Here is a 54,507-nt window from a genome sequence, read left to right as displayed (position 1 = left end):
CTGGGCCGCCTGGCCTGTCCGCTATTCCGGTTCGTCGCGCTTCGGCGGTTTCTGGCCGTGGAGCGCGGAGGCCAGGCCGATCACAAGGTCCAGCTTGTGGTCGACGAAACCCTCGGAGCCAGGCCGCCCATTGGCTTCGGAGGTCGGCGGTCGGCGGTTGAACGGGAAGTCGGAAACCGTGCTCTCCGAAGAAGAGCTGAATGCCTCCGTCGGAAGTCTGAGAAGGCGAATCAGGGCGAGCCCGACGGCTATGACTACGCCTGCCGTTACGAACATGCTGCCCATGAGCCACAGGCTTCCCAGATATCCGTCGGAATGTCGGTACCGCTCCTGCGTGAGGATGTCCGGTGCGGTCATGACGACCTGCCGATAAAGCCAGACGGACACAATGATCGTTGCGAGCGCGGCCAGACCGGTGAGCATCACGCCCACGGCTGCTCGCATCATCCACGCTGGGCGCTTGCCGATCATGGCTTTGAACGTATCGGCGTTCCTTGATCTGTCCAGTCAGATGCGACCAAATCTGACGCATCGGCCTGCTAGTCTGCTGTCGGGTTGTTCCTCGCCAACCGGACTCTCCGGACGGGTTTTGCTGCGTCCGGACAGTCCGCCGTCCGGGGTGGGACAGGCGGTGTTTTGCGCCGGTCTCCCGCGTCCCGACCATCTGTCAGGGACCGGATTCGCGCGACAGGCGCATCCGGCCCATCATCCCGCATTCCACCCGCCTTGATTCGGGCCGAGACGCATGACGACGACCACCGCCCGCCGCTCCATTGATCCGCTGCTGATCGTCATGGCGCTCGGCTTTGTCGTGGCCGTGGGGGCCATGGCCTATCCGGCCTTCCGCGCCGATCCGATGAGCACGCCGGGCCTGATCCTGATCTTCACTGTCGGCGCCGTGTCCCTGATCGGCCTGTTCACCTTCGCCCGCAGCGAGAAGCGCCCGCCCACCGGCGACGCCGATGTCGACCTGCTGGACGCCATGGTCGAGCCCGCCGCCCTCGTCTGGTCCACCGGTCAGGTGCTGGCCTACAACGCGGCCTGGGCCGACGCCGGGGGAGCCACGGTCGCCCTGCCGCCCTCGCGCTCGGGCGGCAAGTCGGCCTCGGCCCTCTACATGGCCTTCGCCCAGGCGCGCGCCGGCGAGCATGGCCGCGCCATCGTCACCGTCGGCGAGCGTGAGCTGGAGGTGCTGATCGGCCGGGCCGGGGAGGGACGTTTCCTGCTGCGCGCCGCGCCCGAGGCTGTCCTGCCCGTCGCCGCCCCCGCCGCGGACCGGCCCGTCGCCGCCCAGAACGGCCCGAGCGGTCGCGCCATGGCCGCCGGCGCCCCCTTCGGCTCGGCCTTGATCCAGGCCGACGACCTGTTCGCCGGCAAGGTGGAAGAAGCCAACGCCGCCCTTGCCCTGCTGACCGGTCCCGCCGCCGCCCGCGACGCCGCCTTCGGCCATCTGTTCGAACCGTCCGGCGTGATCGAGGCCAAGGCCAAGCTGTCGGGCGGTTCCTCCGGCCCGATCGAGCTGGTCGCCCGCGCCCATCCCGACCGCATGCTCCACCTCTATGTCGCGCCCGAGAACGGCAAATGCCGCGTCTGGCTGTTTGACGTCTCGTCGCAGAAGTCGATGGAGCTGCAGCTCTCTCAGGCCCAGAAGATGCAGGCCGTGGGCCAGCTGGCCGGCGGCGTGGCGCACGACTTCAACAACCTGCTGACCGCCATCCAGCTGCAGCTCTCGGGCCTGCTGGAGCGTCACCCGGTCGGCGATCCCTCCTATGAGGGGCTGAACGAGATCCGCCAGACCGCCATCCGCGCCGCCGATCTGGTGCGCAAGCTGCTGGCCTTCTCGCGCAAGTCCACCGTCCGTCGCGAGCGGCTCGACCTCGGCGAACTGGTCGGCGAGTTCGCCGTCCTGCTGCGCCGCCTGCTGCGTGAGGATGTGCGGCTGGAAACCGACTACGGCCGCGACCTGCCGGTGGTCCTCGCCGACAAGAGCCAGCTTGAGACGGCGGTCATGAACCTGGCCGTCAACGCCCGCGACGCCATGCGCGGCGTGGTCGAGGCGGGCGACGCCGTCGTCACCATCAAGACCCGCCGTCTGTCGCAGGACGAGGCCCGTCAGATGGGCTGGGCCGCCGCCCCGACCGAGGCCGTCGCCCTGATCGAGGTGTCCGACACCGGCACGGGCGTGCCCCCTGAACTGCTGGACAAGATCTTCGAGCCCTTCTTCACCACCAAGGCGGTGAACGAGGGCACGGGCATGGGCCTGGCCACCGTCTATGGCATTGTCGAACAGGCGGGCGGCCATATCAACGTGACCAATCTGGAAGGGGCCGGCGCCGCCTTCCGCATCTTCCTGCCCGAGGCGGCCGAGGCCGAGCTGGCCGAGACCCCGGTGGTCGAGAAGGTGGTCAAGGCGCCGCGCGACCTGTCGGGCGCCGGCCGCATCCTGTTCGTGGAAGACGAGGCCGCCGTGCGCGGCATCGCCGCCCGCCTGCTGCGCCAGCGCGGCTATGAGGTGATCGAGGCCGAGGACGGCGAACAGGCGCTGGAGCTGGCCGAGGAGCACGCGGGCCAGATCGACATGATGATCTCGGACGTCATCATGCCGGGCCTCGACGGCCCCAGCCTGCTGAAGAAGGCCCGCAAATACCTCGGCGACGCCCCGGTCATGTTCATCTCCGGCTATGCCGAGAGCGACTTCTCCGACCTGCTGCAGGACGAGATCGGCGTCTCCTTCCTGCCCAAGCCGCTGGACATCAAGACGCTGGCGGAGCGGGTGAAGCAGGAACTCCACGCGGGCTGACCAATCGTTCACTTGTCACGGGCGGTCCCCCGCGCCACGGTCCGCGCCGCGCTCCGGAGGGTTCCCGCATGAAGTTCGTCGCCATCAGTCTGGCCGCCCTGTCGCTCGGCCTCGCGACCCCCGCTCTGGCCCAGACGGCGCCGCCCGTCCGCTACGACCTCAGCTTCGACAACGCCGCCCACCACGAGGCCCGGATCACCGTCACCTATCGCGACGTGGGCGAGGCCCCCGTGCGGTTCGAGATGTCCCGCTCCTCGCCGGGCCGCTATGCGATCCATGAGTTCGCCAAGAACGTCTATTCGCTCACTGCCGTCGACGGCGCGGGCCGTCCGCTGGAGGTCGAGCGCACCGATCCCTACGGCTGGACGGTCCCGGGACACGACGGAACCGTCAGCGTCACCTACACCCTGTTCGGAGACCGCGCCGACGGCACATACGCCCAGATCGACGCCACCCACGCCCACCTCAACATGCCCGCCAGCCTGTTGTGGGCGCGCGGCTTCGATGATCGGCCGGTGGAGCTGAACTTCCGCTCGCCCGACCCGTCCTGGCGTATCGCCACCCAGCTGGCCCCGACCGCCGATCCGGCCGTCTTCACCGCGCCGAACCTCCAGTACCTGATGGACAGCCCGACCGAGCTCAGCGACCACAAGGTTCGCGAATGGACGGTCGATGACAACGGCGTCCCGCGCACCATCCGCATCGCCCTGCATGACCCGGGCACGGACGAGCACGCCGACATCTTCGCCGAGCGCGGCCGCAAGGTGGTCGATCAGCTGATCGCTGTCTTCGGCGACGTGCCCGACTTCGACTTCGGAACCTACACCTTCATCGCCGACTACCTGCCCCACGTCAGCGGCGACGGCATGGAGCATCGCAACTCCACCATTCTCAGCGGCTCGCGCTCGCTGGCCGAGGCCAACTACAGCCAGATCGGCACCTTCAGCCACGAGTTCTTCCACGCGTGGAACGTCGAGCGCATCCGCCCGGCCGAGCTGGAGCCCTTCGACTACACCCGCGCCAATCCGACCCCGTCCCTGTGGTTCGCCGAGGGCTTCACCAACTACTACGGCCCGCTGGCCATCCGCCGTGCGGGCGTGTCGAACGTCGACGCCTTCCTCGCCAACGTCGGCGGTCAGTTCAACGCCGTGCTGAACAGCCCGGCCCGCGCTTACGGCTCGCCGCAGGAAATGAGCCTGCGCGCGCCCTTCGTCGACGCCGCGACCTCCATCGACCCGAACAACCCCAACATCTTCGTCAGCTACTACACCTGGGGTGCGGCCTTGGCCCTGTCGCTGGACCTGACCCTGCGCGACCGGTTCCAGAACGTGACGCTGGACGACTACATGCGCTGGATGTGGCGTCACCATGGGGTGAACGAGGTTCCCTACACCCCGGACGACCTGCGCAAGGGGCTGGCCGCCGTGACCGGCGATCAGGCCTTCGCCGACACCTTCTTCACCCTCGCCATCCAGGGCAGCGAGCTGCCGGAGATCCAGCCCATGCTGGCGCAGGCGGGCATCCTGATGCGCCCCCGCAACCCGACCGCCGCATGGCCGGGGCCCGCCCGGCTTCAGGTGACGGGCGATGTCGTCCGCCTCGCGTCCGCCACCGTCCCCGGCACGCCCCTCTACGCCGCCGGTCTGGAAGGCGGGGACGAGATCGTCGCCCTCGGCGAGACGGCCATCGACAGTCAGGCGAACTGGGACGACGCGCTAAAGGCGCTGAGCCCCGGCGACACCGTCGCGGTCCGCTTCATCCAGCGGGGGATCGAACGCACCGGCCAGCTGACCCTCGGCAATGACCCGAACGTGGAGCTGGTCCGCATCGAGACCGCCGGCGGAACCCTGACGCCCGCCCAACTGGCCTTCCGCACGGCCTGGCTGGGCGCCGAAAGCGAGCAGCCCTGACCTCTGTCCGGCGCGGACTTGTCAGCGGGGGAAAGGCAGCGTTCAGTGGCGTGGGGTTTCGCCAGTCCATGACCATGGGAGTTCGTCATGCTTGATCGTCGCCGTTTCCTTCTGACCACCGCCGCCGGCGCCGGTCTGGCCGCTACGGGCGGCGCCGCCTTCGCCCGCGCCGCCAGCGACGCCGACACCCAGCTGACGGGCGTGATGGACACCATCACCCAGGATCTTCTGCTCAGCTCCCCCGAGCTGCTGACCATGCTCGGCATGGACAAGGGGCCGGGCGCTCCGATGAAGGCGCGGCTGGATGACCGGTCGATGGCCAAGCAGGAGGCCGACAAGGCCAAGGTTCTGGCCTCGATGACGGCGCTGAACGCGGTCGACCGCGAGGCCCTTTCGCCGCGCTTCAAGGTCTATCACGACACGGTCAAATTCTTCGGCGACACGGCGGTCGAGGGCTACGGCTTCCCCTATGGCGGCGGCATGTTCCCGTCGCCCTACACCGTCAGCCAGCTGGGCGGCGCCTATCAGAGCACGCCCGACTTCCTCGATAGCCAGCACTCCATCGACACCGCCCAGGACGCCGAGGACTACCTGTCCCGCCTGTCCGCGCTGGCCACCGTCTTCGATCAGGAGACGGAGCGGGTGCGGATGGACTTCGCCGCCGGCGCCATTCCGCCCGACTTCGTGATCCAGCGCGCCACGGGCCAGATGGGCACGATCCTCAACGCCGATCCGGCGAGCCTGACGCTGGTCACCTCCGTGGCCCGTCGCGCGGCCGAGAAGGGGCTGCAGGGCGACTGGGCCGCGCGCGCCCTCGCCATCGTCAACGGCGAGGTCCTGCCGGCGCTTGCCCGCCAGCGCGACACCCTCGCCTCTGGCCTGCCCAATGCGACGCACGACGCCGGCTGCTGGCGCCTGCCGTACGGCGAGGCCTATTACGACTACGGCCTGAAATTCTACACCACCTCCACCCTGAACGGGCAGGAGATCCACGACATGGGTCTGGAGCAGGTGGCCGAGCTGAGCGCCCGCGCCGACGAACTGCTCAAGGCGCAGGGCCTGACCCAGGGCACGGTCGGCGAACGCATCGCCTCGGTCGCCTCTCATGTGCCGGGGCAGGTTTATCCCAACACCGACGCGGCCAAGGAACAGCTGCTGGCCGACCTGAACGCCCAGATGTCCACGGTCATGGCGCGGATGCCCGAGTATTTCGGCCGCCTGCCCACCTCGGCCTGCGACATCCGCCGCGTACCCAAGGAGATCGAGGCCGGCGCGCCGGGCGGCTACTACCAGCCGCCGTCGCTGGATGGTTCGCGTCCGGGCGCCTACTACATCAACCTGCGCGACACGGCGGAGTGGCCCAAGTTCACCCTGCCGACCCTGACCTATCACGAGGCAGTGCCGGGCCATCACTTCCAGATCGCCCTGCAGCAGGAGAAGACCGACACGCCCCTGCTGCTCAAGGTGCTGGGCTTCTCCGCCTACACCGAGGGCTGGGGTCTCTACGCCGAGCAACTGGCCGACGAGATCGGCATGTACGAGAACGACCCGTGGGGCCGGATCGGCTGCATCCAGTCGCTGATGTTCCGCGCCGCCCGGCTCGTGGTCGACTCGGGCCTGCACTACAAGCGCTGGAGCCGCGAGCAGGGCATCCGCTACATGGTCGAGACCCTGGGCGACCAGGAGACCTCCATCGCTACCGAGGTCGAGCGCTACGCCGTCTGGCCGGGCCAGGCTTCCAGCTACAAGGTCGGCCACACCACCTGGGTCCGCCTGCGCGAGGAGGCCAAGACCACGCTCGGCGACCGCTTCGACATCAAGGGCTTCCATGACGCCGGTCTGGACGCCGGCGGCGTGCCGCTGACGGTGCTCGAACGGGTCATCGGCGACTGGGTCGCCAGCCGTCGCGGCTGAGGGGAGCCGGTGGGATGATCGACCGTCGCAGTCTGCTGGTCTCGGGCGTGGCCGCGGGGGCGCTGGCCGCCGCCCCCGCCCTCGCGGTCCCGCGCAACCCTGACGCCGAACTCGACGCCCTGCTGCAGGGCTGGTTCGACCGCGACGTCGAGCAGTCGCCGGAAACCGCCACCAACCTCGGTCTCGACCGGGGCGAGCGGGCGGGGCTGTCCGGCAAGCTGACCGACTACAGCCAGTCGGCCTGGCGGGATCAGCGGGCGCAGGCGGTCGAGCGGTGGCGGGTGTTCCGGGCCTTCGGTGGTCCCGACGACCTGTCCGACGCGGGCAAGGTCAATCACGCCGTCGCCGCCTTCCGCCTTGAGGCCGCCGCCACCGGCGCCGGGTTTGACTATGGCTCGACGCTCGGCGGCGGCCGCATGGGGCCCTATGTCGTCAACCAGCTGACCGGCGCCTATTTCACCGTGCCGGACTTCCTAGACAACCAGCACCGGGTCGAGGATCGCGACGGCGCCGACGCCTTCCTGTCGCGCCTTTCGGCCTTCGGTCCCGCGATCGATGCGGAGACGGCCCGGATCAACGCCGATGCGGGGAAGCGCGTGATCCCGCCCGACTTCGTGCTCGACCTGACCCTCGGACAGCTGCGCGCCCTGCATGGCCAGTCCGCCGCCGACATCGCCATGGTCCGGTCGCTGGAGCGCAAGGCTTCGGCCGTGGGCCTGTCCGGCTATGGCGAGCGCGCCGCGCGTCTGGTCGAGACCGGGGTGAAACCGGCGCTGGCGCGCCAGATCGAGGCCTTCGAGGCCCTGCGTCCCCGCGCCGTGCATGACGCCGGAGTCACCCGCACCCTGCCGGAGGGCGAGGCCTTCTACGCCCACGCCCTGAAGCACTGGACCACCACCATCCTGACCGCGGACGAAATCCACGCCATCGGTCTGGAGCAGGTGGCCGAGATCAGCGCGGATATCGACGCCATCCTGAAGACGCAGGGGATGACCCAGGGCACGGTCGGCGAGCGTGTCGACGCCCTGAACAAGGATCCGGCCCAGCTCTATGCCGAGACCGATGAGGCCAAGGCCCAGCTGATCGCCGACCTGAACCGTCAGGTGCAGGCGCTGGAGCCCCTGTTGCCGCGCCTGTTCGGCCATCTGCCGCGCGCGGGCGTCGAGGTCCGCCGCGTGCCGCCGGCCATCGAGGCCGGCGCGCCGGGCGGCTATTATCAGGGGCCGCCGCTGGATGGCTCGCGCCCGGGCGCCTACTACATCAACCTGCGCGAGGCGAAGAACTGGCCCCGCTTCGCCCTGCCGACCCTGACCTATCACGAAGCCTCGCCCGGCCATCACCTGCAGGTCGCCCTGCAGCGCGAGAACACCGGCCTGCCCCAGTACCGCCGCGCCAACGGCTTCTCGGCCTACAACGAGGGCTGGGCCCTCTACGCCGAGGCGGTCGCCGCCGATGATCTGGATGTCTATGCGACCGACCCGCTGGGCCGCGTCGGCTTCCTGATGTCCTACCTCTTCCGCGCGGTCCGGCTGGTGGTCGACACCGGCATGCACGCCAAGGGCTGGAGCCGCGAGCAGGCGGTCGACTACATGGTCGCCTCCGGGGCCAAGCCGGTCGGCGCGGCCAACAGCGAAATCAATCGCTACGCCTCGATGCCGGGGCAGGCCTGCGCCTACAAGATCGGGCACACCGTCATCGCCGGCCTGCGCGACGAACAGTCCCGCCGGGCCGGGGCCTTCGACCTGCGCGCCTTCCATGATCAGGTTCTGGCCAACGGCTCGGTGCCGCTGGCGGTGCTGGAGCGACTGGTCCGGGGTTACTGAACTCCGCCACGGGCCTCGATCACCGCGGGGTCCGCGTCGGCGACCGACATCAGCCATTCGCGGAAGCGCCGGATCTTGGGTGACCGACGCCGGCCTTCCGGCCAGACCAGATAGTAGCCGGAGTGGAAGGACACCGTCTGCCGGAACGGCCGGACCAGCAGGCCGGCCCTGATCTCCCGGGCGAACAGGATGGGCGAACCCAGAGCCACCCCCTGATCGCCCAGCGCCGCCGCCACCTCCAGCACCTGATAGTCGGCGGTCAGGCGAATGGACGGCCGGCGGCCCTCGGTCAGGCCGGCGGCGGCGAACCAGTCGGCCCACTCCTTCTCCATGCCGATCCGCGGCGCCTCCAGCAGGTCGCAGGGCTCCTTCAGGTTCAGCCGCTCGGCCATCGCCGGGCTGCACAGGGGGGTGAAGATCGACGGCATGAACAGCTGGCTCTCCAGCCCCGGCCATTCGCCATTTCCGGAACGGATGCCGACATCAAAGCCTTCGCGCGACAGGTCCAGCACAGCCGGGTTGGTGTCCAGCCGCACCGCCAGTCCGGGGTTGGCCAGCTGGAAGGCGCCCAGGTGCGGCGCCAGCCACTGGCTGGCCAGCGTCGCCAGCGTCGTGATCGACAGGATGTGCTCGTCCGCCTCGGTCAGGTCGCTGATCGCCCGGCGCAGCAGGGTGACGGCCTCGGTCGCGGCGCTGGACAGACGCTCGCCCGCCTCGGTCGGCTGCACCTCGCGCGGCAGGCGGCGGAACAGGCTCTGGCCCAGCCGACCCTCCAGCGCCTTGATCTGCCAGCTGACCGCCGCCTGGGTCATGCCCAGCTCCTCGGCGGCGCGGGTGAAGCTCTTCAGGCGCGCGGCGGCCTCGAACACGCGGATGGAGGCGAGGGGGATTCCGGACAGGGGGTCGGCCATAAGCAAGCCTTATGAGGTGGGTCGCCAATCTGGTTTGTCCGCCCGTCCTGTCAAGCGCAATGTCGGCGAAGGAACAGACGCGATTAGAGGAGGCCGATATGGAAGAGATGCACCACACGCATAAGGAACCCGCATGGGGCTGGCTCTCTGTGCTTGAAGACTGGCGCCGCAGCCGCACCCGTCAGCGTCTACGCGCCCGGACCACTTCCGCGCCGGTTCGCGGTCGCTGAGGTTCCCTCCCATCCGGTCCGCCGCAGGAGAATGTCCCTTCCCCCGCGTTGACCGTCGGCCTTCTCCTGAGGGCCGGAGCCCGGCGTCGGAGTTTCCTGCTCCCGACGTCGGGCTGACATTCTCCGTTCCCTGACGGTCGCGCTTGCTTGTCACGCGACGACGGCCACGCGAAGGTGGAGGCCTGTTTCGGGGAAGTCAGATGATCAATCGCCGCCGCCTGCTGGGATCCACCGCCGCAGGGCTTGGCCTGCTCGCCATGCCCGCCGTCGCCCGCGTCGCGGCGCCCGCGCAGGACAGTCCCGCCCGCACGGCGGCCCGCGGCCTCTATGATCGCATCTTCGAAGGCGGGCTCCGCGCCTCGCCGATGGGCGCCACCAGCCTCGGGCTCGACACCGGCGAGAACGTCGCCCTCAAATCCCTGCTGGACAGCCGGGCCTATGCGGATCGTCTGAACACCTTCAAGCCGATGGTGGAGGCCCGCTCCGCCCTGGCCGCCGTCGATGCGACGGGGCTCAGCGGTCGCGACCGCTCGGACTATGACACCGTCGTCTGGATGGCCGACCGCGCGGCCGAGATCGACGCCTTCCCGTTCGGCGGCGTCGACAGCTACGGCTATCCCTGCCCCTATGTCGTCAGCCAGCTGACCGGCCTGTATCAGGCGGTTCCGGACTTCCTCGACAGCCAGCACACGGTCGAGACCGCTGCTGATGCGGAGGCCTATCTGGCGCGCCTGAACAGCTTCGCCGAGGGGATGAACCACGAGACCGCCCGCGTGGCGAAGGACGCCGACGAACACGGTCTCATTCCGCCGGACTTCATCATCCACAAGACCCTGGTCCAACTGCGCGCCCTGCGCGGTCAGACGGGGCAGGGCGCGCCGCTCGTGCAGTCGCTGGTGCGCAAGACCGCCGAGGCGCAGGTCGCGGGCGACTGGTCCGGTCGCGCCGTCGCCCTGGTGGACGGCCCCGTCGCCGCCGCTCTCGACGCCCAGATCGCGCAGATGGAAAGCCTGTTGCCGCGCGCCGTGCATGACGCCGGCATCGGCGCCCGTCCGGGCGGGCAGGCCTATTATGAGCTCTGTCTCCGCTTCCAGACCTCGACCGGCCTCAGCCCCCGCGAGGCGCATCAGGTCGGGCTGGAGCAGGTGGCGCAGATCGAGGCCCTGGCCGGTCCGCTGCTGCGCGCACGGGGCTATACCGAGGGCTCCGTCGGCGCGCGCCTGACCGCGTTCGGCAAGGATCCGGACTATCAGTATCCGAACACGGACGAGGGCCGCGCCGCCCTGCTGGCCGACCTCAACCGGCAGGTCGTCGCCGTCGAGGCGCGCCTGCCCGAGATGTTCGAACGTCTGCCCCGCGCCCGCGTCGAGGTGCGCCGGGTGCCGGTCGAGCTGGGGTCGCCCCGCGGCTATGCCCAGAGCCCGTCGCTGGATGGCTCACGGCCGGGCGCCTACTACATCAACCTGATCGACACGGCGATCTGGCCGCGCTGGTCACTGCCGACCCTGACCTATCACGAGAGCCTGCCGGGCCATCACCTGCAGGGCGCGCTTGCGCTGGAGGCGACGGACACGCCCCTGCTGCTCAAGTCGATGGGCTTCAACGCCTATGGCGAGGGCTGGGGCCTCTATGCCGAACAGCTGGCCGATGAGCTGGGCATGTACGACGCCTTCCCCGAAGGCCGCCTCGGCTACCACCAGTCGTTCCTGTACCGCGCCGCCCGCATCGTCATCGACACCGGCATCCATGCCCTCGGCTGGAGCCGCGAGCAGGCCATCGCCTATATGATCGAGACCGTCGGCCTCGCGCCCGGCGCGGCGGAGAGCGAGTGCGAGCGCTACTGCGTCTGGCCGGGTCAGGCCTGCGGCTACAAGATCGGCCACACCGAGATCGACCGCCTGCGCATGGTGGCGAAGGAACGCACCGGCGACCGGTTCGACATCAAGAGCTTCCACTCCGCCGTTCTGGACGGCGGGGCCATGCCGCTGGAGGTGCTGGGCCGGGTGGTCGATCAGTGGACGGCGGCGCGGCTGGCCTGACCGGCCGGCCTCAGCTCCGCGTCCGCCAGGTCGTCGGCCACAGGTCGGCGTTCATGCCCCAGCAGTCGGCCATCGTCCGTTGCTCCGACAGGACGAAGCCGCCGGTGGTCCAGGTCCAGGTGGTGATGGTGCCGCAGTCACCCAGGCCGCGGCCGCGCGGGAAGACCGTCAGGGTCCGGCGTTCGGCGTCATAGAAGGGGTTCACCAGCCACTGGTCCTGCCCGCCGATGTCGCCCTCGGTGCGGGCCGTGCGTTCAGGCAGGTCCGCCGCGCGCACGCCCGAGCCGTCGGGACGGGCCAGATACAGCACATAGGTGGCGTTGTAGGCGCCGCTGCCGCAGGGCACGCCCCACAGCACCGTCGACTGATCCAGCCGCGCGGCGAGGATCGCCTGGTTGAGCGTCGGATTGCCCTCGGCCCGACAGGCCTTCACCTCGTCCAGCGCCTCGAGCGCGGCCGGGAGCTTCAGTCCTCGGGGCGTGCCCTCGAGCGGATCGGCGGCGCCTTCAAAACCGGCCTGCGAGATGGCCGGGGCCGGAACGACGCGGGGCAGGGCGGGCGCCGGCGGCACGGCCGTCCCGGTTCCGCGCCGGACCAGCGCCGTGGTGGTGTTCAGTCGCCCCTGCCGCTCGTCGATCCACAACAGGGCTGCCTTCAGGCCCGAGGCCGGGACCACGCCCTTCTGCCCGCCGCCCTCCAGCGTCAGGGTGTTGGCGTCGGCGGCGGCGATCAGCCCCTCGACCGGCGAACCGGCAAGTCCATCGGCGCAATACAGCCCGTCGACCCCCTGTGTGCGCAGGATGCGCCGGTTGTCCGCCGAGAGCGTAACGGCGCCCGGCGACTCGTCATGGCCGACAAAGCCGAGGCCGAAGCCGATGCAGGGGGCGTCCGCGGTGGGGCCCGGCTCACGGGTGATGCGGATCCAACTGGTCGCGTCCGAGCCGCTGTAGGCGACGCAGAGATTGCCGTTGTCGCAGACCGCATGCCAGTCGCGGAACTGGCGCACCTCGCTCTGCATCGTCGGTCCGTTCGCAGGCGTTGCGGCTCCGGGCGTCCCTGTCGGCGCCGGAGCGGGCGCCTGTGCGCCCGGCGCTTCGGTCTTGTCGCCGCCCTGTTGCCCGCAGGCGCCGAGCGTGAGCGCCGCCAGCGAGGCGGCCAGCATCATTCGCATGGAATATCCCCCTTAAGGATCAGGTCTTCCGCAGGCCTTCGGGCTTGTGCGCGGCCCGGGCGCCGGTCTTCGAACTCTCGACGATGTACTCCGGATTTTCCACCGAGGCGGCGACCTTGTGGTCCTTGATGTGCATCGGCTTCGTCACCTTGCGCACGACCTTGCCGGTGCTGGTCCCCTGGCTGTGCCGCCACTCTACCCGATCTCCGGCCTTCAGCTTGTCCGCCATTCTTCCTCTCCCTGAGGTCGCGCTCATAGTCAGCGAGCACGCGCCGCATCAGTTCCGGATCGACCAGAACCGGGGCCTCGCAGAAGGTGAGAATCCATTGCTCGGTGAGCTTCTCCAGGTCATCGGTCATACGCCCCACGGTCTCGTTACGCTTATTCACTCCATGGCCAACGACTGTCGGCGACCGGACGTTCAGCTTGGCCGTGAAAGACTTTTTCGAGGCAAGGTAAACAGCGATCAGATGCGCGACGACCGGTCGGGCTTTGCGCCCCGGCGCGAGGGGGCTATACCCCCGCCCAACCCTTCATATCCCCAAAGGCAGAGGCAGCATCCGCATGGCCAAGATCAAGGTCGAGAACCCCATCGTCGACATCGACGGCGACGAAATGACCCGCATCATCTGGCAGATGATCAAGGACAAGCTGGTCTTCCCGTTCCTGGACCTGGAACTGGACTACTACGATCTGGGCATGGAGCACCGCGACGCCACCGACGACCAGGTGACCATCGACGCGGCCCACGCCATCCAGAAGCACGGCGTCGGCGTGAAGTGCGCCACCATCACCCCGGACGAAGCCCGGGTGAAGGAGTTCGGCCTGAAGAAGATGTGGAAGTCGCCGAACGGCACCATCCGCAACATCCTGGGCGGCGTCGTCTTCCGCGAGCCGATCATCTGCTCGAACGTGCCGCGTCTGGTGCCGGGCTGGACCCAGCCGATCGTCGTCGGCCGTCACGCCTTCGGCGACCAGTACAAGGCCACCGACTTCCTGATGCCGGGCAAGGGCACCCTGTCGATCAAGTTCGTCGGTGAAGACGGCGAAGTGATCGAGCACGAGGTCTTCAAGTCGCCGGGCGCCGGCGTCGCCATGGGCATGTACAACCTGGACGCCTCGATCACCGAGTTCGCTCACGCCTCGTTCGCCTACGGCCTGCAGCGCAACTACCCGGTCTATCTGTCGACCAAGAACACCATCCTGAAAGCCTACGACGGCCGCTTCAAGGACATCTTCCAGGCCGTCTTCGACGAGCACTACGCCGCCGAGTTCAAGGCCCGCGGCCTGACCTATGAACACCGTCTGATCGACGACATGGTCGCGGCCGCGATCAAGTGGTCGGGCGGCTTCGTCTGGGCGTGCAAGAACTACGACGGCGACGTGCAGTCGGACATCGTGGCGCAGGGCTTCGGTTCGCTGGGCCTGATGACCTCGGTCCTGATGACCCCGGACGGGAAGGTGCTGGAGACGGAAGCCGCCCACGGCACCGTGACCCGTCACTACCGTCAGCACCAGAAGGGCGAGGCCACCTCGACCAACTCGATCGCCTCGATCTTCGCCTGGACCCGTGGCTTCAAGCACCGCGCCAAGCTGGACGGCAACGCCGAGCTGGACCGGTTCGCCGACACCCTCGAGAAGGTCGTCGTCGACACCGTCGAGGCCGGCTTCATGACCAAGGACCTGGCCCTGCTGGTCGGCGACACCCAGTCGTGGCTGTCGACCGAAGGCTTCCTGGACAAGGTCGCCGAGAACCTGACCAAGGAACTGGCGGCTTAAGTCGGGGCGCTAACGCTCGCGACGCGGTCGCTCGCTGCTTGAGCGCGTAAGCGCCAGGCCGCGTCGGGTCGAGAAGGCGGAGCCTTCTGACCGCGGCCCAAAAGGAAAGGCCCGCCGGATTCGCGTCCGGCGGGCCTTCTGTTTGAGTGGGCGGGGGCTTCGTGCATAGCTGGCCCCCTCAACGGAGTGCGGGCGTGAAACTGATCGGCAGGCTTGTTCTGGTGCTGGTCGTCCTGGCGGCGATCGCGTTTGTCATCGCTCCGGGCGTGGCCTTCTTCGCCATCCGGTCGGCGGCGGACGCCAATGATGCGGCCGCTCTGTCGCGGCTGATCGACTACAGCGCCGTGCGCCAGTCGCTGCGGCCGCAGCTTACGGGCAATCCGGCCGCCCAGGCCCCTGCGCCATCCTTCCTCGAGGATCCGCTGGGCGCCGTGCGTCGGCAGTTCGAGCAGGCCGTCCCCGCGCTCGGCCCGACGCCGGACGCCTACCTGACCCCCGCCGCCGTCGGCGCCCTGACCCGGGCCGAGGGACGGTACGCTTCCCAGCGCACCACCACCCCGTCCGAGGGTGAGCGCGACGAGCCCTTCCCCTCGCCGGTCTTCTGGGGCGTCAATCGCGCCCGTCTGGCGGTGACGGACGAGGGCGGGTCGAAGACCATCTTCACCTTCGAGCGGCGCGGTCCCTATGACTGGCGACTGGTGCACATCGGCCTGCCCGAAGGGGTGTCGCCGGCGGCTCCGACGGCCCCGGCCCGCACGGTCACGGCCCCGCCTTCGAAGAACGGCGGCTGACCATTTCTGCTGGCGTCCCTCCCGGACTTGGGCAACCGTGGCGGTGGGGAGGCGTTACGACGCCAGAGGGAAGGTTCGATGTCAAAGAAACTGCTGACCGGCTTCGGGCTGGCGGCGGTGGCGCTGTTCGCCATCGCCTGGGCCGCGGCGCCCATCTTCGCCGGTCAGGCGCTGATCCGCGCGGCCAAGGCCGGAGACGCCGCGAAGCTGGAACAGCTGGTCGATTTCCCGGCCCTGCGCGACAGCATGAAGGAAGAGCTGAATCAGGAGCTGACCCGGCGCGTGGGCAATGACCCGCGTCTGGCCGAGCGAGGGCTGGGCGCGCTGGGCATGATGCTGGCGCCGATGATCCTCGACGGGGCGATCGACACGGTGGTGACGCCTCAGGTTCTGGCCCAGATGGTCACCACGGCCGAGGCGCCCGATCCGACCCGCCCCGCGTCTCCCGAGCCGGGCGACGCGAAGGATGACAAGGACATCCATCAGGCGTGGGGCTACCGCGACCTGAACCATTTCGCCGTGACCCTGACGGACCGCGACCACCCGGACCAGCATCTGGCCCTGATCCTGGAGCGCCGCGGCCTGTTAACCTGGAAGCTGGCCGCGGTCGATCTGCAAGCGGAGGGGGCTTAAGCCCCCAGCGCCGCCCGCACCGCCGCGAGGCCCTCTTCGGCCTTGGAGCCGTCCGGGGCGCCGCCCTGGGCGAAGTCGGGCTTGCCGCCCGCGCCCTGACCGCCCATCGCCAGCACCGCCGCGCGGGCCAGATCAGCCGCATTGACCTTGCCGACGATGTCCGAGGTCGCGGCGACGGTGACCGCCGCCTTGCCGTCCGTCACGCCGATCAGGGCGACGACGCCCGAACCGACCTGTTTGCGGAAGTCCTCGGCCACGCCGCGCAGGCCCTTGCCGTCCACGCCGTCCAGGACGCGGGCGATCAGCTTGACGCCGTTGATCTCTTCCGGGGCCGCGCTCGCGCCCGAACCGCCGCCCAGCGCCAGCTGCTTCTTCAGCTCGGCGACCTGCTTCTCCAGCGCCTTGACCGAGGTCTGCAGGCCTTCGACGCGACCGGTGACATCACCGGTCTGGACCTTGAAGTCGCGGGCCAGCTTGCGGGCCACCCCGGCCTGACCTTCCAGATACAGGCGCGCGGCCTCGCCGGTCAGGGCCTCGATCCGGCGCACGCCCGAGGCCACGCCGGTTTCCTGGATGACCTTGAACAGGCCGATGTCGCCGGTGCGGGCCACATGGGTGCCGCCGCACAGTTCGACGGAGTAGGGGGCGTTGTCCGACACCAGCGAACGGCCCAGCGTCAGGACGCGGACCTCGTCGCCGTACTTCTCGCCGAACAGGGCGATGGCGCCGGCCTCGATGGCCTCCTGCGGGGCCATCAGCTTGGTCTCGGCCGGGACATTCTGGCGGATGACCGCGTTCACCTCGGCCTCGATGGCGGCCAGCTCGTCCTCGGTGACCGGGGCGGCGTGGCTGAAGTCGAAGCGGGCGCGCTCGGAATCGACCAGCTGGCCCTTCTGCGCGACCTGCGGGCCCAGCACATTCTTCAGCGCCGTGTGCAGCAGGTGGGCGGCCGAGTGGTTGGCGCGGGTCGTGGTGCGCTTGTCGGCATCGACCAGTTGGGCCGCGCGGGCGCCGATCTCCAGCTTGCCCGCCGTGATCTGGGCCGACAGGACGTGCAGGTCGCCGGCGTGCTTCTTGACGTCGATGACCTCGGCTTCACCGCCGGGCCATTCGAAGGTCCCGTGATCGCCGGCCTGACCACCGCTCTCGGCATAGAAGGGGGTGGTGTCGAACAGGACCTCGACGATGTCGCCGGCCTCGGCCGAGTCCACCGGGGCGCCGCTCTTCATGATGGCCAGGACCTCGCCCGAGCCTTCGATGTTGTCATAGCCGGTGAAGACCGTCGGCCCCAGACGGTCGCGCACGGCCAGCCATTCGCCGGCGTTGGCGGTCTGGCCCGAGCCCTTCCAGTTCTCGCGCGAGCGCTGGCGCTGCTCGGCCATGGCGGCCTGGAAGCCGTCGACATTGACCGAATAGCCGCGGCGACGGGCCTCATCCTGCGTCAGATCCAGCGGGAAGCCGTAGGTGTCCGACAGGGTGAAGGCGGTCTGGCCGTCCAGCATGTCGCCGGGGTTGAAGCCCTGCACCGCCGTGTCGAACAGGGCCATGCCCTTGGACAGGGTGGTGCGGAAGCGGATCTCTTCCTGCTTCAGCGTGTCCTCGATGAAGGGCTGGGCGCGCTTCAGCTCGGGATAGGCCTCGCCCATTTCCGACACCAGCGTCGGCACCAGACGGTGCATCAGCGGATCGTTGGCGCCCAGAAGGTGGGCGTGGCGCATGGCGCGGCGCATGATGCGGCGCAGGACATAGCCGCGGCCTTCGTTCGACGGCGTCACGCCGTCGGCGATCAGGAAGGACGACGAGCGCAGGTGGTCGGCGATGACCTTGTGGCTCGAGGCGTGGGCCTCGTCCGACTTCGTCGAGGTGGCGTCTTCCGACGCCGCGATCAGGGTCTGGAACAGGTCGGTGTCGAACACCGAGTTCTTGCCCTGCAGCACGCTGGCGATGCGCTCCAGACCCATGCCGGTGTCGACCGACGGCTTCGGAAGGCTGCGAACGATCTGGTCGTTCTCTTTCTCGAACTGCATGAAGACGTTGTTCCAGATCTCCACGAACCGGTCGCCGTCCTCATCGGGCGAGCCGGGAGGGCCGCCGGGGACGTGTTCGCCGTAGTCGTAGAAGATCTCGGTGCAGGGACCGCAGGGACCGCTGTCGCCCATGGCCCAGAAATTGTCGCTGCCGGCGATGCGGACGATCTTGTGGTCCGGGAAGCCGGTGACCTTCTTCCAGATGTCGAAGGCCTCGTCGTCGTCGATGTAGACGGTGACCATCAGCCGGTCGGGCGAGAGGCCGAAGTCCTTCGTCACCAGCGACCAGGCGCGGTCGATGGCGTGTTCCTTGAAATAGTCGCCGAAGCTGAAATTCCCGAGCATCTCGAAGAAGGTCAGGTGCCGGGCCGTGTAGCCGACGTTGTCCAGATCGTTGTGCTTGCCGCCGGCGCGCACGCATTTCTGCGAGCTGGTGGCGCGCGGGAAGGGCGGGGTGGCGGCGCCGGTGAAATAGTCCTTGAACGGCACCATGCCCGCGTTGACGAACATCAGCGTCGGGTCGTTCTGCGGCACCAGCGGAGCCGAGTGGACCTTCTCGTGGCCGTCGGCCGCGAAGTAGTCGAGGAAGGTCGAGCGGATCTGTTTCAGGCTGGCCATGGTCGGTCGTCAGAACTGCGGGAAAATAGCGGAAGAGGCGTCATATAGGGGTTTGAAGCCGAGCGCATCAGTCCTTCGCCATTGCGGGGTCTCCGGGGGCTGGACGCGGCGCGGGGATTGGCCGCACGACCGGAAACCGCGTCGGGTCGTTCTTCTCCCTCAACGACAGAAGGGAGAGACGCCATGATCGACTACAATGACCCCGTCTATGTGGAGTGGGACCGGGCGCTGGAGGCGGTGCAGGCCGCGCACCACAGCCTGCGACGGCGGCTGGACAAGCCCGAGGAGCGGGAGGAGGCGAGGACCGCGCTGGACAACGCCCGCCGGCTCTATGACGCCGCGCTGGAGCGGGTGCCGTAGGCGGGAAGGGACAGGCCGGCCACCTCCGGCCGGATGGACTGGTCGATCGCATTGTCGCGCCGGGCCCGGTCGGCGCCGATGCGGTAGCCGATGAACAGGCCCAGGAAGAGGACCAGCAGCAACAGGGCGATCATGGTCAGCAGGGGGCGGCGGGGACGGGTCATCAGCGATCCTTGTCTGTCCCGAAAAGGGGGGCGACGAGACTACGCCCCAACTCTGAAAGGGTTCGTGGACGGGGGGATCGCAAGGCTATCCAGAGTGGTAACGCTTTCTTGAGTTCGCTTCTAAGGAGAGTCCGGCTTTGCTGCCTCCGTGGAGCAGTTTCCACAGTCTGGAGGGTGCAATGAACAGAATGAAACGGTTCGCTGTCGCCATCGCAGCGGGTCTGGCGACGACTGTCGCCGTCGGCCCGGCTGTCGCGCTGGTGCAGTCCTATGACCCGAGCCTGATCGCCTACTCCTACGTCTATTACGCCGACGCCGAGAAGACCGAGGTGCTGGGCTACGCCTGGGACAACTGCGTCAGCGGGATCGGCGGCCATGTCTGGGTGCAGAAGCCCTACATCCCGACGCCCTACTATGACGAGACCCCGGCCTATGTCTGTTCGGGCATGGGGCCGTGGCTGCCGCCGGACTGGTGAGCCTTTCGGCCTGATGGTCTTGCAGGGCGGTCCGGAAGGGCCGCCCTGTTTCGTTCGGGCGGAAGAAAAAAGGCCGCCCGACCCCGGCGGGGAGTCGAGCGGCCGCTCCGTCCGGCTCGGCCCGGCGGGGTCGGATGGCGGGTCGACGGACCCGGCCGGAGAAGGTTCGGTGAAATGTGCACTCGATCTTTTTTCGAGTGCACATCGTGCACTTTTGTCAGGTTTCCCTGACTTCAGCCCTCGAGGTCCTGGCCTTCGTCGGGCTCGGGCGTGCCCAGCATGTCGTCGGCGATCTTGTTGGTCGACGAGCGGACGGCCTTCTCGATGGAGGCGGCGACGTCGGGGTTGGCCTTGAGGAAGGCGCGGACGTTCTCGCGCCCCTGACCGATACGGGTCGAGTCATAGCTGAACCACGATCCCGACTTCTCGATGATGCCGGCCTTCACACCCAGGTCGATGACCTCGCCCAGCTTGGAGATGCCTTCGCCGTACATGATGTCGAAGATGACCTCGCGGAACGGCGGGGCGACCTTGTTCTTGACCACCTTCACCCGGGTGGTGTTGCCGACGACTTCGTCGCGGTCCTTGATCGCGCCGGTGCGGCGGATGTCCAGACGGACCGAGGCGTAGAATTTCAGCGCATTGCCGCCGGTTGTGGTTTCCGGCGAGCCGTACATCACCCCGATCTTGTGACGGATCTGGTTGATGAACAGGACGATGCATTTCGACTTGTTGATCGAGGCCGTCAGCTTGCGCAGAGCCTGCGACATCAGGCGGGCCTGCAGGCCGGGCAGGCTGTCGCCCATCTCGCCCTCGATTTCGGCGCGCGGCGTCAGGGCGGCGACCGAGTCGACCACCACGATGTCCACGGCGCCCGAACGCACCAGCGTATCGACGATCTCCAGCGCCTGCTCGCCCGTGTCGGGCTGCGACACCAGCAGGTCGTCCAGGTTCACGCCCAGCTTCTGGGCATAGACCGGGTCCAGCGCGTGTTCGGCGTCGACGAAGGCGGCCACGCCGCCCTTCTTCTGCACTTCCGCGACGGTGTGCAGGGCCAGGGTCGTCTTGCCGGAGGATTCCGGTCCGAAGACCTCGATCACCCGGCCGACCGGCAGACCGCCGATGCCGAGCGCCATGTCCAGACCCAGCGAACCGGTCGAGACGCTTTCAATCTCCGCGACCTGCCCGGCCTTGCCGAGTTTCATCACCGAGCCCTTGCCGAAGGCGCGATCGATCTGCGCGATCGCCGCCTCCAGAGCGCGTTGCTTGTCGCCGTCTTCCTTGCCTACCAACTTCAGAGCCGCCTGTGACATTGCCTTCGTCTCCCTTGCCATGATTCCCATCTGGTTTCGGGAGAGACCCGCCACGGACCCGCCCCCTCGTTGTGTGAGGCGGACTATGGACACGTTTTGTTCCGGTTCACAAGATGTTCTCATTCTGTCCGTGTGAAGTTCCGGTTTCATACGACCAAAAATGACGCATCCGTTCATCAATCAGCTTCCGTCACTCCCTCTCCCGCATCCGAAATGACAGTGTTCTTTCAATGCTGAGGGAGCTGAACCATGACCATGACCCGTCGCGGGCTCGGACTGGGCGCACTGGCGCTCGGAACCGCCGCCGCCCTGCCTTTCACCGCCCGTGCGGAGGCCTTTGCCGTCCGGATGACCGGCCAGCATCGTGGCCTGCTGCGCGCGGACGGCTTCGCCATCGCGACCTATCACCTGAATTTCGTCACCTCGCAGCAGGCGACCTCGGTGGCCAGCATCACCGCCCGAACGCGGCTGGCCATGGTGATGGAGGGCCCGGATCAGGCCCTGATGCGCCGTCTGACCAATGAGGCCTACGCGGACCTGCGCGCGCAGATGGAGGCGGCGGGACTGGCCCTGATGCCGGTCGAGGAGACGCGGACCATGACGCGTGAGGCCGGGCTGGAAGAGCTGCCGGGCAATCAGGAGATCGCGGGGATCGGGCCGGGCATCACCATCGGCGCCGGCCTGAAGCGGGGCTGGGCGACCTTCGGGCCGGACGCGGCGCCCGCGCTGGAGGCCCTGCGCGGTGTCATGCGCGGTCCGGGGCTGGGCCAGATCGGCGCCATCAGTGCGCTGAACCCGCTGAACCGCCGACCGGAGATGCAGGGCAAGGCGGCGCTGGCGCCCTCGCTGGTGCTGGATTTCGCACGGATGGACGCGGCCCGGCCCGGCCTGTTCGGCGGGGCGGCTTCGGTCAGCGGCAATGTCGCCTTCGGCCTGCTGGCGGAATCCCAGGTCAGCGCGGTGAAGCCGGCCCGCATGGGCATGGGTACGCCGGGCGTGTTCCGCGTGCGGGACAGCGTCTTCTCGCCGACCCGGTTCGCCGATCTGGTGCAGGGCGGGGCGGCGGTGCGCGCGGGCCCCAGCTTCTCGGACACGATCGACGACAGCTATCGCGCCATCCAGCGGGCGCGCGGCGACGCGGTCGTCATCGACGTCCCGGTCTGGGAAGGCCTCGTGCGCGACGCCTACCGGGGCTACAACGCCGCCGTGGTCGAGGCGGTACGCAGCCAGCAGGGCTGACGCCTCAGTGGGTCGAGGCGATGACGACGGGCTCGGCGATCCGGGCGTAGCCGGACACGCCCGCGCCGAGCACGAGGATCGCCAGCGCCACCATCAGCACTCGCCGCGCGACGCCCCGTTCGGGGCTGAGGGGGCGGATCAGCATCAGGCCCGGCAGGCCCAGCAGGATCAGGGCGCCCGGCAGGTCCATGCCGATGCCGAGGAAGACCGGATGGGCCAGGGCGATCAGCCAGCCGCCGCCGATCGCCGCCGCCACGGCGACGGGGGCGAGGGCGGCGGGCCGGGTCAGTCCGGGGTTGAGCGCCGCCGCCGCGGCCGCGGCTCCGGCCGCCAGCAGGGCGGGCCACTGGAACAGGAAGGCGGTCTCGGGCGCCGCCGCCTGGGCCGTCGCGGCCAGCACCAGCACCAGGGCGATCAGCCCGGTCCAGCCGCCCCAGACCGTGCGCGCCGCCCACTGCGGGGCCAGCGACAGGCCGATGGCGATCACGCCGGCGGCGGTGGCGACGATCGTCGGGACGCTGAAGTCGCCGGTGATCAGATGGAAGGTGGGCAGCAGGGTCAGGGCCGTCAGGGCGCCGGCCGTCACCCGGCGGTCCGGTCTGGCCCGGCCGCCCAGCACCGCCAGCAGCAGGGCCAGCACCGCCAGCGCCACGCCCGCCTCGAGCCAGGGCAGGCGGGCCAGCAGGGTGTAGTAGGCGTCGGCGCTTTCGGCGCGGGACGACAGGGGACCGCCCGCCAGTCGCACCGCATGGGTCAGCACCAGACCGGCGGTCAGAACCCACAGGCCGTCGATCATGCCCCGCCCGACCTCGGCGGCGGTCAGGCCTGCGCGCTTGCGGGCGAGGGCGGCGGCCACGCCCAGCAGTCCGGCGGCGACGCCCCACAGCAGCCAGCCGAGGACCGGCGGATAGTGAACGACGAACTGTCCGAAGACATCGCCATAGACCACATCCGAAGTGGCCTCCGGCAGGGCGTCGGCGCGCAGCAGGGCGTCGACGGTCTCCAGCGCCTGGGCGCCGATGTGCTGGACGCTGCCCTGGTCCAGCGCGTCCGGCGTGGAAGCGGGGGCGTGATACTGTTCGGGGCGGCCGATGAAGGCGAAATTCATCCCCTGCACGCCACGCCGGGCCGGGATGGTGAAGTCGGTGCCGTTGGGCATGACCCGATAGACAAAGACCGCCAGCGAGTTTGAGGTCACGCCTCCGGTCGCCCGCACGGCGGCGTCTCCGAACAGGGCGACGGTCTGCGCATTGCCGCGTCCGGTCTCGAACATCATGGCCCGGCCGCCGCCGCCGCGCGCCTCCAGATTGATCACGGCCCCGATGCGGTCGCGCAGGATATGGTCGCTCCAGAAGACGCGGGCGCCGTCCAGGTTCAGCTCCTCGCCGTCGGTCAGCACGACGACCAGTGTCCGCTCTGCCGGTCCGCGCGCGCGGATGGCCCGCACTGCTTCCAGCGCCGCCGCCACGCCGGTGGAATCGTCCGCCGCGCCCGGCGAGTGGGGCGTGGTGTCATAGTGGGCCATCACGGCGACGGCGGGCAGGGCGGGGTTCCGGCCGGGCAGGACGCCGATCAGATTGGTGACGCTGAAGTCGGCCGCCGCGGGATCACCGCCCTCCGCCGACAGCCGACGGATGGCGCGGGGCGACAGCGGCCCGGTCTGGGTCGAGACCTGCAGGCCCAGCGCGCTCATCCGCTGGATCAGCCAGGCCTGCACCCGCGCATGTTCGGGCGAGCCGACGGGGTGGGGCTGTTGCGCGATGACCTGGATATCGGCCATGGCGCGGGCGGTGGAGAAGTCCGTCCGCGCCGCGTCCGTCCCGGCGGGGCGGGGAACCTGGAGCGTCAGCACGCCGATCGCCAGCGCGACCGCCAGCGATCCGATCAGCCACCACAGCCGCATGAACACGCTCCCCTGATCCGATGGGAGAGACGCTAGGCTATCCGGCGCGATTAGCGAAGAGGGATCAGGCCGCGCGGCGCAGCGCCGAGGGGGCCTTCACGAACAGGCCGCGACGACCCGAGACGGCGCGGAAGGCGATGCTGTCGCCGTCAATCCGTTCGTCGGGCCCCAGGAACAGCACCCCGTCATCGACCAGGCGGCGCTCCAGATTGTCCAGCACCTGCGAGCGCCGGGCCGGGTCCACGTCATCCAGCACATTGCGGCAGAAGATGACGTCGAAGCGGTGGTCGTCCGTCGGTCCGTCCAGCAGGTTGGCGCGGGCGAAGTGGACGGCGGCGCGCAGCTGGGGCTTGGCGATCCACGCCTCGTCGGTCTGGTCGAACCAGCGCAGCATGGTCTCGGCCTTGAGGCCACGCTGGATCTCGAAGCCGGTATAGGCGCCGGTGCGGGCCTTCTCCAGCGCGCGTTGCGACAGGTCGGTGCCGACGATCTCGACGGCGGCGCCGGCGTCCAGCGCGGTCATGGCGATGGACAGGGCCTCCTGACCCGTCGAGCAGCCTGCGGACCAGACGCGCACGGGCTGGCCGCTGCGGGCGCGGCTGAGGGCCGGCAGCAGTTCATCGCCCAGGGTGTCGAAGGTCGGCCGGTCGCGGCGGAACCAGGTCTCGGGGTTCAGCAGGGCCTCGATGATCGCCCAGCCCAGGGTCGCCACCGGCTTGGCCCACAGCGAGGCCAGCATGGCGTCGACGGTGTCGAACCCCTCGCGCCGGGCCACCGGGCCCAGACGATGCTCGGCCAGCTTGATCCGGTCGCGCGTCAGCCGGAACCCCGCGCGCGAGGCCATCAGCGACTGCAGGCGATCGAAGTCTTCCGGCGACATGGGGTCAGACGGCCCCCACTTCAGCGAATTTCGAGGTCAGGATCTCGCCGTCGAACGGCTTCATCACATAGTCGTCGGCGCCGGCGGACAGGGCCTCGGCGATACGGTCGGCGCGGGTCTCGATGGTGCAGAACAGCACCTTGGGCGCCGCCCCGCCGGGCAGGGTGCGCAGGCGGCGCAGGAAGGTCAGGCCGTCCATGACAGGCATGGACCAGTCCAGCAGGATCACCTCGGGCATCACCCCGGCGCAGAAGGCCAGGGCCTCCGAACCGTCGGCGGCCTCATCGACCTCGAAGCCGAGGCCCTCGACGATGCGCCGCGCGACCTTCCGGATGATCCGGCTGTCGTCGACGATCAGACAGGTCCTGGGGGTCAAGCGCACATCCTGCGGGTGAAGGCGGGCGACAACGCCCGCGTGTTCCGTATCCTCTATGATCGCTTTGAGCCGGTTAACGAGTCCTTGGGAAACCGGCTTAAAGGTCAGTTAGGCATGCGGGCGACGAGGGCGACACGGCCCTCCTCGACCTGCACGTCCAGCGCGCCGCCGGAGTCATGCACCGTCAGCCACAGCCAGTAGGGCTGGATCCACTGGCCCGGCAGGCCCTCGGCCAGCGGCTGGCCCGCCAGACCGGACACGGCCTCGCCCTTCAGACGCGCCCGCGCGCCCTCTGCGGCGCCTTCGATCACGATCCCGTCGCTGGCGACATGGGTGCGAATGGTGGCCACGCCGCCGGACGGCAGGGCGGCCATGGTCAGATAGGCCAGATTGACCATCGCCCGCGCCTGCGGCTTGGACCAGGTCCCCTCGCTGACCGCCCAGTTCAGGGTCGCCCGACCGCCCTCGGTCAGACCCGCCACCAGATCGTGCAGTTCGCCGCTGGAGAACCGCTCCGCCGAGGTCGCGGCGCCGAAGGCCACGCGGGCGAAATTCACCAGGGCGATCATCTTCTTCGCGCTGGCCTCGATCAGGCCCATGGCGTCGTCGCGCATGTCCTGGGCCGTCGGATCCTTCAGCAGGTCCAGACCCGAGCTGATCGCGCCCGCCGGGCTGATGAAGTCGTGGCACAGCTTGCCGGCGACGAGGGTGGCGAGGGCTTGTCCGTCAGGCAGGACGGGGCTGGGCGCAGAATCGGTCATCGGGTCCGGAAAAGATCAGGCGAGTATCCCCAAGGCTGACCTGATTTGCCGGTTCTTCAAACCGCCCGGATGCTCTATCGGATCGTCAATGAGCATACGATTGACCGAGGATCTGGCGTCCGGCGCGCTGGCCGAGACCCTGGCCGACATCGCCGAGGCCGCGGCGGCGGTGATCCTGCCCTACTGGCGCAACGGCGTCGTCGCCGAGACCAAGGCCGACGACAGCCCCGTCACCCGCGCCGACCGCGAGGCCGAAGCCCTGATCCTCGAGCGGCTGGCCGCCCTCTATCCCGAGGTGCAGGCCGTGGCCGAGGAGGCGGTGGCCGCCCATGGCGTGCCGGCCTCGTTGAATGAATGGTTCTGGCTGATTGACCCGCTGGACGGCACGCGCGGCTTCGTCGAGGGGCGCGAGAGCTACACGGTCAACATCGCCCTGATCCACAGGGACGCTCCGGTCGCCGGTGTGGTCTCGACCCCCGCGACGGGCATCACCTGGCGCAGCGGCGCGCCGGGCAAGGGCGCCTTCCGGCGTCGCTTCGGCGAGGCCTGGACGCCGATACAGGTGCGGGAGCGTCCGGCGTCGCCGACGGCCCTCATGAGCCACAGCCTGACCGACGACGAGGCGGATCGGCTGGCCTCGCGCTACGGCTGCCTGCAGTGGCAGGGCACGGATTCGTCGCTGAAATTCTGCCTGATCGCCGAGGGGCGGTTTGACGCCTATCCGCGCATCGGCCCGACCTCGGAATGGGACACGGCGGCGGGACAGGCGGTGCTGGAAGCCGCGGGCGGACGGGTGCTGGCCGAGGACGGCGAACGCCTGCGCTACGGCAAGCCCGGCCACGCCAACGGCGGCTTCGTGGCGCTGGGCGGCTAGACGCGCGCGTCCGGCAGGGCCAGCAGGGCCCGGTCCGAGAGGGCCGGAGCGCCCATCTCGCGCGCCGTCTCCATCGCCTCGGCCAGCATCAGGCCGACCGACCGCCGCGCCACGCCGGTCAGGCGGCTCCGGGCCATGAACAACTGCGCCATGCCGATCTGGTCGGCGGCCCAGTCCAGCGGCTGGCCACGATCCACGCCGGTCAGGCGGCGTCGCACCACGGCCTCCAGAGCGTTCAGCGCTTGCACATCGCCCAGCGCTTCGGACAGGGCGACTTCCGCCGACAGGCGGCGCTCGCGCACGAGGGCGCCCAGCAGCAGTCCGGGCTCGCGGGTCAGGGCTTCGGCCTGGGCCAGCATCAGCAGGGGCGTGTCGCCGCCGACGCCGGCCAGCAGGACGGCGGCCCAGTCCAGCGGGCTGTGGTCGGGGGTGAACTGGTCGGCGGCGGCGTCGAACAGGGCGCGGCCCTGGGCGGCGGCCAGATCATCCTTCGCCAGGGCGGCGAGGGCGGCCATGCCGGCCCCGGCCAGCGCCAGGGCGCGGGCGCGGGTCAGCGGGCGCTGGTCCGGCGCGGCGGTCTCGACGAGGGCGCGCAGGTCACGCCCGGCCTGATCCAGCATGCGGGCGTCACGGCGCCGCACTCCGGCCTCCAGCGACAGGGCGGCGCGGTCCAGACGCAGTTCGTCGGCGACGGTCGGCGGCAGGCTGCGGGCGTCATGCAGGGCGGCGTCCAGCAGGGCGCCGGCGTCCAGCAGGGCATTGGTCTCCTCGCTCAGCCGCGCCTTGCGGGCGGAGAGGCGGGCGTGCAGGGCGGCCGCGGCCGAGCGGGTGGCGCCGCGCTCGCAGCTCAGGCTCTGGATGTCGGACAGGGCGGCGGTCAGCGCGGCCGGCCCGCCGAACAGGTCGAAACGCAGCAGGTGGATGGCGGCGGATTCGATGGCGACGGCGGCAGTCTGGTCCGGGCTGGTCGTGTGGCGGGCGGCGTCGGACGCGGCCGAGGCGGCGCGGTCCAGACTGGCGCGGCTGCCGGTGCGACGGGCGTGCTCGCGCCACAGGGTCGAGCAGCGCATCCAGTTGTCGAACGGACGGAGCGCCGACACCCGGCCCGCGTCGATGCCTTCGCGCCGGGCCTCTGACTGGACCAGCTCCGCGCCGACCAGCTCCAGCCAGCCGAGATCCTCGCTTTCACGAGCCTTCTCGAAAAGCTTCCTCAGATCGCGGCCGAATTCGAACATGCACGCCACTCCGGGTCCGTCCCGCTTCGGGACGGATGAATGATCCCCGGGGCTTCACCAGCAAACGCAGCGCCGCGGCGGAAGTTCGCTCCGGTTTCAGATGATCAGTTTCCGACGGCCTCCCGCAGGCGCTCGCCGAAGTGGTCCATCATCGCCAGGAAGGTTTCGGCTTCCTCCCGGATGTGGTCCTGCGTCACGCCGCCGTCGGTGGTGACATAGCGTTCGGCGTAGATGCTGTTCTCCAGCAGGAAGGCCTTGCCGATGCGGTAGTCGTCGTTGAACTTGGTCACCATGGTCGAGACCTTGGACCGGTCGCTCGGCTCCAGTTCCCAGGTGGAATAGAAGATGATGCCGAAGCAGCCGGCGGTGTCGTTCTCGACGTCACAGGCGGCCATCTCGACCGAGAAGAGGAAGCCCTCGCGGGTCTCGATATTGAAGACATTGGCCCCGGCCTTCTCGACCCGGGCGTAGCCGGAGCCGTTCAGCAGGGTGGCCATCTCCGACGGCAGGATGGAACGATAGACCTGCGCCCGCTCGATGCGCGCGACCTGGGCCGCCGCCGGGGTCGCCGGCGCGGTCGTGGACAGGGCCGTGGCCAGGCCGAGCGACAGAAGGGTGGTCAGAAGCAGTCGCACTCGGCATTTCCCCCGGGGTTTCAAGCGTCGGGAGACGCTAGCCCGTAGTCACGCGAACCGACAACGCTGTTCAACCGAGGCTGGGCGTTCTGGCGCGACACCGTTGCAGTTCGGCACGGGCGTCGGCGTCCCCGGCGCTGAGTTCGCGCACCGCGCGGATGCGGGCGCGGGTCTGTTCGCCCTCGGCCACGGAGGCGTTGCGCCCCATGGCGGCGGCCGCCTGGGTCGTGGTCAGCGACCAGTAGAGGGCGGCGTCATACAGGGCGCGGCCCTCGCCGCTCTCGCCGCCTTCCAGCTCCGACGCCGCCTGGGTCAGCCCCGCGCAGCGCACCATGCCCTCATAGGGCAGGGGCTGGCCGGACGCGGCTTGCGCGCCCGACAGGGACAGAATGGCCAGGAAGGCCGCCAGCGACATTGAATCCTCCACGGCACGCCCCGGCCGTTTCTCCGACGCAGAGAACCATGGCCGCGTGACAGAAGGAAGGCCGTGCGGCGATCAGGGCGTGGCCGGGCTGTTGGCGGTTTCCCCGCCCGCGCTGCGCCGGGCCTGGATCACCGCCAGCCGGTCCCGCGCCCGGTCGGTATTGCGCCCGCCGTGAGGATCGTTTGCGATCGGCAGCAGATAGGCCTCCGCCTCGTCATAGCGTCCCGCCGCGATCATCCCCTCGGCCGCCTGTCCACGCAGATTGAGCACCTGTGGCGCGTGTTCGACGGCCAGACGCCAGGTGGCCAGATCATTCTCGGTCGGATAATCGGAGCCGTTCCGACGGATCTCGGCCAGCTCGGCCAGGATGCGATAGTCGGTCGGGTCCGCCGCGAAGCCGTGCCTCAACAGCGCCTGCGCCTCGCGATAGACGGCGAACATCTGTTCCTGGTCCTGCGCCTGTTCGGCTGCTGCGATCCGCAGGCGGGCCGCCATCAGCAGCGCCTCCACATTGGCGGGCTCCAGCGCCAGCACCTGTTGCAGGATCGGCTCCGCCGCCGCCGGATCGCCAAGGGTCATCTCGGCATTGGCCAGCACGGTCAGGGCCAGGGCGTCCCCGGGATGCCGGGCGACGGCGGCGCGCGCCTCGGCCAGAACCGCGGGGTTCTCGCTGCCGGGCCGCCGTTCGCGGATATACAGGCCGATCAGCATGACGTCGTCGGCGCTGTCCGGCATCGCGGTGACGGCGACCGCCGGATCCAGAGCCGGCATGGTCAGCTCGGCGTATCGCAGTCCCCGGTCCATATAGGCGCGCAGCTCCCGGGCGAAGGACTCGGGCGTGGTGTCCATCCGGGTCAGGAAGGCCTCGACCGGATCGGCCCCGCCCCGCAGGTCCAGCAGATAGGCCGCCAGCCTTTGCTGCCGCTCCGGGCTGGACATCAGATAGTGGGTCAGAAGCCAGGCCTGGGAATAGAAGGCGCCGCGCTGGCCCCGTCCCTCAAGCGCCATCGGCGAGGCGGTCAGCAGCGCATCCAGCGGCAGCCAGCGCTGTTCCTGAAGCGTCCGCAGGCGTCCCGGATCGGGCAGGCCGACCGTCGACCGGCCGCGCGCGTCCACGGTCGCGGTGGCGAAATACTCGGCATAGCCCTCGCGGAACCAGCCCGGATAGCTGCCGGGCGAAGTCTGGGACATGTAGTGGTGGGTGTATTCGTGCAGCAGCAGGTCATCCCGCCGTCCCCGGATCAGGATGGCGCGAATGTCGGCCGAACTGGCGCGATAGAAGCCGTCGACGCCTTCGGGCAGGTCCGGCTGGACCACCCGCAGCTCACGCCCGTTCTCGACCAGATAGACCGGCAGCTTGCGCAGGCCCTCAACGTGGGTCGGGCCGCTGGTGACATGCCGCAGCAGGGCGTCGAACCGCTCCAGCCGGGCGGAGTAGTCGCGCAGGTTCCGCTCCGAGCCGTTGCTGTAGACGATGAAGTGGGCGGTCTCCGCGCGCCGCCAGTCCGCCAGCGCCGCCTGTGGCGCGGACAGGGCCAGAAGCAGCACCGCTCCGGCCAGCCAGGCGACCCGTCTCACGACGTTCCTCATCACGCATCTCCCCCGCAGATAACCCAGACTATATGCTGGGCGCGGATGACAACCTGACGAAAGATGACGCTCCCGTCTGCGTCACCCGACGAAGACGCCTGCAAGGGCGATGGCGAACCCGATCAGGATGCTGATCGCGGAGATGGCCCCCGCCGCCGCGCCGATCATCAGCACGATCGTTAACAGCCGGTCCTGGGTCGAGGTTTTCATGCGGTCATGTAGGGGGACGGTCGTGGTCGCGTCGAGGACTGTCTTGGAGGGACGGGCCGCCCGGGCGGTCAGCCCCGTTCCTTCGTCTTCGTGAAGGCCACTTTCGGGAAGCGTTCGCCGACGTAGCCGGTCTCCCAGCTCGACTTGGCCAGGAAGACCGGGTCGCTGTCGATGTCGGTGGCCATCTGCGGGCGGTATTTGCCCATGAAGTCCTCGATGTCGGCCTTCGTGCCTTCGCCCGCGGGACCGATCCAGCGCGCCTCGGCGTAGGGGCTGGGCTCGAAGATGACGTCCAGCCCGTACTCCTCGCCCAGACGGTCGGCCATGACCTCGAACTGCAGCTGGCCGACGGCGCCGACGATGAAGTCCGAACCCAGTTCCGGGCGGAACAGCTGGGTCACGCCTTCCTCGGCCAGGCCTTCCAGCGCCTTCTTCAGGTGCTTGGCCTTCAGCGGGTCCTTCACGCGGACGCGCTGCAGGATTTCCGGGGCGAAGTTCGGCAGGCCGGCGAAGCGGATCAGGCCGCTTTCGGACAGGCTGTCGCCGACGCGCAGGACGCCGTGGTTCGGAATGCCGATCACGTCGCCGGCGAAGGCGTCCTCGGCCAGTTCACGGTCCGAGGCGAAGAACATGATGGGAGCGTTCACCGACAGCTGTTTGCCGGTGTTCTGGACCTTCAGCTTCATGCCGCGCTTGAAGCTGCCCGAGGCCATGCGGAACATGGCGATGCGGTCGCGGTGGTTGGGGTCCATGTTCGCCTGGACCTTGAACACGAAGCCGGTGACCTCGGTCGAGCCCGGCTCGACGGTCAGGTCGACCGGGGCGGGGGCGTTGCGAGTCTCGGGCGGCGCGGCCTTCTGAGCCTTCATGATCTTGGGCGCCGGGGCCAAGTCGCCGATGGCCTTCAGCAGTTCGTCAATGCCGAAGTGGCGCAGGGCCGAGCCCCACAGCACCGGCGTCATATGGCCTTCCAGGAAGGACTGGATGTTGAACGCCGGATAGCCGGCCTCGACCAGTTCCTGCGCTTCCAGCAGGGCCTCGTGCTCGCCTGCCTCGAAATACTGCCCGGCGTCGGCCAGCGGCAGGGCGTCGGGGTGGGGGACGTCTTCCTTCGAGCCGGAGGGCTTCTTCGCATAGGGCTGGAACCGGCCCGTGCCCATCTCGACCATGCCGCGCAGGCGGTTGCCGCTCTCGGCGGGCCACCAGATCGGGGCGGGGTCCAGCTGCAGGCGGGACGCGATCTCGTCCAGCAGGGCCATCGGGTCCTGCGCCTCGCGGTCCAGCTTGTTGATGAAGGTGATGATCGGAATGTCGCGCAGGCGGCAGACCTCGAACAGCTTCAGCGTCTGCGGCTCGATGCCCTTGGCGGCGTCCAGCACCATGATGGCGCAGTCGGCGGCGGTCAGGGTGCGATAGGTGTCTTCCGAGAAGTCCTCGTGCCCGGGGGTGTCCAGCAGGTTGAACATCTTGCCGTCGTGCTCGAACGTCATGACCGACGCCGAGACGGAGATGCCGCGCTCCTTCTCGATCTTCATCCAGTCGGACTGGGTGCGGCGGTTCTCACCGCGCGCCCGCACCGCGCCCGCCGCGCGGATCGCGCCGCCGGACAGCAGGATATGCTCCGTCAGCGTCGTTTTACCGGCGTCCGGGTGGGCGATGATGGCGAAGGTCCGGCGACGACCGGCTTCTTCGGGCAAGGAGAGCTTGGACATTGGACGCGCGACCTAGCGCGGCGCGGGCCGAAAGTCACCCGATCACAGGGTTTCGGGCGGGTTGGTCTGTCACCGAAAGTGAATACCCCTTGGCAACGAAGGGATAATGGGATCATTGTTCAGTCAGGCGAGACGGTCCGGTCACGCAATCGGGCCCCGCCTTTGGAAACGAAGGAACGGACATGGCCCTGCATCACCCCATCGACGACCACCGCCCGGCGCCGCGCGAAGGCGGCCCGCATCCGGCGCTCTGCCTCGCGCTCGGCTTCGGCGTGATCGCGCTCGGCGCGACCATCGTGCACATCATCTTCAATACGCTGGTCTGACTGACAGACCGGAGACCGGCTCAGGCGGCCAGTCGCATCCAGACGGCCTTGTCGGCCGCCACGGCGTCCAGCTTGCCCTTGGTGGCGCGGTTCTGCAGCTGCCGCATCACCGGCGTCGGCAGGGCGCAGAACTGCGGCTCGACCAGATCGGGATTGCAGCCGGCCTCGGGCGCGGCGAACAGGGCGGCGTTCACGTCCGGCGAACGGTCGTGGATCAGCCAGGCGAGCCGGCGCGCGCGCTGCGGGTCGTTATGGTGCAGCAGCGGGTCCTCGGCGAACAGCTCGCAGCCGAGTTCCAGCACATAGTCCAGCTCCAGCGCTTCGAAACGGCGCGCATCGCCGGCCGTGACCGGGCAGGCCTCGTCCAGGTCGAACACCACGTCGTTCAGAAGAAACAGCATCCGGAACACCCACCATCACATCGGGCTCGTCCGGCCCGTTGATGTGACCCTAGAGCGGGGCGCTTGAGGTTCCGTGTGCGAACGCGGTTAAGGATTTGCGACGATCCGGGCGGGCGTTAACGAGTGGGTGGGCATGTTTGCGCCAGCCCGTGTCCACTCGTCAGGCTTTTACAGGAGGCAGGTCCGCCGCCTGCTTCATCCAGTCCAGCAACTGGCCCCGGTCGAACGCCCCTTCGCGGATATCGTGATACCGGACCGCGCCGACCTTCGAGGGGCCAGACGGCTTCGGCTCCATCAGGTCGCCCTGGAAGAAGGTGACCCGGACATAACGTTCGTAGCAATGCATCGAGGTGAACCACGCCCCCTCCTGATGGCCATAGAAGGGAGAGTTCCACTTCACTGCCTTCTTCACGCTGGGCACGGCCTCGACGATGACGGAGTCCAGGCGGCGGCAGATGTCCTGCTTCCATCCCGGAACGGCGTCGATATAGGCGGCCACCGGGGCGTCGCCGGAGCCTTTGGCGATCTGGGGGTTGCCGCCGGAGAGGAGCACAGGCTTGCCGTCCATCGTTCAGTCCTTCCGACGCATATAGGGCGCGACGAACAGGCACAGGCCGGTGATCATCATCAGGATCAGCGGAATGAGCGCGACGAAGCCAAGCCAGAGGGCGTCGATCTGCAGGACCAGAGCGCCCACGTTCAGAAGGACGGCGCCGGTGAAGATGAGGGCGAGCCAGCGGTGGCACTGACGGGCGAGGGCGGTCATCAGCAGGTTCCTTTCCGGGTCAGTCAATACGGGTCAGCAGGGCGTCCATGTTCTGCAGGAAGGCCGCCCAGCCATGGCGGGCGCCGCCCAAGGCCTGCTTCTGGTCGGGGCGGAAACCGACCTGCTCCATCCGCAGGTGCGTGCCCGATCCCTGCGGCGTCAGGGTGAAGGTGACGACGCTGCTCAGGGCGTATTGCGGGTCCGGGTTGGCGAAGTCCCATCGGTAGGCCAGCACGCGTTCCGGCTCGAGCGTCACGACCTCGCAATCCAGCACCCCGCCCCATTCTCCGGTCAGGTGGAAGGCGCGACCGACGATATCCGGCGCCGCGTCGATCTTCATCAGCCACTCTTCGATCAGGTGAGGCTGGGTCAGGGCGCGCCAGACCTTGGACGGTGGATGGGCGAACTCGCGTTCGACGATGACGGAGCGGGTCTCGGTCTGTGTCATTGGTCCATCCGGTTCAGCAGGTCATCGAGACGATCCATGCGCGCCGACCAGAAGCCCGTCATCTCTTGCGTCCAGTCATTGAGCGGCGCGAGCGCGGCGAGGCGAGGGCGGTAGTGGGTCTGGCGTCCGTCCTGTCGAACCTCGACAAGGCCGACCGACCTGAGCATGCCCAGATGTTTGGACACTGCGGGCTGGGACACCCCGGCGTGGGCGGTAAGCACCGTCACCGTCTGCTCACCCTCCCGGCACAGCCTCTCGAAAATCCCCCTGCGCGTGGGATCGGAAAGGCAGCGAAAGAGATCGGACGTGTCGGGCATCAAGGACCGTGGGCGAATGGGACCCAATTCATAACTCAACGGTTATGAGTTGTCCACCTGCCTGGCGTTCCAGCCCCCGCTACCGGGCGAACCTCGGCCATTGAAGGCGCTGCGGGTCTTATCGATGGATGAAAGCGCCGCCCGCTAACCCGCCACCTTCTCGGTAATGAAATGCCGCCCCTCGCGGTCCTCGATCTCGACGATCCAGAGGTCGGGGTCGTAGCGGATCTGGCGCTGGAGATAGTCGTCCAGCTCGCTCTCGAACTCGCTCTCGACCGGCTGCATCCACAACCGCTCGCCGTCGGGGCCGAAGGCTTCACTATAGAGTCGGGCGCGGCGTTCGGCGGTGTTGAACACCTTGACGATGACGGTTCCCGCCCGCGCGTCGCCCTTGCGCGCGACCGTGGCGAAGGCGCCGCCGATCTCGGCGCGGCGGATCAGGGCCGCGACCCAGACATCACTCGATAGAAGCAATTCGCTAACCCTGCTCGGACACCGGACCTGAACGCTCCATGCGTAGGGTGCGGGGCATGACGATACGGCAGAACGCCCTGAAGACCCAAGCGCGAGTGGTAGCCCGTCCCCTCGCAGCCCTGATGGTCGCCGCGACCCTGTTCGCGCCGGGCGCCGCCGTCGGCAATCCGTCCTCCACCTATTACGAGCGCGCCTTCGTGGTCGCCGCCGACAGCCGTTGCAGCCTGTTCGAGCCCCAGGTCGGACGCGCCCTGACCGCCGCCAAGGCGCAGGCCCGGGGCGCGGCCCTGCGCTCCGGCGTGGCCGCCGCCGACGTGACGGATGCGGGCCTGCGCGCCCGCGCCCGCGCCGGGGCCGTCGCCTGCGCCGACCCGCAGCTGGCGGTGGTCAAGGATCGGGTGAACGAGGCCTTCTCCGGCTGGGCGCGCATGCCGCGCATGACCTTCCCCGGCGACCGCTACGACTGGGTCGCCAATCGCGCCGCCTACAGCCGCGCGACCTGGCGGCTGCAGCAGGCGTCGATGATCGGATCGTCGCCGGTGACCTTCGGCTATGCCGGGACCGGCGATCAGGCGGCCCTGACCGCCGTGGTCAGCTGGTACGGCAATCCGCGCCCGACCTCGGCCCGGCTGGTCTTCCGCGATCCCGCCAAGGCGCCGCGCGCCTGGCTGGCGGGCGACAATCTGGTCCCGGCCTCGGCCCGCGCCAGCCTGTGGGCCTCGGGCGTTTCGGCGGCCGAACCGACCCTGCTGTCCGAGGGCAAGCGGGCGGGCGACGCCTGGACCTTCGCGGCTTCCGCCGCCGAGGCGCTGGAACAGCTGGACCCGCGCGAGGCCTTCGCCCTGGAGTTCCATTTCCGGGATGGCAGCGTGGCCAGCGTGCCGTTCGAAGCGGGCGACTTCGCCGCCGGCCGGGCCTTCATCGCCATGGGGACGGTCTAAGCCGCCGTCTTCGCATAGGCCCGCGCCATGTCGATGAAGGCTCGCAGCTTGGCGGGGGCGTGTCGCCGGCCGGGATAGTAGAGCTGCAGGCCCGGATAGGACGGCGTCCAGTCTTCCAGCACCTGCAACAGTCGTCCGGCCGCAAGATCGTCCCGCACCGAATACTCGGTCACATAAGCCAGCCCGACCCCCTCCAGCGCGGCCTCGTGGATCAGACCTGCATCGTCCAGCGTCAGGTCGCCGGGCACGTCGATCTCCACCGCCTGCCCGCGCTTCTCGAACTCCCAGCGGTAGACCGCCCCCGACGCCATCCGCGCGCGCACACCCGTGTGGTTCTTCAGGTCAGACGGCGAGCGCGGCGGGACCCGGCCTTCGAAATAGGCGGGTGATCCGACGACGATCGAGCGGATGGCCGGGATCACTGTCACCGCCGTCATGTCCACTGGCACGGTTTCGGCCAGACGGAAGCCTGCGTCGAACCCGCCCGCGACGATGTCGATCAGGGCGTTGTCGGTCACCAGTTCGACTTTCATCCCGGGATAGCGACGCAGATAGGCGAGGATCAACGGGCGCAGAACCAGCTGGGCGGCGCCCAGCGAGGTGTTCAGTCGCAGCACGCCCGAAGGCCGGTCGCGGTGCTGGTCCACGCCCTCTATCGCGCCGTGGATGGCGCCCAGGGCCGGGGCCACCTGTTCGACAAATTGTTCCTGCCGAGGTCAGCGAAACGCTGCGGGTTGTTCGGTCGAACAGACGCACGCCCAGCCGCGCCTCCAGCCCCGCCACCGCATGGCTCAGCGCCGAGGCCGACAATTCCAGATCACGGGCCGCGGCGCGGAAGCTGCCGCGTTTGGCCACCGCCACCACAGCTTCCAGTTCGGTCAGGCCGGAGCGGTTCATTGTGCGATATTGCTCATTATCTCGTGCGGTATTGTCCGACTTATAGCGACAAATGCGTCGGACTACATCGCTTCCCGTCAACGACAAGGAGCGATCCCATGCGAACCCTTCAACAGATCTACATCGAAGGCGCCTTCGTCACCCCGCACGGGGACGAGCTGTTCGACCTGCACAATCCTTCGACTGAAGCCGTCATTGGCCGGGTGCGTCTGGGCGATGTCGAGGACGCCCGCGCGGCCATCGCGGCGGCGAAGCACGCGCTTCCGGCGTGGAGCGCCACCGGCAAGGCCGAACGTATCGCCGTCCTGCACCGGCTGCACGACGCGATGAAGGCGCGACACGCCGACCTGCTGGCGGCGATCATCGAGGAGTACGGCGCGCCGTCGGGGCGTCTGGAGTGGATGGCCGCCATGGCCGCCCAGTCCTTCCTCGAGGCGGCCGAGACGCTGGAAACCTACGAATTCCACCAGACCATCGGTCGCGCCGAGGTGGTGATGCAGCCGCTGGGGGTTGTCGCCGCCATCACGCCCTGGAACAGCAATGCCAGCTTCATCTGCTCCAAGATGGCCACGGCCATCGCCGCGGGCTGCACCGTGGTCATCAAGCCCAGCGAGATGAGCGCCCTGCAGACGCAGGTCGTCATGGAGGCCCTTCACGAAGCCGGGGTGCCCAAGGGCCTCTACAATATCGTCACCGGACGCGGCGATGTCGTCGGGGCCGAGTTCTCCAGCCATCGCGACGTGGCCAAGGTGACCTTCACCGGCTCGACCGCCGTCGGCCGCACCATCCTGCGGGCGGCGTCCGAAACCATGAAGCGGGTGACGCTGGAACTGGGCGGCAAGAGCCCGCAGATCATTCTGGACGACGCGGACATCGACGCCATCCTGCCTGCCGTCGTTGGCGCGGGCTTTATGAACAGCGGACAGGCCTGCGTGGCCGGGACGCGCGTTCTGGTCCCCGAAAGCCGGATGGCCGAGTTCCTGCCGAAGCTGAAGGCGGCGGTAGAGGCGGTGCGTGTCGGCGATCCGAACGACACGGCCACTGATGTCGGCCCCATGGTCAGCCAGCGCCAGTTCGAGCGGGTGCAGGGCTACATCCGGCTGGCGCAGGAGGAGGGTGCGACCCTTCTGACCGGCGGCGAGGGACGACCCGAAGGCCTCGACCACGGCTGGTTCGTCCGCCCGACCATCTTCGCCGACGCCGACAACGACATGCGGTTCGTGCGCGAGGAAATCTTCGGCCCGGTGCTGGCCGTCATTCCCTACGCCGAAGAGGAACAGGCCATCCGCATCGCCAACGATACCGACTACGGCCTGCAGGCCTATGTGTTGTCGTCGGATGTCGACCGGGCCCGCCGGGTCGCGGCCCGCATCGAGGCCGGTCGGGTGCATATCAATGGCGCCCCGCACGAGCCGCAAGCCCCGTTCGGCGGTTTCAAACAGTCCGGCATCGGTCGCGAGCGCGGCGTCTTCGGACTGGAGGCTCACATGGAGCCGAAGGCGGTTCTGGTGTGAGACGGACAGTGAGCGGGGGCGATCAGCCCCCGTTCGTCGCCACCGGCAGTTGGATGATCTCGGCGCCGCCTTCCGGGGCGGGGGCGCGGGCGACCAGCGCCACCGGCATCCGCACCGTCACCGCCGTGCCCTCGCCCAGGGTGCTCTCGATGCTCATGCGGCCGCCGTGCAGTTCGGTGAAGGCGCGCACCAGCGACAGGCCCAGACCAGTGCCCTGGCGGCGCTGCTCCGGCGCGCCCGCCTGTTCGAACGGACGGCCCAGTCGCTGCACGTCTTCCGGCGCAATGCCGACGCCGGTGTCGGCGACGATGATCTCCAGATACGGCCCGATCACATCGACGGTCACGGTCACGGCGCCGCCCTCGGGCGTGAACTTCACGGCGTTGGACAACAGGTTCAGCGCAATCTGCTTCAGGGCGCGGCGGTCGGCGGAGACCTCCATCGTGTCCGGCGACAGCACGCCGGACAGGCTGACGCCCTTTTCATCGGCATTGACGCGGACCAGCGCCATCGCGTCGGAAATGACCTCGCGGGCGTCGAACTTCTCGACCGCCAGCGTGTAGCGCTCTGCCTCGATCTTGCTGACGTCCAGCAGGTCGTTGATCAGGTCCAGCAGGTGCCCGCCCGCCTGATGGATGTTGTCGGCGTATTCGGCGTAGCGATCCGGTATCGGGCCGAACAGGCGCTGGCGCATGATGTCCGAGAAGCCCAGCACGGCGTTCAGCGGCGTGCGCAACTCGTGGCTCATATTGGCCAGGAAGCGGGTCTTGCCGCGCTCGCGCGCCTCGGCCTCGTTGCGGGCCACCTCCAGCCCCAACTCGCGGGCGTACTGGGCGGTGGCGTCGAAGGTCTGGGCGATCAGGCGCGGGCCGGCGGGATCGTCCAGCCGGCGCAGGACCAGCTGCACCCGGCGGTCCAGCGCCAGGCGCGGCGCCAGGGTCGCTGCGCCCTCATGGCCGTTCAGCGCCCGGTCCATCGCGGCCAGCAGGCGGGGACGATCCGGCGCGTGGATGGCGGCGACCAGGCCCTGTTCGAACAGCGGATCGACCGGCAGGGAGGCGGGCGGCGCGCCATAGGCGGCCAGCACCCGGCCGGAGGGCTCCAGGATCAGGGTCAGGCCGGGCTGGGCCGCCATCAGGGCCTCGACCCGGCGCACCTCGGCCTCGGCGGAGGCCATGCGGCGCTCGCGCTGACGCCAGGACAGGCGCACGGCCAGCGCCGCCGCCGCCGCGGTCAGCACCGCCGACAGGGCGGCCAACGCGGGCAGGTGAGGGCCGATGCCGCCCATCATCAGGCTGGTGGCCAGGCCGCCGACCGCCGCCACGCCGACGCCCAGGGCGCCGGTCTGCACCAGCCGGGGCGCGCCCAGGGCGATGCCCGCCGCCAGCGGCAGGAAGACGAAGCCGGCCAGCGGGCCGGTCAGGCCTCCCGACAGGGCTGCCGTGGTCAGGGCCGCCATGCCCCAGACGCCCATCAGGATCATCCGGTCGCGGAAGGCGTCATGCTTGATCAGGTTCAGGCCGATCAGGCCCGGCACGACCATGGCCAGCACGCTGTAGAAGACCGGGCCGTCGACGCCGCCGATCCAGCGGGCGCCGAACGCCAGCAGGGCCGCGGCCAGCGCCCAGCCCGCGTGCCAGGCGGCCAGCGCCGCGCGATCACCGGCCCCGGCGCGGGCGGCGCTTTGCGTCGGCTCTGATCGGGGGAGGGCGTTCAAGGGGCGGGCGAAGTCGGCGGTGGCGAGAATAGGGAAGGCCAGCCTAGCCGCCCGGCTGAGTCGTCCAAAGCGCACACCCCCCACAGGCGACTGCCGCAAGGCCGCTCACGGACGATTTCCGGGGATGGACCGGGCGGTTGTCGTTAACGCCCGCACGGCCTATCTGGCGGCCATGACCACTCCGCCCCCCATCGACGCCGTCCTCGCCGAACTGGTCGAGGAGTTCGACCTGCTCGGCGACTGGGAAGGCCGGATCGAATACGTCATCGATCTGGGCAAGGATCTGGAGCCCCTGCCCGAGGCCGATCGCATCGAGGCCAACAAGGTGCCGGGTTGCGCCGCGCAGGTCTGGCTGGCGTCGGGCCGGGAGGGCGACCGCCTGACCTTCCGCGCCGACAGCGACAGCGCGCTCAGCAAGGGCAATATCGCCCTGCTGCTGCGGCTCTATTCGAACCGCACGCCGGCGGAGATTCTCGGTTTCGACGCCCGCGCGGCGCTGGACCGGCTGGGCCTCCCGTCCGCCCTGACGCGCCAGCGCGCCAACGGCCTGAACAGCATGGTCGGGCGCATCCGGGACGCCGCCGCGGCGGGCTGAGACGGCGGAGGGCCTAGTTGCCCCCGTTGACCACCATGTCACCGCTACCGACGCGCGCGGTGGGGCAGGTCGGGCCGTTTATTTCGCACGGCAGCGTCGCGCGCCGATCAACATAGTTTTCGAACCAGCGCCGGGATTGTTCGCGATGATACTCTGCGACTTCGGCCCGCTCGCAAACGCGGCGCACCCGGTTCGAGCCGAGCACAGCCTCGCGGCGGCAAACGATCTCGCCGCCGCTGTCCGAACGCGCCGGCGTCGCGGCGGTCGTGGTCGCGGCCGCTGGGGCCGTTGCGGTGGGCGACGGAGCTGGAGCGTCCTGGCCGAGCAGGGCGAGGGCGAGAACAAGCGCGATGGACATGGAAACCTCCCCACAGGCGTCGGCGAATACCGGCGTGTTTCGAAATAGGGGTATCTGAGGTTGTCGAGTCAAGCGGCTTCGCAGGCGTGTCGCGCGCTCGGAGGAGGGCGATCAGCCCAGCCTGTAATGCCGGGCCAGCGCCGCCAGGCCGGTCTGCAGGATGGCCCGGGCGGTCCGGCGTCTCAGGCCCAGCGCCTGTTCGGTCATCTGCAGCGACAGGCCGTGAAGACAGACCCGTTCGACGACGGCCCGCGCCGGTCCGCAGGCCGCCAGCGCGGCCTGGACCCGGCCGGCGGCGTCCAGCGCCCGATCATGGCCCGCGACGGGCAGGCCGCCGTTCCGCCCGCCGGCTCGCCCGGTTCGCGGCAGGGCGTCCCACCGAAGGGTGACGGCGCTGCCCTGCATCAGGGTCTCCGCATCCAGCGCCAGTTGTCCGGCGGCGGCCACCTCGGCGCGGGTCAGGCCGGGGCGACCGTTCGCACCGATCCGGGCGGCCAGCCACACGACCGGCGAAGCGCTCACATTGGCGACCCGCTCCACGCTCTGGCCGTCCGGCAGCATCACCGTCCGGACTCCCTCGGTCACGCCCGGACGCCCCGCCGGTGGTCCGGAGGGCAGGGCGTCGGGCGCCCGACGCGCTGTCCAGCCGCCGCCGGGACGGGTTCGCAGGCCCGGCGTGACCGTCAGGGCCCTGAAGCTCGCCTCATCCAGCGTCAGCATGATCCGCGCGCGCCGGTCCCGCCCGGTCCGCAGCGCATAGCCGCCTGCCTTCGCCTCCAGCCAGCTGTCCGGCAGGGTCAGCAGCCGCCGCGCCCGTTCCAGTCCGTGGCTCCCGCTCATGCCGGCAGCTCCACGCGCGGCGTGTCCAGGATATCGCGCACCGACCGCTCCAGCCGGTTCAGCAGATCGTCCAGCCAGGGCCGATCCCGTTCATCCTCGGCCCAGCGACAGGCCTGCGCCGCCGTCGCCCGGTTCATGCCGAAAGCGTGGCCGACCCGCTCGATCGGCCAGCCATAGGTCACATGCGCCAGATACATGGCCAGCCAGCGCGCGCGGCAGGCCTGTCCGCCCCGGCGCACGCCCCTGTTGATCTGGTCCACCGGCACGCCGGTCGCCGCCGCCACGATCTGCAGCGCCAGCCCGGCTCTCAGTCGGTCGCCGCCCGAGGCGGGCGCCCGGTAGGGATCGTTCATCTCCTGCTCTCCTCATCACCCTCTCACCGGCCCTGCTCGCCGGCTTTGGTGTAGGATTATATTCCTGCCATGCGTCGTTATTGGTCGCATGGGTCAGGCGGGGCGGGGATGTCGGAAAAATTCGCGTCGCTTGACTCGGGGACTCTCGACGCCGATTCGCAAATCAGCCTAGATTCGCCGTTAACCAATCGCGTTAACCCTTCTTAAGGTTTTGAGGGGTTAACACTCGAACAAGGTTACCCGGAAACGGGTTCTAAACATCTACTGCCAAGCTCTGCCTGGAGGGGCAATCATGCGCGTCCTGCTTATCGAAGATGATCACGCGACCGCGCAGAGCATCGAGCTTATGCTGAAGTCGGAAGGCTTCAACGTCTACACGACGGACCTCGGCGAAGAGGGCATCGATCTCGGCAAGATCTATGACTACGACCTGATCCTTCTCGACCTGAACCTGCCGGACATGAACGGTCTGGAAGTCCTGCGCCAGCTGCGCGTCGGCAAGGTCAACACGCCGGTGATGATCCTCTCGGGCACTTCGGAAATCGAGACCAAGGTCAAGACCTTCGGCGGCGGCGCCGACGACTACATGACCAAGCCCTTCCACAAGGACGAGCTGATCGCGCGCACCCACGCCGTGGTCCGTCGTTCGAAGGGCCACGCCCAGGCGATCATCCATACCGGCGAGATCGCCGTGAACCTGGACGCCAAGACGGTCGAGGTGAACGGTCACCGCGTCCACCTGACGGGCAAGGAATACCAGATGCTGGAGCTGCTCTCGCTCCGCAAGGGCACCACCCTGACCAAGGAAATGTTCCTGAACCACCTGTACGGCGGCATGGACGAGCCCGAGCTGAAGATCATCGACGTCTTCATCTGCAAGCTGCGCAAGAAGCTGGCCACGGCCGCGGGCGGCAAGCACTACATCGAAACCGTCTGGGGCCGCGGCTACGTCCTGCGCGACCCGGCCGAAGGCGCGCTGCCGGCCTCCGCCGCCGCCTGATCCTTCAGGGAAGAAACGCCAGAAACGACAGACGCCCGCCGGTTCCTCCGGCGGGCGTTCTGCTGTGTGGTCGCCTGTTCAGCCTATCGCCGTTCATCGACCGGGCGAAGTTCGATCACATTTCTGAAACAATGCCGCAAAGCGTTGCAGCCAAAGGCGTTGATGCGCATTTCCACTTCGCCTCCCCGGCATAGTTTGGAAACGCTGCCCCTCTCCGGGCCTCCGAAAGTAACAAAAGATGAGCTCCACGAAGTCGCTGTTCGCCGGCGCGGCCCTCGCCGCGCTGGCTGTTGTCGTCGCCACCCCGGCCGCGGCCCAGTCCTATTATCTGCAGGAACAATCCGCCCGCGGCGCCGGTCGCGCCTTCTCGGGTGAGGCCGCCGACACCGGCGTCGCCTCCCTGTGGTGGAACCCTGCCGCCATCGCCCGCAGCGGCCGTGAAGTCACCTTCGGCGCCCACGCCGTGGCCGTGAACTCCGAAGTGCGCGACGCCGGCTCGACCCTGACCTATCCGGGCGGCGTGACCGCTCCGGTCGTCGGCAACACCACGGCGCACAGCCCGATCGAAAGCGGCATCGTGCCGAACTTCGCCATCGCCACCCCGATCGGCGACCGCTTCGCCGTGGGTCTGGCCATCGCCGCCCCGTACAACTTCACCACCAAGTACGAAGCCGACTCCTTCGCCCGCTATGACGCCATGACGTCGGAGCTGCGCTCGGCCAACGTCGGCCTGGTCGGCGCCATGCGCGTCACCGACTGGCTGGACCTCGGCGCCGGCGTGGACGCCCAGTACGCCAAGGCCAAGCTGACCTCGGCCCTGCCGAACCTGTCGCCGACCCTGCCGGACGGCTTCTCCTCGCTGGAAGGCGACGGCTGGGCCTATGGCTGGAACGTCGGCGCCCAGGCCCACTTCGGCAAGCTGGACCTCGGCCTCAGCTACCGTTCGGCCATCGAGCATGAACTGGACGGCGACGTCGCCATCTCCGGCCTGCTCGGCCCCCTCGCCGGCGCCAACCTGACCGCCAACGGCGTCGCCAGCTTCAACACCCCGTCGTACATCGCCGCCTCGGCCCGCTACGCCGTCAACGACCGCCTGACCCTGAACGCCCAGGTCAACCGCATCGGCTGGTCGGAGTTCGACACCATCGACGTAGTCTATCCGGGCGGCGGCCAGATCATCCCGCTGGACTACAAGGACGTCACCACCGGCGCCGTCGGCTTCGACTATGTCGCCAGCGATCGCCTGACCTTCCGCGGCGGCATCGGCTACACCCCGACCCCGACCCGCGCGAACGAGCGCACCGCCCGTATTCCGGACTCGGACCGCTGGCTGATCTCGGGCGGTCTGACCGCCAAGGCCACGGACCGGATGTCGGTCGATCTCGGCCTGACCTACATCGCCTTCCAGGACGGCGACGCCTACAGCGACCGCGCCCTGTACGCCGGCACCCCGGCGGCGATGCAATCCAGCCTGCGTGGCACGACAGAAGGCTACGGCCTGGTCTGGTCGCTCGGCACCCGGATGGCCTTCTAACCCGGTCGTCAGGTCTCCGGCGGACGGTACAGCCAGTCCGCCGGAAGGCCCATGCGAACACAGGCGCGGGCCGGAGGGGCGCTTTCGAGCACCAGCCGGTCCGCCGCCTTCGCCATCGCCCGCACGATCGGGCGCTCCAGCGGGGACAGCCCCGCCGCCTCCAGCCCCAGCCGCGCCTTCAGCGGCGGGGGTATAAGATCCACCGCCGCCTTCACCAGCATCGGCTGCAGCAGCCGACCCCCGCCCGGCAGGGCCGGCGCGGCGCGGATGATCTCCAGAAACTCCAGGATGATCGGCGAGGCCTCCAGCCGGTCGTCCATCGCCGCCAGCGCCGCGCGCCACTCCACCACGCTCGCGGGCGCATTCACCGCCCCGTACAGCCGCGCCGCCGGGGCCGCCTCGGCGAAGGCCTGATCCTTCAACCGGTCGCCCAGCCGCTCGACGTAGCGGTCATAGGCCTCGATAAAGCCGTAGGACGCGGTGGCCTGCACCCAGTCCAGCAGATCGGGGTCGTCGGCGGCATAGGCCTCGCCATGCTCGCTCGTCCCGGTCACCCGCGCGTGGCGGCGGTTCACCCCCTCGATCATCGCCTCGGCCACCTCGCGCGGCGCATAGACGGTGACCATCGCCGCCAGCCCGGTCCGCCTCAGCCGCGTCACCGGATCGGTGCGGAAGCTGGTGTGGTCCCAGACACCGGCCCGCACCTTCGGCTCGGCCAGCTCCAGCAGCACCGCCGCCACCCCGCCGATGAACAGCGAGATCGGGTTCTTGAACAGCCGCCACGACACCGAGTCCGGCGCGGTCAGGGCGGGCGCGCCCGGCGGCGCAGCGAAGTCGATCTGGAAGCCGTCGGCGGACATCAGTCCGCGCGCGGCGTCCTCGACGCGGCTCTGGATGGGCGAGGGGAGGCGATAGGCCATGCGGGATCAAGGCGCAGACGGCGGGCCGGGTTCCGAACGCAAGAACGCCCGCCGGATCGCTCCGGCGGGCGCTTCTGTCTTCAGTCCGGGCCGAACTCAGCCCTTGGCGGCGTAGCCCTTGCCGCCGTTCGACGGGCGGCGGCGACGCGGACGGCGCTTCATTTCACCGACCGGCTTCGGCTCATTGGCGGCCGGGGCCGAGGTGTGGCGCGGGTCGTTGTTGGTCTGGCGACCGCGATCCCGGGCCATCGGGTCGAAGGCGCGTTCCGGCGTCGGGCGAGCGTCGGCGGCGCGGCCCTTGCGGACGCGGTGCGGCTGCCCGCCGCCTTCCAGCTTGATGCCGTCGCGGCGCGGATTGCGCGGGCCGCGTTGCTGCTGCTGGCGATCGCCACGGCCGTCGTCCGGCATCGAGGCCTTGTTCTTCACGCCCGAGGCCATGATCGACTGGTCCAGCAGGGCCAGCGACTTGTCGTTGCGGCGGTCGCTCGACGGGATCTTCTGACGGGTGACCTTCTCGATGTCCTTCAGCAGCTTCATCTCGTCGCCGGCGACGAAGCTGACGGCCGAGCCGTCCTTGCCCGCGCGGGCCGTCCGCCCGATGCGGTGGACATAGGCTTCCGGCACATAGGGCAGCTCGAAGTTCACGACGTGCGAGACGCCGTCCACGTCGATGCCGCGCGCGGCGATGTCGGTGGCGACCAGCACGCGCAGCTTGCCGGCCTTGAAGGCGGCCAGGGTGCGTTCACGCTGCGGCTGGGACTTGTTGCCGTGGATGGCGCCGGCCTCGACGCCGCCGGCTTCCAGATAGGCCGCGACCTTGTCGGCGCCGTGCTTGGTCTTGGTGAAGACCAGGCAGCGCGTGTACTCGGGATCGGCGAACATCTCGGTCAGCAGGGCGCGCTTGCGGCCCTGTTCGATGTGGATGACCGACTGGTTGATGCGCTCGACCGTGGTCGACTGCGGCGTCACCTGGACCTTGACCGGATCCTTCAGCAGTTCACCGGCCAGCTTGCCGATCTCCGACGGCATGGTGGCCGAGAAGAACAGGTTCTGACGCTTGGCCGGGATGCGGCTGACGATCTGGCGGATCGGCTTGATGAAGCCGAGGTCCAGCATCTGGTCGGCTTCGTCCAGCACGAAGATTTCGGTGGCCGACAGGTCCAGGTTCTTTTGCTGGATGTGATCCAGCAGACGGCCCGGCGCGGCGACCAGGATATCCAGGCCCTGGTTCAGCGAGCGTTCCTGCCCGCCGTACTTCACGCCGCCGAAGATGACGGCGACGCGGAAGCCCAGATGCTTGCCGTAGGCCTTGAAGCTCTCGCCGATCTGGGTGGCCAGTTCGCGCGTCGGCGACAGGACCAGACAGCGGGTGGTGCGCGGCACGGGGGCGACGCGGTTGGCGGCCAGACGATGCAGGATCGGCAGGGCGAAGGCGGCGGTCTTGCCGGTGCCCGTCTGGGCGATGCCCAGCAGGTCCTTGCCGGCCATGACGTCCGGGATGGCCTTCTGCTGGATCGGGGTGGGCTTGGTGTAGCCCTCGGTGGTCAGCGCCTGCAGCAGGGCAGGGTTCAGACCCATGGATTCAAAGGTAGTGTTGCTCACGGAGCGGCTTCTTTCGCATGCGGCGACACGCATCAGCCATGGCTCGAAAGCCGTCAGGGCCGCGCACCGCCAGTCCCGATGGGGCGCCTGAAAGGGGCCTTCGGGGTGGATCGGGCGCTACCCCGCGTGTCCGGGCAGCGAATGAATATGAGAGGCCGGCGGCTTCTACAGACAGGCTTCCGGGGAGGGAGGCCCACACGCGCTGGAGACGCCGGAGACCGCAAATGGTGCGGTGCAGCAGGCAGATGGGCCTGAAAGGTGTTCAAGTCAAGGCGGCAGCTCAGTTCGCGCCCAGCAGCCCCACCGCCATATTGACCGTCAGCGCCAGCACCACGGTGTTGAACACGAAGGCCGTCAGGCTGTGCACGGTCGAGGTCCGGCGAATGCCCCGGTCGGCGATCTGGACATCCGCCGTCTGCGACGCCACCCCGATGATCAGCGAGAAATGCAGGAAGTCCCAGTAGTCGGGCTCGGGATCATCGCCCGGAAACAGCAGCCCGCCCCGGTCGCCCTTCGGCCCGGGCGAATAGAAGACGTGGGCGTAATGGAAGGCGAAGATGACGTGGACGAACAGCCACGACAGGGCCACCGTCACCAAGGCCAGCGCCGCCGGTCCGCCGCCCCCGCTGGCCGCTTCGCCCACCACCACGACCACGCTGCCGACCGCCGCGATCAGGGCCAGCGGCAGGATGGCGGGACCGGCCTCGTCCAGCGCCGAGGCCCGCTTGCGGATGGCGTCGGCGGACCGGGTGCGGATCACCTTGATGGCGCTCTCGATCAGGAACAACCCGACCCCGATATCCCACGCCAGCGCCACCTTCGACGGCCACCCGCCGGGGATCGGCCAGAACAGGCCCGACGCCGCGATCAGGATCAGCAGGGCCAGGGCCCAGTGGAGGCGAAGCCAGGTCATGGGCGGAGAGTGCCTCTTTCCCTCTCCCGATGGGAGAGGGCTTGAGCCTCCGGGAGCGCAGCGATCGGTAAGGCGAAAGGGTGAGGGGCGATCATCAGCATTCGGCGATAAGCCGCGTCACTGTTCTGGGCGGTCGGCTTGGGCCGATTGAAACAGTCGACCCTCATCCGACGGGGCTCCGCCCCGCCACCTTCTCCCATCGGGAGAAGGGAAGCCGCCATACGTCCAATACTGACGCACCGGCCTGCTAACCTACTCCCTACTCCCTACTCCCTACTCCCTACTGCCTCGCCTTCGCCGATAGACGGGATAGACGCCATAGACGCCATAGACGGTGTATTTCGACCGTCTTTCCAGAGTGGACGATCTGCACCGATTGCACTGTTCGCACCCTGTTTTTCCGCCGCGAAATTTCCTCCCGCACCCGCGAAATCCGCTCGACTTCCCCTACGTGATCACGGAATGTTACAGCCTCGCTCCCGGAGAAGCCCATGTCGATGACGTCGCGCGCAGGCCTGCAGGTCGCACAGGAACTGGCTGATTTCATTGAGCTTGAGGTGCTTCCGGGGCTGGATGTCAGCGCCGACCGGTTCTGGACCGGCGCCGCGGATTTGCTGGAACGGGCCGCCGTCGACAACCGCGCCCTGCTGGATCGCCGCGATGAACTGCAGGCGAAGATCGACCAGTGGCACGCCGACCGCGCCGGCCGCCCGCAGGATCCCGCCGCCACCGCCGCCTTCCTGCGCTCCATCGGCTATCTGGCCCCCGAGCCCGCGCCGTTCAGCATCCAGACCGACCGGGTGGACGCCGAGGTCGCGACCCTGGCCGGGCCGCAGCTGGTGGTGCCGGCGCTCAACGCCCGCTTCGTCCTGAACGCCGCCAACGCCCGTTGGGGCAGCCTGTATGACGCCCTCTACGGCACGGACGCGCTCGGCGACCTGCCGCCGCCCGGACCCTATGACGCCGCCCGCGGCGCCCGCGTCGTGGCCCGCGCCAAACAGTTCCTCGACGAGGCCGTGCCGCTGGAGAGCGGATCGTGGGCCGACCTCGGCGACCCGTCGGGCGGCATCGCCCTGAAGGCCCCCGCCCAGTATGTCGGCCAGACTGAGAAGGGCCGCGTCTTCCGCCACAACGGCCTGCACATCGAGGTGGTGTTCGACCCGTCCCATCCCATCGGCGCGACCGATCCCTCGGGCATCTCGGACGTGGTGCTGGAGGCCGCCCTGTCGACCATCGTCGACCTCGAGGACTCCATCGCCGCCGTCGACGCGGCGGACAAGGTGGCCGCGTATCGCAACTGGCTGGGCCTGATGAAGGGCGATCTGGTCGAGACCTTCTCCAAGGGCGGCCAGACCCTGACCCGGGCGCTGAACCCGGATCGGGAGGTCACCGCGCCGGACGGTTCGACCGTCACCCTGCCGGGCCGGTCCCTGCTGTTCGTCCGCAACGTCGGCCACCTGATGACCACGCCGGCGATCCTGCTGGCGGACGGCTCCGAGGTCTTCGAGGGCGTGCTGGACGCCCTGGTCACCTCGGCCATCGGCGCCCATGACCTGAAGGGCAACGGTCGGTTTCGCAACAGCCGCGAAGGCTCGATCTACATCGTCAAACCCAAGATGCACGGGCCGGACGAGGTCGCCTTCACCAACGAGCTGTTCGACCGGGTCGAGGACATTCTGGGCCTCGACCGCTGGACCCTGAAGGTCGGGGTCATGGACGAGGAACGCCGGACCTCGGCCAACCTGGCCGCCTGCCTGTGGCAGGTCCAGCACCGGCTGGTCTTCATCAACACCGGCTTCCTCGACCGCACCGGGGACGAGATCCACACCGCCATGCGGGCCGGTCCCGTGGTCCGCAAGGCCGAGATGAAGTCGTCGGACTGGATCAGCGCCTATGAGGCGCGAAACGTCGCCATCGGCCTGAAGTGCGGCCTCTCGGGCCGGGCCCAGATCGGCAAGGGCATGTGGGCCGCGCCGGACCAGATGCAGGCCATGCTGGAGCAGAAGGCCGCCCATCCGAAGACCGGCGCCAACACCGCCTGGGTGCCTTCACCGACCGCCGCGACCCTGCACGCGCTGCACTATCACCAGACCGACGTCTTCGCCCTGCGCGCCGAGATCGCGGCGAAGCCTACCCCCGGCCTCGAGCCCCTGCTGACCGCCCCCCTCGCGGCGGGCCGCAACTGGTCGGCGGAAGAGGTGACGCAGGAGCTGGAGAACAACGCCCAGGGCCTGCTCGGCTACGTCGTGCGCTGGATCGATCAGGGCGTCGGCTGCTCCAAGGTGCCGGACATCCACGACGTCGGCCTGATGGAGGACCGGGCCACCCTGCGCATCTCGTCCCAGCACATGGCCAACTGGCTGCTGCACGGGGTGTGCACGGCGGAACAGGTGGACGCCGCCCTGCTGAAGATGGCCGCCCGCGTCGATGCCCAGAACGCCGCCGACCCGCTCTACGAGCCGATGGCGTCGAACCCGGCTGGCAGCATCGCCTTCAAGGCCGCCCGGGCCCTGGTTTTCGAGGGCGTGGAACAGCCCAGCGGCTACACCGAGCCCCTCCTGCACCGGTTCCGGGCGGAGAAGAAGGCGGGATAGGGATCAGGTTCCAGGTGTCAGGTTTCAGGGACGCCGGGCGACAGGTCAGCCGCCCTTTAACCTGAAACCTGTTCCCTCATCCCTTCCCCTACTGCTCACTCCCCGACCGCCACAGGTTCCGGGTCAGGGGTTCGATCAGATAGGCCAGCGCCGTGCGCTTGCGCAGCAGGATGACCACCTCGACCGGGGCGCCGGGGCGCAGGCTTTCGGTGGCGCGGCCCAGCTTGGCCAGTTCGTCCGCCGGCACGACGATTTCGGCGCGATAAAAGGAGGCCCCGCTCTCCTCCATCTGGAAGCTGTCGGCCGAGATGCTGGCCACCCGCCCGAAGACCAGCGGCGGATTCCGCTCGCGCAAGCCGGTGAACTTGACCTCGGTCTCCTGCCCGATGCTCAGGTTGTCGATGTCGGTGGGCAGGACCTGGGCCACGATCACCTGCGAGGCGTCGCGCGGGACGACCTCCATCAGGGTCTGGCCCGGCTGGATCACCCCGCCCTGGGTGAAGATGGTCAGGCCCACGACCTGGCCGGTGGCCGGGGCGCGCACCTCGCTGCGGGCGATCTGGGCGCGCAGTTCAGTCATCTTCGGGCGCAGCTCGTTCAGCTGGATGTCGATCTGGCGCAGCTGGTCGGCGACGTCCTCGCCCAGCTTGCTGTCGACCCCGGACATCTGCAGCCGGGTCTCGCCGACCGCCTCGCGCGAGCGGGCGATCTGGGCGCGCAGCGAGCCGAGCTCGCCGTCCAGCTGGGCCGCGGTCCGCTCCAGCGCCCGCACCCGCGTCTGCGGCGCATAGCCCTTGGCGGCCAGGTCGCGCATGCCGACCAGTTCCTCCTGGATCAGCCGCTGCTGTTCCTGGTTGGCCTCGATCTGTCGCTGGTAGCCGTCGATCTGGTCATTGAGCTGGGCGATGCGCTGGCCCAGCACCCCGGTCTCGGTCGTGCGGCCGGTGCGGCGGGCGCCGAACTGCAGTTGCTGGATGCGCAGGCTCTCCTGCGCCAGCGCCGCATCCTCGGGCGGCAGGTTGGCGAACTCCTGCGGCTGGGGGATGGCGCGCAGGCCGTCGCGCTCGGCCACCAGCCGGGCCCGCTGCGCGATCAGGGCATAGACCTGACCCGAGACGCCGCGCTCTGTCGCGCGAAGCTCGCCGCTGGACAGGGTCAGCAGGATCTGGCCGCGCTGGACGGTGTCGCCTTCGCGCACATGCAGGGCGCTGACCACGCCGCCCTCGCGGTGCTGCACCGCCTGCCGGTTGCCGGACACCGCCACCTGCCCCTGCGCGAAGGCGCCGGCGTCCAGCGGAGCGAAGGCTGCCCAGCCGAGGAAGATGACGAAGAAGGCCACGATGATCGCGCCGCCGATTCTCAGCTCCAGCCGAGGCGCGTCCGTGACGACGACGGGCGGTTCAGGCGCGGGACGGGACGCGGGAGCAGGCGCGGACGAGGGAGAGGGCTCCGGCGCGGGATCGAGCGATCCCCCGGGCGCGGCGGTGTCGGTCATGACTTGGGTCGCTGGGCTTGGGCCGGGGCCTGCGAAGCGGCGGGCGAGGAGGGGGCGGCGACCCGAGGCTGGCCTGCGGCGCGCGGAGCGTTGGCGCGCATCTTCTCCAGCACCTCTTCGCGCGGCCCTTCCAGCTGGACCACGCCGTCGCGCATCATCAGCAGGCGGTCCACCCGGGCCAGAACCCCCGCGCGGTGGGCGATGATGACCACGGCCGCGCCCCGCGCCGAGGCGCCGAGGATGGCCTGCATGAGGGCCGCTTCGCCCTCCTGGTCGAGGTTGGAGTTCGGCTCGTCCAGCACCAGCAGGACCGGGTCGCGGTACAGGGCCCGGGCCAGCGCCACCCGCTGGGCCTGACCGGCGGACAGGCCCTGTCCGAACGGGCCCAGGATGGTGTCATACCCCTTGGGCAGGCGCAGGATCAGCTCGTGCGCGCCCGCGGCGATGGCGGCCTTCACCGCGTCGCGGTCGGCGCTTTCCTGATCCACGCCGGTGGCGGTCGAGAAGCGCGAGATATTGTCCTTGATCGTCCCGGCGAACAGGCTGGGCACCTGCGGCAGATAGCCGATCCAGCGCGCCAGTTCGTCGCCGTCGCGCGCGTCAAACTCCGCCCCGTCCAGACGGATGGCGCCGCCGTGCGGCTTCAGCGCGCCGGACAGCACCCGCGCCAGCGTCGTCTTGCCCGAGCCGCTGGCGCCGACGACACCCAGCGTCTGGCCGGGCTGCAGGGTGAAGGTGACGCTGCGCAGCTGCGGGGCCTCGGTGTCCGGGAATTTCACCGACACGCCCTCGACCTGAAGCCGGCCAACCGGATCGGGCAGGGCGGTGCGCTCGCGTTCCACCTCGGCGGTGCCGGCGAACAGGTCGGTCAGCGTCTTCCAGCTGGCGCGCGCCTGCACCAGGCTGGGCCACACCCCGACCAGCAGCTCGACCGGCGCGACGGCGCGGCTCAGCAGGACCGACGAGGCGATGATGGAGCCGGGAGAGATCTGGCTCTTCACCGCCAGCCAGGCGGCGAGACCCAGAGCCGCCGACTGCATGATCAGGCGCAGGAATTTGATGGCGCCCGAATAGCGGCCGCCGGCCAGCTGGGCGTCGGCCTGGGCGGCTGTGGCCCGGCGGCGCTGGTCGATCTGGCGGCTGATGGAGGACTGCCGCATGCCCAGCGCGCGCACGACCTCGGACTGGCCCGCGACGGCTTCCTGCGCGGCATAGGCATGGTTCTGCGACTGGATGGCCTTGGCGAGACGCGGGCGGGTGTCGCGCTCGTTCAGCCAGGCGAGGGTGAACAGGATGCCGCCGCCGACCAGGGTCAGCAGGCCGATGGCCGGGTGCAGCAGGAAGCAGCACAGCAGATAGATCGGCGTCCACGGGGCGTCGAACAGGGCCAGCATGCCCTGACCGCCGATAGCGCCGCGGACGTGATCGAACTCGCGCAGCGCATGGGTCGACGGCGCCTTGGCCTGGATGTCGACGACCCGCTGCAGCACCTTGCCGGACAGCAGACGGTCCAGCCGCAGGCCGGCGCGCAGCATCAGTCGTCCGCGCAGCCAGTCCAGCCCCGCCAGCGCGCCCAGCGCGAAGACGGCGACCACGGTGACCAGCAGCAGGGTCTCGATGCCGCCGGTGGGAACGACGCGGTCATAGACCTGCATCATGTAGAGGGTCGGCGTCAGGTAGAGCAGGTTGACAAGGGCCGAGAAG

Annotated in this window: 52 protein-coding genes and 1 pseudogene (1 of these 53 running past the window's edge); 19 read left to right on the top strand and 34 right to left on the bottom strand. The window is 69.2% G+C overall.

Annotated features, from left to right (window positions below):
* Positions 1-21: 21 nt before the first annotated feature.
* Positions 22-471: a hypothetical protein gene (locus ACFQQC_RS09540; protein WP_376862005.1), complete on the bottom strand. Its 450-nt coding sequence runs from the start codon at positions 469-471 to the stop codon at positions 22-24.
* Between the two features lie 274 nt (positions 472-745).
* On the opposite strand from ACFQQC_RS09540, the gene cckA reads away from it, so the two are divergent.
* From cckA to ACFQQC_RS09520, 4 genes are all read left to right on the top strand, one after another.
* Complete coding sequence (cckA, locus tag ACFQQC_RS09535) at positions 746-2,800, top strand: cell cycle histidine kinase CckA (protein WP_376862004.1); 2,055 nt, start codon at positions 746-748, stop codon at positions 2,798-2,800.
* A gap of 68 nt (positions 2,801-2,868) precedes the next feature.
* A complete protein-coding gene (locus tag ACFQQC_RS09530; protein WP_376862002.1) occupies positions 2,869-4,710 on the top strand; it encodes a M61 family metallopeptidase in 1,842 nt (613 codons plus the stop codon).
* Between the two features lie 87 nt (positions 4,711-4,797).
* Positions 4,798-6,624, top strand: coding sequence for a DUF885 domain-containing protein (locus tag ACFQQC_RS09525; protein WP_376861999.1), 1,827 nt, complete (start codon positions 4,798-4,800; stop codon positions 6,622-6,624).
* A gap of 14 nt (positions 6,625-6,638) precedes the next feature.
* The gene (locus ACFQQC_RS09520) at positions 6,639-8,447 is read left to right on the top strand and encodes a DUF885 domain-containing protein (protein ID WP_376861996.1); all 1,809 of its coding nucleotides are present in this window, start codon (positions 6,639-6,641) and stop codon (positions 8,445-8,447) included.
* On the opposite strand, the gene ACFQQC_RS09515 is transcribed toward ACFQQC_RS09520, so the two are convergent.
* Positions 8,441-9,358, bottom strand: coding sequence for a LysR substrate-binding domain-containing protein (locus ACFQQC_RS09515; protein ID WP_376861993.1), 918 nt, complete (start codon positions 9,356-9,358; stop codon positions 8,441-8,443). The two genes, ACFQQC_RS09520 and ACFQQC_RS09515, sit on opposite strands and share 7 nt — an antisense overlap.
* Before the next feature lie 430 nt (positions 9,359-9,788).
* Here ACFQQC_RS09515 and ACFQQC_RS09510 point away from each other — a divergent pair, with 430 nt between their 5' ends.
* Positions 9,789-11,627, top strand: coding sequence for a DUF885 domain-containing protein (locus ACFQQC_RS09510; RefSeq protein WP_376861990.1), 1,839 nt, complete (start codon positions 9,789-9,791; stop codon positions 11,625-11,627).
* A 10-nt stretch (positions 11,628-11,637) separates the two neighbouring features.
* Here the strand turns inward: ACFQQC_RS09510 and ACFQQC_RS09505 are convergent, their stop codons facing one another.
* Positions 11,638-12,798 (bottom strand): DUF1176 domain-containing protein, encoded by a 1,161-nt coding sequence (locus ACFQQC_RS09505; protein WP_376861987.1) that lies wholly within the window; start codon positions 12,796-12,798, stop codon positions 11,638-11,640.
* Between the two features lie 19 nt (positions 12,799-12,817).
* Entirely contained in the window at positions 12,818-13,027 is a 210-nt protein-coding gene (locus ACFQQC_RS09500; RefSeq protein WP_376861986.1) for a DUF2945 domain-containing protein, read from the bottom strand.
* Between the two features lie 335 nt (positions 13,028-13,362).
* Between ACFQQC_RS09500 and ACFQQC_RS09495 the strand changes: the two genes are divergently transcribed.
* The 3 genes from ACFQQC_RS09495 (at position 13,363) to ACFQQC_RS09485 (ending at position 16,001) form a co-directional block, all read left to right on the top strand.
* Positions 13,363-14,577 (top strand): NADP-dependent isocitrate dehydrogenase, encoded by a 1,215-nt coding sequence (locus tag ACFQQC_RS09495; protein ID WP_376861984.1) that lies wholly within the window; start codon positions 13,363-13,365, stop codon positions 14,575-14,577.
* A 194-nt stretch (positions 14,578-14,771) separates the two neighbouring features.
* Positions 14,772-15,368 (top strand): DUF2939 domain-containing protein, encoded by a 597-nt coding sequence (locus tag ACFQQC_RS09490; protein WP_376861981.1) that lies wholly within the window; start codon positions 14,772-14,774, stop codon positions 15,366-15,368.
* A gap of 78 nt (positions 15,369-15,446) precedes the next feature.
* Positions 15,447-16,001, top strand: coding sequence for a DUF2939 domain-containing protein (locus ACFQQC_RS09485; RefSeq protein WP_376861979.1), 555 nt, complete (start codon positions 15,447-15,449; stop codon positions 15,999-16,001).
* Here the strand turns inward: ACFQQC_RS09485 and alaS are convergent.
* A complete protein-coding gene (alaS, locus tag ACFQQC_RS09480; RefSeq protein WP_376861976.1) occupies positions 15,998-18,646 on the bottom strand; it encodes an alanine--tRNA ligase in 2,649 nt (882 codons plus the stop codon). The genes ACFQQC_RS09485 and alaS overlap by 4 nt on opposite strands.
* 183 nt (positions 18,647-18,829) lie before the next feature.
* Here alaS and ACFQQC_RS09475 point away from each other — a divergent pair, with 183 nt between their 5' ends.
* The gene (locus ACFQQC_RS09475; RefSeq protein ID WP_376861973.1) at positions 18,830-19,006 is read left to right on the top strand and encodes a hypothetical protein; all 177 of its coding nucleotides are present in this window, start codon (positions 18,830-18,832) and stop codon (positions 19,004-19,006) included.
* Here ACFQQC_RS09475 and ACFQQC_RS09470 read toward each other — a convergent pair.
* Positions 18,976-19,170: a hypothetical protein gene (locus ACFQQC_RS09470; RefSeq protein ID WP_376861971.1), complete on the bottom strand. Its 195-nt coding sequence runs from the start codon at positions 19,168-19,170 to the stop codon at positions 18,976-18,978. The genes ACFQQC_RS09475 and ACFQQC_RS09470 overlap by 31 nt on opposite strands.
* Positions 19,171-19,349: 179 nt before the next feature.
* Here ACFQQC_RS09470 and ACFQQC_RS09465 point away from each other — a divergent pair, with 179 nt between their 5' ends.
* The gene (locus tag ACFQQC_RS09465) at positions 19,350-19,646 is read left to right on the top strand and encodes a hypothetical protein (RefSeq protein ID WP_376861969.1); all 297 of its coding nucleotides are present in this window, start codon (positions 19,350-19,352) and stop codon (positions 19,644-19,646) included.
* Positions 19,647-19,879: 233 nt separating this feature from the next.
* Here ACFQQC_RS09465 and recA read toward each other — a convergent pair whose 3' ends face one another.
* On the bottom strand, positions 19,880-20,959 hold the full coding sequence (gene recA, locus ACFQQC_RS09460) for a recombinase RecA (RefSeq protein WP_376861967.1): 1,080 nt from the start codon (positions 20,957-20,959) through the stop codon (positions 19,880-19,882).
* Between the two features lie 249 nt (positions 20,960-21,208).
* Here recA and ACFQQC_RS09455 point away from each other — a divergent pair, with 249 nt between their 5' ends.
* Positions 21,209-22,198 carry a hypothetical protein gene (locus tag ACFQQC_RS09455; RefSeq protein ID WP_376861964.1) on the top strand — a complete coding sequence of 330 codons (990 nt, stop codon included), beginning with the start codon at positions 21,209-21,211 and terminating at the stop codon, positions 22,196-22,198.
* Between the two features lie 4 nt (positions 22,199-22,202).
* Here ACFQQC_RS09455 and ACFQQC_RS09450 read toward each other — a convergent pair whose 3' ends face one another.
* The 4 genes from ACFQQC_RS09450 to chpT all read right to left on the bottom strand — a co-directional run bounded on the left by ACFQQC_RS09450 (position 22,203) and on the right by chpT (position 26,118).
* Positions 22,203-24,101, bottom strand: coding sequence for a M20/M25/M40 family metallo-hydrolase (locus ACFQQC_RS09450; protein WP_376861961.1), 1,899 nt, complete (start codon positions 24,099-24,101; stop codon positions 22,203-22,205).
* Between the two features lie 64 nt (positions 24,102-24,165).
* The gene (locus ACFQQC_RS09445; RefSeq protein ID WP_376861958.1) at positions 24,166-24,981 is read right to left on the bottom strand and encodes a CheR family methyltransferase; all 816 of its coding nucleotides are present in this window, start codon (positions 24,979-24,981) and stop codon (positions 24,166-24,168) included.
* Positions 24,982-24,985: 4 nt separating this feature from the next.
* Entirely contained in the window at positions 24,986-25,357 is a 372-nt protein-coding gene (locus tag ACFQQC_RS09440) for a PleD family two-component system response regulator (protein ID WP_376861956.1), read from the bottom strand.
* A 104-nt stretch (positions 25,358-25,461) separates the two neighbouring features.
* A complete protein-coding gene (gene chpT / locus ACFQQC_RS09435; RefSeq protein ID WP_376861953.1) occupies positions 25,462-26,118 on the bottom strand; it encodes a histidine phosphotransferase ChpT in 657 nt (218 codons plus the stop codon).
* A gap of 88 nt (positions 26,119-26,206) precedes the next feature.
* On the opposite strand from chpT, the gene cysQ reads away from it, so the two are divergent.
* On the top strand, positions 26,207-26,992 hold the full coding sequence (gene cysQ, locus ACFQQC_RS09430; protein WP_376861950.1) for a 3'(2'),5'-bisphosphate nucleotidase CysQ: 786 nt from the start codon (positions 26,207-26,209) through the stop codon (positions 26,990-26,992).
* On the opposite strand, the gene ACFQQC_RS09425 is transcribed toward cysQ, so the two are convergent.
* The 6 genes from ACFQQC_RS09425 to ACFQQC_RS09400 form a co-directional block, all read right to left on the bottom strand.
* Positions 26,989-28,227, bottom strand: a complete 1,239-nt coding sequence (locus ACFQQC_RS09425; RefSeq protein WP_376861948.1) for a hypothetical protein — start codon at positions 28,225-28,227, stop codon at positions 26,989-26,991. The two genes, cysQ and ACFQQC_RS09425, sit on opposite strands and share 4 nt — an antisense overlap.
* 104 nt (positions 28,228-28,331) lie before the next feature.
* A complete protein-coding gene (locus tag ACFQQC_RS09420; protein WP_376861946.1) occupies positions 28,332-28,862 on the bottom strand; it encodes a YbjN domain-containing protein in 531 nt (176 codons plus the stop codon).
* Between the two features lie 70 nt (positions 28,863-28,932).
* On the bottom strand, positions 28,933-29,277 hold the full coding sequence (locus ACFQQC_RS09415) for a hypothetical protein (RefSeq protein ID WP_376861944.1): 345 nt from the start codon (positions 29,275-29,277) through the stop codon (positions 28,933-28,935).
* A gap of 81 nt (positions 29,278-29,358) precedes the next feature.
* Positions 29,359-30,876, bottom strand: coding sequence for a tetratricopeptide repeat protein (locus tag ACFQQC_RS09410; protein ID WP_376861942.1), 1,518 nt, complete (start codon positions 30,874-30,876; stop codon positions 29,359-29,361).
* 81 nt (positions 30,877-30,957) lie between these two features.
* Positions 30,958-31,086, bottom strand: coding sequence for a hypothetical protein (locus ACFQQC_RS09405; RefSeq protein WP_376861940.1), 129 nt, complete (start codon positions 31,084-31,086; stop codon positions 30,958-30,960).
* Positions 31,087-31,154: 68 nt separating this feature from the next.
* Entirely contained in the window at positions 31,155-32,798 is a 1,644-nt protein-coding gene (locus ACFQQC_RS09400; RefSeq protein ID WP_376861938.1) for a peptide chain release factor 3, read from the bottom strand.
* Between the two features lie 182 nt (positions 32,799-32,980).
* Between ACFQQC_RS09400 and ACFQQC_RS09395 the strand changes: the two genes are divergently transcribed.
* Positions 32,981-33,124 carry a hypothetical protein gene (locus tag ACFQQC_RS09395; RefSeq protein ID WP_376861936.1) on the top strand — a complete coding sequence of 48 codons (144 nt, stop codon included), beginning with the start codon at positions 32,981-32,983 and terminating at the stop codon, positions 33,122-33,124.
* Positions 33,125-33,144: 20 nt separating this feature from the next.
* Here ACFQQC_RS09395 and ACFQQC_RS09390 read toward each other — a convergent pair whose 3' ends face one another.
* The 6 genes from ACFQQC_RS09390 to ACFQQC_RS09365 form a co-directional block, all read right to left on the bottom strand.
* Positions 33,145-33,525 (bottom strand): hypothetical protein, encoded by a 381-nt coding sequence (locus ACFQQC_RS09390; protein WP_376861933.1) that lies wholly within the window; start codon positions 33,523-33,525, stop codon positions 33,145-33,147.
* 160 nt (positions 33,526-33,685) lie between these two features.
* On the bottom strand, positions 33,686-34,093 hold the full coding sequence (locus ACFQQC_RS09385) for a DUF1801 domain-containing protein (protein WP_376861930.1): 408 nt from the start codon (positions 34,091-34,093) through the stop codon (positions 33,686-33,688).
* 3 nt (positions 34,094-34,096) lie between these two features.
* Complete coding sequence (locus ACFQQC_RS09380; RefSeq protein WP_376861927.1) at positions 34,097-34,291, bottom strand: hypothetical protein; 195 nt, start codon at positions 34,289-34,291, stop codon at positions 34,097-34,099.
* Positions 34,292-34,310: 19 nt separating this feature from the next.
* Positions 34,311-34,739, bottom strand: a complete 429-nt coding sequence (locus ACFQQC_RS09375; protein WP_376861924.1) for an SRPBCC domain-containing protein — start codon at positions 34,737-34,739, stop codon at positions 34,311-34,313.
* A complete protein-coding gene (locus ACFQQC_RS09370; RefSeq protein WP_376861921.1) occupies positions 34,736-35,056 on the bottom strand; it encodes an ArsR/SmtB family transcription factor in 321 nt (106 codons plus the stop codon). The genes ACFQQC_RS09375 and ACFQQC_RS09370 overlap by 4 nt, the downstream gene beginning before the upstream one ends.
* Positions 35,057-35,200: 144 nt before the next feature.
* Complete coding sequence (locus ACFQQC_RS09365) at positions 35,201-35,530, bottom strand: DUF1491 family protein (RefSeq protein WP_376861918.1); 330 nt, start codon at positions 35,528-35,530, stop codon at positions 35,201-35,203.
* Positions 35,531-35,586: 56 nt separating this feature from the next.
* Here ACFQQC_RS09365 and ACFQQC_RS09360 point away from each other — a divergent pair, with 56 nt between their 5' ends.
* The gene (locus ACFQQC_RS09360) at positions 35,587-36,471 is read left to right on the top strand and encodes a hypothetical protein (protein ID WP_376861915.1); all 885 of its coding nucleotides are present in this window, start codon (positions 35,587-35,589) and stop codon (positions 36,469-36,471) included.
* Here the strand turns inward: ACFQQC_RS09360 and ACFQQC_RS09355 are convergent.
* Both ACFQQC_RS09355 and ACFQQC_RS09350 read right to left on the bottom strand, forming a co-directional pair.
* Positions 36,468-37,160 carry a LysR substrate-binding domain-containing protein gene (locus ACFQQC_RS09355; RefSeq protein WP_376861913.1) on the bottom strand — a complete coding sequence of 231 codons (693 nt, stop codon included), beginning with the start codon at positions 37,158-37,160 and terminating at the stop codon, positions 36,468-36,470. The genes ACFQQC_RS09360 and ACFQQC_RS09355 overlap by 4 nt on opposite strands.
* A 76-nt stretch (positions 37,161-37,236) precedes the next feature.
* Positions 37,237-37,368 (bottom strand): annotated as a pseudogene (locus ACFQQC_RS09350) (LysR family transcriptional regulator); the annotation flags it as partial.
* Between the two features lie 98 nt (positions 37,369-37,466).
* Between ACFQQC_RS09350 and ACFQQC_RS09345 the strand changes: the two are divergent.
* The gene (locus ACFQQC_RS09345) at positions 37,467-38,882 is read left to right on the top strand and encodes an aldehyde dehydrogenase family protein (RefSeq protein ID WP_376861911.1); all 1,416 of its coding nucleotides are present in this window, start codon (positions 37,467-37,469) and stop codon (positions 38,880-38,882) included.
* Positions 38,883-38,904: 22 nt separating this feature from the next.
* Here the strand turns inward: ACFQQC_RS09345 and ACFQQC_RS09340 are convergent, their stop codons facing one another.
* Entirely contained in the window at positions 38,905-40,599 is a 1,695-nt protein-coding gene (locus ACFQQC_RS09340) for a sensor histidine kinase (RefSeq protein WP_376861908.1), read from the bottom strand.
* 172 nt (positions 40,600-40,771) lie between these two features.
* Between ACFQQC_RS09340 and ACFQQC_RS09335 the strand changes: the two genes are divergently transcribed.
* Positions 40,772-41,194, top strand: a complete 423-nt coding sequence (locus ACFQQC_RS09335; protein ID WP_376862113.1) for a SufE family protein — start codon at positions 40,772-40,774, stop codon at positions 41,192-41,194.
* A gap of 13 nt (positions 41,195-41,207) precedes the next feature.
* On the opposite strand, the gene ACFQQC_RS09330 is transcribed toward ACFQQC_RS09335, so the two are convergent.
* The 3 genes from ACFQQC_RS09330 to ACFQQC_RS09320 all read right to left on the bottom strand — a co-directional run bounded on the left by ACFQQC_RS09330 (position 41,208) and on the right by ACFQQC_RS09320 (position 42,745).
* On the bottom strand, positions 41,208-41,552 hold the full coding sequence (locus tag ACFQQC_RS09330) for a hypothetical protein (protein WP_376861905.1): 345 nt from the start codon (positions 41,550-41,552) through the stop codon (positions 41,208-41,210).
* Positions 41,553-41,663: 111 nt separating this feature from the next.
* Positions 41,664-42,392: a DUF6456 domain-containing protein gene (locus tag ACFQQC_RS09325; RefSeq protein ID WP_376861903.1), complete on the bottom strand. Its 729-nt coding sequence runs from the start codon at positions 42,390-42,392 to the stop codon at positions 41,664-41,666.
* Complete coding sequence (locus ACFQQC_RS09320) at positions 42,389-42,745, bottom strand: helix-turn-helix domain-containing protein (protein ID WP_376861900.1); 357 nt, start codon at positions 42,743-42,745, stop codon at positions 42,389-42,391. The genes ACFQQC_RS09325 and ACFQQC_RS09320 overlap by 4 nt, the downstream gene beginning before the upstream one ends.
* Positions 42,746-43,037: 292 nt before the next feature.
* Here ACFQQC_RS09320 and ctrA point away from each other — a divergent pair, with 292 nt between their 5' ends.
* Together ctrA and ACFQQC_RS09310 are read left to right on the top strand one after the other, a co-directional pair.
* Entirely contained in the window at positions 43,038-43,745 is a 708-nt protein-coding gene (gene ctrA / locus ACFQQC_RS09315) for a response regulator transcription factor CtrA (RefSeq protein ID WP_376861897.1), read from the top strand.
* A 238-nt stretch (positions 43,746-43,983) separates the two neighbouring features.
* Positions 43,984-45,279, top strand: coding sequence for an OmpP1/FadL family transporter (locus ACFQQC_RS09310; protein ID WP_376861894.1), 1,296 nt, complete (start codon positions 43,984-43,986; stop codon positions 45,277-45,279).
* An 8-nt stretch (positions 45,280-45,287) separates the two neighbouring features.
* On the opposite strand, the gene ACFQQC_RS09305 is transcribed toward ACFQQC_RS09310, so the two are convergent.
* The 3 genes from ACFQQC_RS09305 to ACFQQC_RS09295 all read right to left on the bottom strand — a co-directional run bounded on the left by ACFQQC_RS09305 (position 45,288) and on the right by ACFQQC_RS09295 (position 48,714).
* Positions 45,288-46,199 (bottom strand): oxygenase MpaB family protein, encoded by a 912-nt coding sequence (locus ACFQQC_RS09305; RefSeq protein ID WP_376861891.1) that lies wholly within the window; start codon positions 46,197-46,199, stop codon positions 45,288-45,290.
* A 96-nt stretch (positions 46,200-46,295) separates the two neighbouring features.
* The gene (locus ACFQQC_RS09300; protein ID WP_376861888.1) at positions 46,296-47,801 is read right to left on the bottom strand and encodes a DEAD/DEAH box helicase; all 1,506 of its coding nucleotides are present in this window, start codon (positions 47,799-47,801) and stop codon (positions 46,296-46,298) included.
* Positions 47,802-48,081: 280 nt separating this feature from the next.
* Positions 48,082-48,714: a DUF1345 domain-containing protein gene (locus tag ACFQQC_RS09295; RefSeq protein ID WP_376861885.1), complete on the bottom strand. Its 633-nt coding sequence runs from the start codon at positions 48,712-48,714 to the stop codon at positions 48,082-48,084.
* A gap of 491 nt (positions 48,715-49,205) precedes the next feature.
* Here ACFQQC_RS09295 and ACFQQC_RS09290 point away from each other — a divergent pair, with 491 nt between their 5' ends.
* Positions 49,206-51,308 (top strand): malate synthase G, encoded by a 2,103-nt coding sequence (locus ACFQQC_RS09290; protein WP_376861882.1) that lies wholly within the window; start codon positions 49,206-49,208, stop codon positions 51,306-51,308.
* 88 nt (positions 51,309-51,396) lie between these two features.
* On the opposite strand, the gene ACFQQC_RS09285 is transcribed toward ACFQQC_RS09290, so the two are convergent.
* Both ACFQQC_RS09285 and ACFQQC_RS09280 read right to left on the bottom strand, forming a co-directional pair.
* Entirely contained in the window at positions 51,397-52,803 is a 1,407-nt protein-coding gene (locus ACFQQC_RS09285) for an HlyD family type I secretion periplasmic adaptor subunit (protein WP_376861879.1), read from the bottom strand.
* Positions 52,800-54,507: the 3' portion of a type I secretion system permease/ATPase gene (locus ACFQQC_RS09280; protein ID WP_376861876.1), read on the bottom strand. The gene runs 92 nt beyond the window's last position; the window shows 1,708 of its 1,800 coding nt (coding positions 93-1,800); the start codon falls outside the window, past its right edge; the stop codon is at positions 52,800-52,802. Before ACFQQC_RS09280 ends, ACFQQC_RS09285 begins: the two co-directional genes overlap by 4 nt.

The sequence above is a fragment of the Brevundimonas sp. GCM10030266 genome, assembly GCF_042666595.1.
Classification (GTDB): Bacteria; Pseudomonadota; Alphaproteobacteria; order Caulobacterales; family Caulobacteraceae; genus Brevundimonas.
The sequence above is the reverse complement of the archived record's forward strand: the minus strand, read 5'-3'. Positions and strand labels throughout refer to the sequence as shown.

What these genes read in the sequence shown, in the direction of transcription:
- ACFQQC_RS09540 (WP_376862005.1), bottom strand. Translation starts at nt 471, where the DNA reads ATGATCGGCAAGCGCCCAGCGTGGATGATGCGAGCAGCCGTGGGCGTG.
- cckA (WP_376862004.1), top strand. Translation starts at nt 746, where the DNA reads ATGACGACGACCACCGCCCGCCGCTCCATTGATCCGCTGCTGATCGTC.
- ACFQQC_RS09530 (WP_376862002.1), top strand. Translation starts at nt 2,869, where the DNA reads ATGAAGTTCGTCGCCATCAGTCTGGCCGCCCTGTCGCTCGGCCTCGCG.
- ACFQQC_RS09525 (WP_376861999.1), top strand. Translation starts at nt 4,798, where the DNA reads ATGCTTGATCGTCGCCGTTTCCTTCTGACCACCGCCGCCGGCGCCGGT.
- ACFQQC_RS09520 (WP_376861996.1), top strand. Translation starts at nt 6,639, where the DNA reads ATGATCGACCGTCGCAGTCTGCTGGTCTCGGGCGTGGCCGCGGGGGCG.
- ACFQQC_RS09515 (WP_376861993.1), bottom strand. Translation starts at nt 9,358, where the DNA reads ATGGCCGACCCCCTGTCCGGAATCCCCCTCGCCTCCATCCGCGTGTTC.
- ACFQQC_RS09510 (WP_376861990.1), top strand. Translation starts at nt 9,789, where the DNA reads ATGATCAATCGCCGCCGCCTGCTGGGATCCACCGCCGCAGGGCTTGGC.
- ACFQQC_RS09505 (WP_376861987.1), bottom strand. Translation starts at nt 12,798, where the DNA reads ATGCGAATGATGCTGGCCGCCTCGCTGGCGGCGCTCACGCTCGGCGCC.
- ACFQQC_RS09500 (WP_376861986.1), bottom strand. Translation starts at nt 13,027, where the DNA reads ATGGCGGACAAGCTGAAGGCCGGAGATCGGGTAGAGTGGCGGCACAGC.
- ACFQQC_RS09495 (WP_376861984.1), top strand. Translation starts at nt 13,363, where the DNA reads ATGGCCAAGATCAAGGTCGAGAACCCCATCGTCGACATCGACGGCGAC.
- ACFQQC_RS09485 (WP_376861979.1), top strand. Translation starts at nt 15,447, where the DNA reads ATGTCAAAGAAACTGCTGACCGGCTTCGGGCTGGCGGCGGTGGCGCTG.
- alaS (WP_376861976.1), bottom strand. Translation starts at nt 18,646, where the DNA reads ATGGCCAGCCTGAAACAGATCCGCTCGACCTTCCTCGACTACTTCGCG.
- ACFQQC_RS09475 (WP_376861973.1), top strand. Translation starts at nt 18,830, where the DNA reads ATGATCGACTACAATGACCCCGTCTATGTGGAGTGGGACCGGGCGCTG.
- ACFQQC_RS09470 (WP_376861971.1), bottom strand. Translation starts at nt 19,170, where the DNA reads ATGACCCGTCCCCGCCGCCCCCTGCTGACCATGATCGCCCTGTTGCTG.
- ACFQQC_RS09465 (WP_376861969.1), top strand. Translation starts at nt 19,350, where the DNA reads ATGAACAGAATGAAACGGTTCGCTGTCGCCATCGCAGCGGGTCTGGCG.
- recA (WP_376861967.1), bottom strand. Translation starts at nt 20,959, where the DNA reads ATGTCACAGGCGGCTCTGAAGTTGGTAGGCAAGGAAGACGGCGACAAG.
- ACFQQC_RS09455 (WP_376861964.1), top strand. Translation starts at nt 21,209, where the DNA reads ATGACCATGACCCGTCGCGGGCTCGGACTGGGCGCACTGGCGCTCGGA.
- ACFQQC_RS09450 (WP_376861961.1), bottom strand. Translation starts at nt 24,101, where the DNA reads ATGCGGCTGTGGTGGCTGATCGGATCGCTGGCGGTCGCGCTGGCGATC.
- ACFQQC_RS09445 (WP_376861958.1), bottom strand. Translation starts at nt 24,981, where the DNA reads ATGTCGCCGGAAGACTTCGATCGCCTGCAGTCGCTGATGGCCTCGCGC.
- chpT (WP_376861953.1), bottom strand. Translation starts at nt 26,118, where the DNA reads ATGACCGATTCTGCGCCCAGCCCCGTCCTGCCTGACGGACAAGCCCTC.
- cysQ (WP_376861950.1), top strand. Translation starts at nt 26,207, where the DNA reads ATGAGCATACGATTGACCGAGGATCTGGCGTCCGGCGCGCTGGCCGAG.
- ACFQQC_RS09425 (WP_376861948.1), bottom strand. Translation starts at nt 28,227, where the DNA reads ATGTTCGAATTCGGCCGCGATCTGAGGAAGCTTTTCGAGAAGGCTCGT.
- ACFQQC_RS09415 (WP_376861944.1), bottom strand. Translation starts at nt 29,277, where the DNA reads ATGTCGCTGGCGGCCTTCCTGGCCATTCTGTCCCTGTCGGGCGCGCAA.
- ACFQQC_RS09410 (WP_376861942.1), bottom strand. Translation starts at nt 30,876, where the DNA reads ATGAGGAACGTCGTGAGACGGGTCGCCTGGCTGGCCGGAGCGGTGCTG.
- ACFQQC_RS09405 (WP_376861940.1), bottom strand. Translation starts at nt 31,086, where the DNA reads ATGAAAACCTCGACCCAGGACCGGCTGTTAACGATCGTGCTGATGATC.
- ACFQQC_RS09400 (WP_376861938.1), bottom strand. Translation starts at nt 32,798, where the DNA reads ATGTCCAAGCTCTCCTTGCCCGAAGAAGCCGGTCGTCGCCGGACCTTC.
- ACFQQC_RS09395 (WP_376861936.1), top strand. Translation starts at nt 32,981, where the DNA reads ATGGCCCTGCATCACCCCATCGACGACCACCGCCCGGCGCCGCGCGAA.
- ACFQQC_RS09390 (WP_376861933.1), bottom strand. Translation starts at nt 33,525, where the DNA reads ATGCTGTTTCTTCTGAACGACGTGGTGTTCGACCTGGACGAGGCCTGC.
- ACFQQC_RS09385 (WP_376861930.1), bottom strand. Translation starts at nt 34,093, where the DNA reads ATGGACGGCAAGCCTGTGCTCCTCTCCGGCGGCAACCCCCAGATCGCC.
- ACFQQC_RS09380 (WP_376861927.1), bottom strand. Translation starts at nt 34,291, where the DNA reads ATGACCGCCCTCGCCCGTCAGTGCCACCGCTGGCTCGCCCTCATCTTC.
- ACFQQC_RS09375 (WP_376861924.1), bottom strand. Translation starts at nt 34,739, where the DNA reads ATGACACAGACCGAGACCCGCTCCGTCATCGTCGAACGCGAGTTCGCC.
- ACFQQC_RS09370 (WP_376861921.1), bottom strand. Translation starts at nt 35,056, where the DNA reads ATGCCCGACACGTCCGATCTCTTTCGCTGCCTTTCCGATCCCACGCGC.
- ACFQQC_RS09360 (WP_376861915.1), top strand. Translation starts at nt 35,587, where the DNA reads ATGACGATACGGCAGAACGCCCTGAAGACCCAAGCGCGAGTGGTAGCC.
- ACFQQC_RS09345 (WP_376861911.1), top strand. Translation starts at nt 37,467, where the DNA reads ATGCGAACCCTTCAACAGATCTACATCGAAGGCGCCTTCGTCACCCCG.
- ACFQQC_RS09335 (WP_376862113.1), top strand. Translation starts at nt 40,772, where the DNA reads ATGACCACTCCGCCCCCCATCGACGCCGTCCTCGCCGAACTGGTCGAG.
- ACFQQC_RS09330 (WP_376861905.1), bottom strand. Translation starts at nt 41,552, where the DNA reads ATGTCCATCGCGCTTGTTCTCGCCCTCGCCCTGCTCGGCCAGGACGCT.
- ACFQQC_RS09325 (WP_376861903.1), bottom strand. Translation starts at nt 42,392, where the DNA reads ATGAGCGGGAGCCACGGACTGGAACGGGCGCGGCGGCTGCTGACCCTG.
- ACFQQC_RS09320 (WP_376861900.1), bottom strand. Translation starts at nt 42,745, where the DNA reads ATGAACGATCCCTACCGGGCGCCCGCCTCGGGCGGCGACCGACTGAGA.
- ctrA (WP_376861897.1), top strand. Translation starts at nt 43,038, where the DNA reads ATGCGCGTCCTGCTTATCGAAGATGATCACGCGACCGCGCAGAGCATC.
- ACFQQC_RS09310 (WP_376861894.1), top strand. Translation starts at nt 43,984, where the DNA reads ATGAGCTCCACGAAGTCGCTGTTCGCCGGCGCGGCCCTCGCCGCGCTG.
- ACFQQC_RS09305 (WP_376861891.1), bottom strand. Translation starts at nt 46,199, where the DNA reads ATGGCCTATCGCCTCCCCTCGCCCATCCAGAGCCGCGTCGAGGACGCC.
- ACFQQC_RS09295 (WP_376861885.1), bottom strand. Translation starts at nt 48,714, where the DNA reads ATGACCTGGCTTCGCCTCCACTGGGCCCTGGCCCTGCTGATCCTGATC.
- ACFQQC_RS09290 (WP_376861882.1), top strand. Translation starts at nt 49,206, where the DNA reads ATGTCGATGACGTCGCGCGCAGGCCTGCAGGTCGCACAGGAACTGGCT.
- ACFQQC_RS09285 (WP_376861879.1), bottom strand. Translation starts at nt 52,803, where the DNA reads ATGACCGACACCGCCGCGCCCGGGGGATCGCTCGATCCCGCGCCGGAG.